This is a genomic window from Marinobacter sp., from assembly GCF_035268745.1.
Lineage (GTDB): Bacteria > Pseudomonadota > Gammaproteobacteria > Pseudomonadales > Oleiphilaceae > Marinobacter.
Genome location: NZ_DATFKH010000090.1, coordinates 1 through 48,015 on the forward strand (window position 1 = coordinate 1; position 48,015 = coordinate 48,015).

The following is a 48,015-nucleotide window of genomic DNA, read 5'->3' on the forward strand; positions in this document are numbered from 1 at the left end:
GCTTCGTTGAAGAACTTAACAGTGCCGGTAGTAGTAGACATATCTTAAACTTCCTGAAATCAATTAATTAATCTGCCGCCAAACATCACAACGATGGTTGATCAGCGTTTACGGAAAAACAGAATTTGCGGAATCAAAAACAGGACGTTCACTACAAACTGCGGATTCGTCTTGATCTGAATGCTTTACTAATCTTTCCTACACCCCGGACTCTACTCCTGAACGGACTTGTTGCCAAGTGTAATCTGAAAATTTTTAGTGCGTAGTGATACTGAGGTGGCGAAATCTGACTTCCAGATCGGCTGACAGCGCCTTTACCGGGATCCCACCAGTCAGTGACGATACGGCAACAGCGGTTATGCCTTGAGTAAACCAAAGGTGTATATACCGAGGGCAGTCATGACAATGGAACCCACGACATGAGCCAGAATGCCGGCCAGTGCCATGCTCCATTTGCCCTCCTGGATAGCGGAAAACATTTCCAGAGAGAAGGTGGAGAAGGTGGTAAGCGCTCCACAGAGACCGGTTATGGCGAACAGCCGCCATTCCGGTGCGATCGAGCTGCCGTGGACGAAATAACCGATCAGCAGGCCAACGAGCCAGCCGCCCGAGAGGTTCGCGACAAGGGTGCCAAAAGGGATGGTGTGGTAGCTGGCATTCAGCCACAGCCCCAGAGCCCATCTCAGGTTGGCGCCGATGACGGCGCCGGCGCTTACAGCGAGGATTGATAGCCACATTCCGGGATTCCATGCTTGTTGCTTTGGAGTCTGGCCGAGTATGCCGTCAATTAACCTCGAAGTTAAGCTTCGGTGGCTCGCCCTCCGGGCGCTCGTCCATGGCCAACTCCGGAGGAGACACATGGAACGCCTCATCAATAAAGATTTCCCTCACATCGTGCTTTTGAAAATCTCAATTGCTTTAACCGCTGAGCCACTCTAGCCTGTATGGCTGAATATTATCCGATACCGGTTAACCGCCTGACAGAGCTCAAAATCTGGCACCTCCCGAAGGTTTTACACAAATAACAGCTGAATACGCGGTGGAGAAAACGCCATGTCCGACAACAACAAAGCACAGGGACAGCAAGAGTTCGACTACATCGTGATAGGGGCCGGGACTGCCGGCTGCCTGCTGGCCAACCGCCTGAGCGCAGACCCGGCCAACCGTGTCCTGCTGATCGAAGCCGGCGGCCGGGACAACTATTACTGGATTCACATTCCGGTAGGCTACCTGTACTGCATTGACAATCCGCGCACCGACTGGTGCTTCCGCACGGATCCGGACCCGGGTCTTAACGGGCGTACGCTGATCTACCCCCGCGGTAAAATCCTGGGCGGCTGCTCCAGCATCAATGGCATGCTTTATATTCGCGGCCAGGCACGGGATTACAATCAGTGGGCAGAGATAACCGGCGAACAACACTGGAGCTGGGACAATTGCCTGCCCGACTTTATGTGCCACGAGGACCACTACCGCCTGGACGACGGCGGCGACGCCGACCCGGAACACGGCAAATACCATGGCCATGGCGGCGAATGGCGGGTGGAGCATCAGCGCCTGAAATGGAAAGTGCTGGAAGACTTTGCCACGGCCTGCGTCGAGGCCGGCATTCCGCGAACCCGGGATTTCAACCGGGGGGATAATGAGGGCGTGGATTATTTCGAGGTGAACCAGCGCTCGGGCTGGCGCTGGAATACCTCCAAAGCCTTCCTCCGCGGAGCCGAGAAGCGCCCCAACCTGACGCTCTGGCATTCCACCCATGTGCTCGGTCTGAAAACGGAAAACTCCCCTTCCGGGCCTCGCTGCACCGGCGTCCGTGTTGATCGACCCGGTGACGGTGAAATCCTCGCCAGGGCGAAACGCGAGGTCATACTCTCGGCCGGCGCCATCGGCTCGCCGCAGCTGTTGCAGCTCTCCGGCATCGGTCCGGCAGACCTGTTGCAGGAGCATGGCATTGATGTGGTCAAAGACCTTCCCGGTGTTGGCGCAAACCTGCAGGACCATCTCCAGATCCGGTCGGTGTACAAGGTGCGGGGAGTCCCCACCCTGAATACCATGGCCAACTCACTGATCGGCAAGGCCCGCATCGGACTGGAATACCTGCTCACCCGCTCCGGGCCCATGAGTATGGCACCGTCACAGCTGTGCCTGTTTACCCGCAGCTCGGATGAATACGACTACGCCAATATTGAATACCACGTCCAGCCCCTGAGCCTCGACGCCTTTGGGCAGCCGCTGCATGAGTTCCCGGCCATCACCGCCAGTGTCTGCAATCTGAACCCGACCAGCCGCGGTACCGTGCGTATTCGCAGCAAGGACCCGAAACAGGCACCGGCCGTTGCGCCGAATTACCTGAGCACACCGGAAGACCGGAAAGTGGCGGCAGATTCACTGCGCGTGACCCGGCGCATTGCGGAACAACCGGCCTTCAAGCAACACCAGCCGGAAGAGTACAAGCCCGGCCTGCAGTACCAGACCGACGACGAACTCACCAAACTGGCCGGAGATATCGGAACTACTATTTTTCACCCGGTAGGCACCACCCGCATGGGCCCTGCGGACGATGAACTCGCCGTGGTGGACCCCTACCTGAGGGTTAGGGGCGTGGCCGGCCTGCGGGTCGTCGATGCCGGCGTGATGCCCACCATTACCAGCGGCAACACCAATTCACCGACATTGATGATTGCAGAGAAAGCTGCCCGCTGGATCCTGGGCAGCGACTAGCGTCCCGGCCCCTGATCAGGCCGGGTTGTGATCAATCACTGTGGATTTATCGCTGGCAAGCGCATCGAACGGGAAGTCGTCGACGGTCAGCATTTCCAGCACAATCTCTTCATACCGGCGCATGAAGTCTGTTTCCTCCTTGGTAAAGATATCCGCCTTGAGGGCTTCCTCGAACCGCTCCTCCGGGTGCAGCGCAGTCATCGGCAACTGGCCCTTGGCGTAAGCCTTGGTGACCTTGCGATACAGCGCCTCTGCCTTGTCGTAATCCTTCAGCAGGCTGTTGTATCGAGCCACCGGATTTTCCACAGTGCCCTCGCCATTGGTACTCCAGACGGTGGCAAGCAGCCTGGTGCGTACCGCGCTATCGGTGGAGATGGCGCGCGCCAGGCTTCTTGACAGATCATCGTGGGGCTTGTCCCAACGACGGCCCAACGGCAGGGTAACGGCGCGAAGACACAGCGCCACTGCGCGATTCGGCAGGTTCTGCAGGAACTCCTCCAGCGCATTTTCCGCGCGGTGCAGCAACAACGACAGGCTGAATTCCATCAGATCCCGCTCGCCGTCGACTGGCTGGGTTTCGTGCCAGTGTTTGAGCACCATGGATGCCAGGTACAGGTTCGACAGCATATCGCCCAGCCGGGCCGAAATCAGCTCGCGCATTTTCAGCTCTGAACCCAGGGTGGTCATGGCGGCGTCCGAACACAGGCCAAAGGCGGCACTGAAGCGCGAAACGCCCTGAGCATACCTTTTCGAAGCACTGTCAAACGGAACATCCGCCTTGCCAACCCCGAATGCCTGGGTCAGCGCACGGGCGGCATTACCGAAGACCAGGCCGGCGTGGCCGAAAAAGGCTTCGTCAAAGGCCTCGATGTCGTCGTTGTCCTTTGCCGCCAGTTCCTTGAGGACATAGGGATGACAGCGAATCGCGCCCTGACCGAAGATCATCAGGCTACGGGTCATGATATTGGCACCTTCAACGGTGATCGCAACCGAGGCACCGCTGTAGCCAATACCCAGATAATTACGGGGGCCGAGGGTCACGGTTTTACCGCCATGAACGTCCATGGAATCGGACAGGACACTACGCTGTATTTCCGTCAGATGGTATTTCAGGATGGCCGAGGGCACCGCCGGCTTCTCGCCCCTGTCGATCATGTTGGCGGTATGACTGACAGCTGCCTGCGCAATATAGGTCTGCGCAGCAATACGTGCCAACGGCTCCTGGACGCCCTCCATCTCGGCCACCGGAGAATTGAACTGGCGGCGGATACGGGTATAGCCCCCGGCGGTACCCACGGAATAGGCGGCAGCGCCGGCAGCTCCTGAAGGCAATGTGATACAGCGACCGACGGACAGGCACTCGACCAGCATGCGCCAGCCCTGCCCGGCCATTTCCTGGCCGCCGATGATGTAATCCAGCGGAATAAAGACGTCCTTGCCCTTGATCGGCCCGTTCAGGAACGGGCTGCCGATGGGACAGTGACGGCGGCCGATTTCCATACCCTTGGTGTCGCGGGGGATCAGCGCGCAGGTAATGCCGTAATCTTTGGTATCCCCCAACAGACCGTCCGGGTCAAACATGCGGAAGGCAAGGCCAACCACCGTGGCGATTGGCGCAAGGGTGATCCAGCGCTTCTCGAAATTCAGTCTGATACCAACGGTTTCCTTACCGTTGAACTTCTGTTTGCAGACGATGCCCGTATCCGGCAGCGACGTGGCGTCAGAACCAGCCCGGGGGCCCGTCAGGCCAAAGCAGGGAATCTCGCGGCCATCGGCAAGGCGCGGAAGATAGTGGTTTTTCTGTTCTTCAGTACCGTATTTGACCAGCAACTCGCCGGGGCCCAGGGAGTTGGGAACGCCCACTGTCACCATCAACGCTTCATTACATGCCAGCCGCTGCAGGACTGCGCTCTGGGCCTTGGCAGAAAAATGCAGACCGCCGTATTCTTCCGGGATGATCATGCCAAAGAACTTCTCTTTCTTCAAAAATTCCCAGAGCTCGGCGGGCAGGTCGGCGCGCTCTACCGCGACGTCCCAGGCATTACACATGGATGTAGCTTTCACGCACTGGTTGTCGACAAACGCCTGCTCTTTTTCGGTCAGGCCAGTGTTGCGATTGATCAGCAGGTTGTGCCAGTCCGGGCGACCGGTGAAAAGCTCGCCGTCCCAGCCGACAGTGCCCGCTTCCAGGGCCACTTTTTCAGTCGCCGAGACCTTGGGCGCTACCTTCTTGAACATCGCGAAAACCCGCGGCGTCAGCCAGCTCTGGCGGAACCCGGGCAGCCCGGCAGCAGCCGTGATCCCGGCGCCGGCAAGCAGTATCAGGGCAAGAAGGCCTGAGGCAAAAATCAGCGACAATACGCCTGTTATCGCCAGCAGGACGACCACAGGCTTGGCACCGGCCTGTTTTCGCATCAGAGCAAGCAACCCGGCCACAGCAACCACAAGTAAAATAATCGTCATCATCAACACTCTCTGTTTTCAACAACTTGAATAGGAACAACCTGCACTGACTACGACTAAAGTACATCAACAGATGATAATTGAATAGCTACTAATCCGTGGGCAAATAAGCAGACGGTTCTGGAAAAACCTGTCCGCTTACTTCGATATTCCTTGGTACCTTGTCACTTTCAGGCGGTCAGGATCACCCGGATGCCCTCCATGGAGAGGCTCGCCTGATTGATCGCCGACTCGGCGGCCGCCAGTTGCTCCGAGAAGAAGGCAATTTCCTCCTCACGAATCGCCGGATTTACCTGTCTCAGTGACTCCAGCCGCTGGATTTCAGATCCCAGAAATTGCCGTACCCCGTCAAGCGCCGATTCCCGCAGCGGCTTCAGGTAGGGCGCTGCCACGCGCTCGGCATGATCCACCATGGTTTCCACCTGAGGCCGGATCTGGGGCACGATGGACTGCGCGGTCCGGCGGCGGATATTGGAGCACATGTCATTCAGCCGCTCATGGGAAAGGGTTGCCGACAGATCCTTGCCCTTCAGGTCCACCAGCAGACGCACCGGTGAAACTGGCAGAAAGCGGGAAAGCTGCAGCGACTCGGGCGCGGGACAATGCACTGTGAAAAGTGCCTCAAGCAGCAGAGTCCCCGCGGGCAGGGCCTTGACCGACATGGTTGCCAGCGCCGCCTTGCCAAGCCCGGAACTGGTCACCGATTCCATAATACCGCTGACCAGCGGATGCTCCCAGCTCATGAAGGCCATGTCCTCGCGCTCCAGAGCCTGCTGCCGGTTCCAGGTTACGGTCAGCCCGTCTTCGGGCAACTCCGGTACGAGGCCGGCCTGATATTGCTCGCCAGGGCGCAGAATGTCGGCATGTTCAGAATGATCCTCAAGATCGACGCCGAGAATATCGCAGGCGTCCAGCATGTAGTCCCGAACCGGGTCACCGCGCTCCTCGGCCTCGATCGATTCGATCAGTTTCTCCGCAACGTCGGGGCGGCAGGAATTGAGTTCGATCAGGGCATCACGGCCTTTACGCAGCAATTCCCGCAGACGGTCAGCCTCGGCCCGGGAGACAGCAATCAGCGCGGCCAGCGCCTTGTCGGTGCCACCTTCGATCACCTGCAGCCACTGTGCGTGGACCGTCTCCTGCACCGCCACGCCCACCGAGCAGCTTTCGGCAAAGGCATTCAGGCCCTCGTCAAACCAGCGATACTGGGACTCCTGGACCGTGTCTTCCAGATAGGGAATATGTATATCAATAGCGTCTGTCTGTCCGATCCGGTCCAGACGGCCGATTCGCTGTTCCAGCAGATCCGGGTTGGCCGGCAGGTCAAACAGCACCAGCTGATGGGCGAACTGGAAATTCCGGCCTTCGCTGCCGATTTCGGAACAGATCAGGGCGTGGGCCCCCTGCTCGGCATCGGCGAAATAGGCAGCGGCACGGTCCCGCTCGATCAGGCTGAGATGTTCATGAAAAGCCGTACTGCGGATACCCGCCCGCAACTGCAGATAATGCTCGAGCGCAACGGCAGTGGAAGCACTGGCGCAGATGACAACGACTTTCGCAGGCTTCAGCCGCGTCAGTGTCTGTTTCAGCCAGGCGACCCTGGGATCCTGGGCCAGCCACAGTTCTTCATCAACGTTTACCTCCGGGGTCAATGCCGCAAAGCCATGGCGGCAGGAGGCCTCATACAGATCGGGACATGGCAGCGGAATGCCCACGGGCCGGCGCTGGGGAAAACCCTCGATGGCAGCCCGGGTGTTGCGGAAGAGTACGCGGCCAGTGCCATGGCGATCAATCAGCGCATCAATGATGGCCTGAACCGGATCTGCGCCCGCCATAAGCCGGTCAAGATCATCCCCCAGCCAGCCCCGTAATGACGCCCGGGCTTCATCATCCAGGGCGGTGCCCTGTTGCCGGAGCCGGGACACGGCAGTATTGATGGCTTCGTACTGCTCTTCTTCCCTGCGGAAGGTGTCAAGGTCATGGAACCGCGCCGGGTCCAGCAGACGCAGCCGGGCGAAATGGCTGGCGATACCTACCTGTTCCGGCGTCGCCGTCAACAGCAAAAGTCCCTTGCTTGCCGCAGCGAGCTGCTCGACCAGCTGGTATTCCGGGCTTGCCGCTGCGGGGCTCCAGGCCAGGTGGTGGGCTTCATCTACCACCATCAGGTCCCAGCCCGCTTCAAAGGCATCTTTCCGGGCTTGCCCATTGGTCATAAGAAAACCGAGACTGCACAGTGCCAGTTGCTCAGCTGCAAACGGGTTATCCGCCGCATCGTCAGAGGTATCATCCGGTTCCACGAAGCCTCCGGAGAATTCCGATTGCGCATCGTATCTTGCCTGGTCAATGATCGAGAATTTCAGGTTGAAGCGCCGGAGCATCTCCACCAGCCACTGATGAATCAGCGAATCAGGCACCACGATCAATGCCCTGCGGGCCCGCTGGGTGTGCAACTGATAATGCAGAATGAGCCCGGCTTCGATGGTTTTGCCCAGGCCCACTTCGTCTGCCAGCAACACCCGGGGGGCGTGGCGGGTCGCGACTTCATGGGCGATATAGATCTGGTGGGGGAGGTGCTGGGTACGTGCGCCGATCAACCCCCGCGCCGCGGACGCCCGCAGCCGGTCCTGATGCTGGACCGTCGCCATTCTGAGGCGGAAAGCCCCGTTGCGATCAAACTGGCCGGCGAACAGTCGTTGATGGGGCGCCGAGAAGTCGACGGCACTGCTGAGTTTCACCTCGGAGATGCGGGCCAGGTCTTCGCTGCCATCATCCGCGTGATACATCAGGACGCCGCCGAGATCTTCCACGGCACGAACCACGAAACGATCGCCATCAAAGGTTTCGATCTCTTCTCCGATCTGGTAGATGATCCGGGACAGCGGCGCATTATCAATCGCGTAGGTTCGTTCTTCATCGGCTGCCGGGAACCCCAGAGTCACCCTGCGCCCGGAGAGATCCGTAACAATACCAAGCCCGAGAGCGGTATCACTGTGACTGACCCAGCGTTGGCCGATGACAAAATCCGATGTATCCAAAAAGCCTCCAGAAAATGGAACAAGTAAAAAAATCAATATCTCAGTCGGACTGGTTTTCCCGAACCCAGAAAGCGGCCGCACCGCAGACTGCAGCAGGCACAACAATCAGGTTCAGCACCGGTACCATGGCAGCCAGGGCCACCGGCAACCCGAAGCCCAGGGCTGATAGCCGCGCACCCGCCAGGCTGCGACGCAGATCGGGGAAACTCACGCGGTGGTTATCAGCCGGATAATCCACATACTGAAGCGCCATCATCCAGCTGTTAAACAAGAACCAGAGCACTGCAGCCACAATATTCACCACCGGAACAAGACCAATGACGAACAGAGCCAGTGCTCTGGGCAGGTAATACACGATCTTCTGTACTTCCCGCCAGAGTGAACGCGGGATATCCCGTATTATCTGCCCCCAGCTTTCATCGGTGTTGACCTCCTGGCCGGTCAGGTGCTTTTCGGTAAGCTCGGCGAGATAGCCATAGAAAGGCGAGCCAATCAGATTCGCTACGATCACGAATCCATAGGCCAGCATCAGCACAATTACCACGCCATAAAGCAGCCAGAACAGCCAGTCCAGACTCTGCAGCCAGGCCCAGTCCGGCAGCATGTTCATGGCACCATCAATCAGGACGGTGAACATTTCACCCAGGAAGTAGAACAGCAGGCCAAATAACAAGATATTAATAACCAGGGGAATAATGACGAACAGTCGCAGGCCCGGCTGTTGTATCAGCCGGAACCCCTGTCCAAGATAACCCAGGCCGCGGAAAAAATTACCTTTTAACATAGCTCGCAGCACCCCAGTTTCGATGACAGTGAAGGCGTGCAGAGCATATCATGATGGAATCAACACCACAGCCCGACAACCTTACATGGCATTTCTGAAAAACAGCCTGCAATCAGTCCTTATGTGCCAGCCGCTCTGGCGGACAACCCTTGTTATTTCAGCCGTGGCAATCATGTATCTGGCCACCACCAGCCAGCCTTATCCGGTTCCCTCGTTGCAACACGACAAAATCAATCACCTGCTGGCGTTTATCCAGTTGACTGTAGTCAGCCGCCTGGCCTGGCCAGACCTGTCGCGGACCTGGATTGCGCTGGGTGTAATCGGCTTCGGGCTGGTGATTGAGTTAACACAGGCGCAACTGCCCTATCGTGAATTTTCCCTGCTGGATCTGGCTGCGGATGGCGCTGGCGTCGCTATCGGTCTGCTGCTCTGTGGCTTTATTTTCAGGGAGGATCACGGGAAATCAACCCGCAATAGCAGGAAATGCGAGTCAGAGCCTTAAGATCCGGGACCAGATCAAGGACATTGCCGATGCTGCATGTGAGATAACGCTTACATTGATGTAAGAGCCGACGGCTATCTGAGGTAAGAACCTCGTTATTACCGCCCCATAAATACCATAACTATCTGTTTTATATAGATTAAAATTAATTTCAGTCTAGGAGTACCCGGACCGACGGATTTTATTCACACCAATAAATTCTGATGATTGTTAAAGTGAACGCATCAGGAATGATGTGGAGAGGAATAAGGCACTGGACGCGCCCCGCACTGGATGCAGGGAGAGGCAGGAAATCAGGGAGGTTCCGCCTCAGGGATATAAACTGGATTGTCGGCTCGGACGCTGGCACCAAGGATGGGTTACAGGTATTACGGAAACACCTCGGCGCCAGGACGATCGCCGAAATCGCAAGGAAGCGAACACCTGTCTCGGAAAGGGCAACTGCAAAGTTGCCTTTTTTTTATGCCCGGAATTTAGACTCTACCCCTCATTCCGGGGTGCCCGCCCCGACAAGCTGTAAAGACTTCCGTTATACTGTCGCCTCACTTTACGACCAGTGACCTTCACCATGCGGTCCAGACCAGACACTGACGACTACCTCTCGATATTTCTGAACGACAGCCCGCTGCTGGATATCCGGGCACCGGTCGAGTTTGGGCGGGGCAGCTTCCCGGGCGCAATGAATGCCCCGCTGATGAACGACGACGAGCGCCATGAAGTGGGCATTTGCTACAAGGAGAAAGGCCAGGACGCCGCGATCGAACTGGGCCATCGGCTGGTCTCCGGTGACGTCCGGCAGCAGCGCATTGACGCCTGGCTACGCTTTATTAACGACCACCCGGAAGGTTATCTGTTCTGTTTCCGCGGCGGCCTTCGTTCGCGGCTGACCCAACAGTGGATTCAGCAGGCAGGTCTGGACTTACCGCTGGTCAGGGGTGGCTATAAAGCGCTCCGGCGGTTTCTGATTGAGCAGCTTGAAGAGCTCATTGAAAAGTCGGAATTCCGGATCGTCAGTGGGCGAACCGGCACCGGCAAAACCCGGTTACTCAACCAGCTTCCCAATCCCGTTGATCTCGAGGGCCTGGCCAATCACCGCGGCTCCAGCTTTGGTCGCGAGGTGACACCGCAACCTGGTCAGATCGATTTTGAAAACCGGCTGGCTGTGGCCCTGCTGAAAGCCCACCATCATGTGGGTGGACCCGTCTATCTTGAGGATGAAAGCCGCCTGGTGGGCCGCTGCGCGCTACCACACAGCCTGCGGGACCGTATGGCCGGAGCGCCCCTGCTGGTTCTGGAACAGCCTCTGGATGAGCGCATCCGGATCATCCGCGAAGACTATGTGGTAAAAATGGTTGCTGACTTTACCCTTCGCGACGGCCTGGAAGCTGGCTGGCATAATTTCGAAAACTACCTTTTGAGCGCTCTCGACCGGGTTCGCAAACGCCTGGGCGGTGAGCGCCATCGGGCACTGCGGAACCAGATGGAAGACGCCCTCAAAGTCCAGTCAGCAACCGGCAGTGTCAGCGGCCATGACGCCTGGATTCAGGCCCTGCTGGAAGATTACTACGACCCGATGTACGACTATCAGCTGGAGCAGAAAGCCGGGCGCATCCTGGTCCGCGGCGGACCTGAAACCATTTTCCACTGGGCCTGGTAAGGAATTAATTTTAAAGAAGAAAAATCAGCCAAAGGAAAGTATACGCGGGTCACGATAATCTGCTATAAACATTTGACGACGATATTCGTGGTAGCAATGCCTTGGGTTGCTGATTATCGGGCCCCGCCACATCCAGAAAGGAGATAAGCAAGTGGAAGATCTTGTGAGCGATATCAATGTGTCTGAGTACTACGATCAGGCCATCAGCCTGATTATGGCCTACGCGCCGAAACTGATTCTTGCCATTGTCACCCTCATCGTGGGTATGTGGCTCATCAATCGTGCGATTGGCGTACTCGACAAGAAGCTTGGCGCCAAAGACCCCACCCTGAACAAGTTCCTCTGCGGTCTGATCAGTGCTGTCCTCAAGATCATGTTGCTGATCTCGGTGGCCTCCATGATCGGCATCGCGACTACCTCATTCATCGCGGTTATAGGTGCGGCCGGCCTGGCCATCGGCCTGGCCCTGCAGGGCAGCCTTGCCAATTTTGCCGGCGGCGTGCTTATTCTGATTTTCAAACCTTTCAAGGTCGGCGACACCATCGAAGCCCAGGGCTTTCTGGGCGCAGTGGCTGAAATCCAGATTCTTTATACCGTAGTGAATACCTTCGACAACCGCCGCATTGTTATCCCCAATGGCAGCCTTTCCAATGCAACCCTGGTTAACGTGAGCGTTTACGACACGCGCCGTTGCGATATGACTTTCGGAATCCACTACAACGATGATATCGACAAGGCAAAGGCTATACTGCAGCGTTTGTTCGACGAGGATGAACGCTCACTTAAAGACCCCGAGCCACGAATCTGTGTTGGCAGCCTGGGCGACAACTCCGTCAACCTGATGTTTCGCGCGTGGGTTCCCACCGACGACCTGTGGCCCTATTACTGGGATATGCACGAGAAGGTCAAGAAAGCCTTTGACGAAGCAGACATCACTATTCCGTTCCCCCAGCGGGACGTGCATGTCTACAACAAGAGCGAGTAACTGCGCCGGCTTTTAAACAATCTGTTACTCGCATTTCTCGGCGCCTCAACTAAGCTGACCGTTGATGGTGGTGGCAAATACTCAAAAGCCACCGCCAGGCCATTGGAGCCAAGGGCTTTGATACCGCTGTCATTGCTGGTAGGAGGCTGTCACTATGCCGATACAGCAGTTAAAGAAATACCTTGATAAAGCAGGCGCTGAATATATGTGCCTGTCCCATCCCCCCGCATTTACCGCTCAGGAACTTGCCCACCATGTGAAAATTGCCGGAGACCAGGTAGTCAAAACGGTGATTATCGAACTGGATGGCAAAATGGCAATGCTGGTAATGCCGGCCAGTTGGCGAATTCGGTGGGATCGCCTGACCCGGATTCTGGATACCGATTTTGTTGACCTGGCTGATGAACAGGAATTCCAGGACCGTTTTCCCGACTGCGAAGTTGGCGCCATGCCGCCTTTCGGCAACCTTTTCCACATGTCGGTTTACTGTGCGGAAGCTCTGACCAAACAGCCCGAGCTGGCGTTTGCTGCAGGTACCCACACAGAATCCATTCACATGAAGACCGATGATTTCATGGCACTGGTACGCCCGATGGTTCTCGAGCAGGGATTTGTAAAACCCGGCACCCAGAAACCTGCCTGGCTGACCCGCAAACGGGAATCGGCGGGAGACACTCTCGCGGATGGCCACGCGGCCAACCTCGCAGGCTACTGAGTTTTGGCAGACTGAGGCGGTGTCCTGTCGTACCGCTTGTCTGGACAGGTCGTTTGGGTAAACTGAGGGTCCCAGACAGGATTTCTCTATGACTCAAGCTTGCGATGTTGTGATTGTCGGTGCCGGTATGGTCGGTGCCGCCCTGGCCACCGGACTGGGGCGCAGCGGATTCACCGTTGCCCTGATTGATCAGGCCGGCCCTGGCGGTTTCCAGGCAGAGCTGCCACCGGACATCCGGGTGTCGGCCATCAGTGCAGGGAGCGAACGCTATCTTGCAGAACTGGGCGCCTGGCCAGCAATCAAGGCTATGCGCGCAACACCCTATGGCCGCCTTGCGGTATGGGATGAAACCCGGCACCCGCTCAGCCATGTATTGCCCGGCAAACTTGCCGACGTCATCTTTGATGCCGGTAGCCTGTCCGCCAGCCACCTCGGGCACATCGTGGAAAATCGCGTGACTCAGCAGGCACTCTGGGAATGCGCCGCCAGCCAGTCCTCCGTTACCTGTCTGCCCGGAACAACCCTGACCTCGCTTAACAATGGCGCTGCCACCGCCCGGGTCACCCTTGATAGTGGCGAGACTCTGGAAAGCCAGTTGGTAGTGGGGGCGGATGGCGCCAATTCCCGTGTCCGGGACCTGGCCGGTATCGGGGTTCACCGCAACCAGTACCAGCAACAGGCCATGGTCATTTCCGCCCGTTACCGCGGTGCGGTCGAAGACATCACCTGGCAGGGCTTCTACCCCAGCGGCCCCCGCGCGTTCCTGCCGCTGCACAGTGCCGGTGGCGGTGAAAGCTGGGCGTCACTGGTCTGGTACGACGCTCCAGCCACTATCGCCAGGCTGAAAGCGCTTGACGATGACCAACTGATTCAGGAAATCACCAGAGCTTTTCCGACCGAGCTACCACCGCTTACTCACATTGAGGCCAAAGCCAGCTTCCCGATTGCCCGTCAGCACGCGAAAAGCTATGTCAGTCAACGGGTGGTCCTGGTCGGCGATGCCGCCCATACCATCAACCCGTTGGCCGGTCAGGGCGTGAATCTCGGCTTCCAGGATGCCCGCTGCCTGCAAACCCAGCTGCGTGAAGCTCAGAGAGCCGGCAGAGATCTCTCCGACCCCGTCATACTGGCCGCCTATGAAAGCCAGCGCCGCCCGGCCAACCGCCGGATGATGATGGCCATGGACCTGTTCTATCACCTGTTCAGCAACCGCATGCCGCCATTGCACCTGCTGCGCAACCTTGGTCTGGGCGCTGCCAAAGCCATGCCCTTTGCCCGCAACCAGGTGGCCCGCTACGCTATGGGTATAGATGACGAATTACCGCCCCTGGCCCGCCAGATCGCACAGAGGTTGCCGGGGCTAAAGTACTAATGGATAACAAAGTAAGCGGACAGGGTTTTCCAGAACACGCTGTAAATACCTCCCTGTACGCTCGGCCTCCGCCATCCCTGGCTCCGGACGGTTCTGGAAAAACCTGTCCGCTTACTTACGCACGGATCAGCATCTTTAAAACACGTTCAGAGAGAAGCAGAACTCATGTCAGGAACAATCTTTACCAAGATCATCAACCGCGAAATCCCGGCCGATATCGTCTATGAAGACGACATCAGCCTGGCCTTCAAGGACATCAACCCGCAGGCGCCGGTGCATCTGCTGATCATTCCGAAAAAGGAAATTGCATTCATAAATGACATCGAAGAAGGCGACCGGGAACTGGTCGGTCATCTGCACTGGGTGGCCGCCAAAATGGCAAAAGACATGGGGTTCGCAGACGATGGCTACCGGACAGTCATGAACTGTGGAGAGAATGCCGGACAGACGGTCTTTCATATCCACCTGCACCTGTTAGCCGGCAAACCTCTGGGCTGGCCGCCCTACACCGATAAGATGAAGCAGGGCTGAATCAGGGGCCGACAACCTTCTCCGCCTCTTCCATCGGCGTGTGCCTTACATCCTCGCCCTTGACCATGAAGATCACGTTCTCGGCAAGGTTACAGGCGTGGTCGCCCACCCGCTCCAGGGCGCGAAGCACCCACATGACCGACATGCAGCGGGAGATGTTGCGGGTGTCCTCCATCATGAAGGTCAGCAGAGTCCGCGTGGCGGCCTGATATTCTTCGTCAACCCGCTTGTCTTCCTTGATGATCCGCAACGCCTGCTCTGAATCCAGGCGGGCAAAGGCGTCCAGGGAATCGCGCAACATCGCCAGGACGTGGTTGCCGATATGGCGCACTTCCACATAGCCTCTGGGCGCCTGGCCCTCCTCGGACAGCTTGATGGCAAACTTGGCAATTTTCTTGGCTTCGTCACCGACGCGCTCAAGGTCCGACACCATCTTGATCACGGCGACCACCAGTCGCAGGTCCCGGGCCGTAGGCTGGCGGCGGGCAAGGATCAGCGTCGCTTCCTCGTCCATTTCGACTTCCATCTGGTCGACTTTCTTGTCCGTGGCGCGGACCTCGTCCGCCAGATAACTGTCATTCTCAACCAGGGCATGAATGGCACGGTCCACCTGGGATTCCACCAGACCGCCCATTTTCAGGAATTCACTCTTCAGGGCCATCATTTCGTCATTGAACTTGTGCGAAATATGATCGCCGTAAACATCGTCCTTTTTATCTGGCATGACTCTGTTCTCCAGTGTTCGTTCGTACCGGGGCTAACCAAAGCGGCCGGTAATGTAGGATTCAGTGAGCTCGTGCTGTGGCGAGGTAAAAACCTTGTTGGTTTCGTTCACCTCTACCAGATGCCCAAGGTGAAAGTAGGCCGTGCGATGGGAAACACGGGCTGCCTGCTGCATGGAGTGGGTCACGATGACAATCGTATAGCTCTTGGACATCTCCGAAATCAGTTCTTCAACCCGGGCCGTGGCGATCGGATCCAGTGCGGAACAGGGTTCATCCATCAGAATGACTTCCGGGCTGACCGCGATGGCGCGCGCAATGCAAAGGCGCTGCTGCTGGCCGCCGGACATGCCGGTGGCGGTTGCATCCAGACGGTCTTTGGCCTCATTCCACAGGCCGGCTTTACGCAGGCTGTTCTCGACAATGTCATCCAGTTCGGATTTACGGTTCGCCAGCCCGTGAATGCGCGGACCATAGGCCACGTTATCGTAGATGGATTTGGGGAAAGGGTTGGGCTTCTGAAACACCATGCCTACCCTGGCGCGCAGTTCCACTACATCCCGCCTGGGGTCATAGATATCATTATCATCAAGCGCCAGCGAACCTTTCACCCGACAGATATCAATACTGTCATTCATCCGGTTCAGGCAGCGCAGGAAGGTGGACTTGCCGCAACCTGACGGACCGATAAAGGCAATTACCTCATTGCGACCAATGTCGAGACTGATGTTTTTGATGGCACGGTCTTCACCGTAAAACACCTCGACGTTGCGTAGCTTGAACTTTGGATCATCGGAAAACGGGCGGCCAACCGTGGCGCCCTCTTCGATAACAGTTTCCGCTGGAGCGTCCGCTTTTTCCTGGACCGGCACGGTATTACTGTCTGCCATATCACCCTCCCGGGTAATTAATGGGTTCATAGTGCTCATTTAACTCTCCTTACCACCGACGCTCAAGACGTTTACGCAGCCAGACAGCCAGTGCATTCATACTGATCAGAAACGCCAGCAGCACCATGATGGCTGCCGAAGCGCGCTCAATAAAAGCAAGTTCAGGGCTGCCCGCCCAGAGGAATACCTGCACCGGCAGCACGGTTGCGGAATCAAGGAAGCCGTCGGGTACGTCGACAATAAAGGCCACCATGCCGATCAGCAGCAGCGGTGCGGTTTCGCCCAGCGCCTGCGCCATTCCGATAATGGACCCGGTGAGCATACCCGGCATTGCCAGCGGCAATACATGGTGCAATACCACCTGCATTCTCGAGGCGCCGATGCCCTCGGCCGCCTCGCGAATCGAAGGTGGAACGCTCTTGATGGCGGCGCGGCTGGAAATAATGATGGTTGGCAGGGTCATAAGGGTCAGCACCAGACCGCCCACCACCGGAACCGAACGGGGCATGCCGAACAGATTGATGAAGACCGCCAGACCCAGGAGGCCAAAGATAATGGATGGCACGGCGGCCAGGTTATTGATATTCACCTCGATAAAGTCCGTGAACCTGTTCTGGGGCGCGAACTCTTCCAGGTAAATGGCCGCGGCCACACCAATCGGGAACGACAGCACCAGGGTTACAAACATGGTAAGCAGAGAGCCTACGATGGCACCCAGAATGCCGGCACGGGAGGGATCACGGGAGTCACCGCTGGTGAAGAACACGTCGTTAAACGAGGTCTCGACTACACCGGCTTCCAGCAATTCATCGACCCAGCGCTGCTGCTGCTGACTGAGTTTTATGGAATAGCTGTCATCGCCGGCATGCTTGACGTAAACATCCACGTCGGTATGGGCCAGCACCGTGATCGTCCGGGTAGAGCCCAGCCACTGCGGATTGGCCTTGAGAATTTCTTTCAGTTCATTGGAGGCATAGGGATTGAGCAATCCCCTGACCTGATCCCGGTCACTGGCATTCGCCCCGGGGATCTCTCTGGTTAGCGCCTGAACCAGCGGCTCGACAAAATCCGCCATTTTCAGCTGGCGTTCGTCGGTGGCGTCGTCCAGAAACATCATCTCGCCATCCAGCTCCACTTCCATGGTGATAGTGGTTTTGGTGAAGCCGGTATAGCCCTTGCCGATGATATCGACAAAGAGCACAACCAGAGCAGACAACGCGATGGCAATAGCAACGATACCGTAGGCCCTGAAGCGGCGCTCTTTACGGTAACGGTGTTTGAGCGACTGGCGGACCAGTTCGGCCTGGTTTTTTTGATCAGTCATACTGTTCCCGATATTTGCGAACGATTTTCAGGGCAATCACATTAAGTAACAGCGTGGCAAGGAAGAGCATGGCACCGAGAGCGAAGGCGGCCAGCGTCTTGGCGCTGTCAAACTCCTGGTCGCCGGTCAGCAGGGTCACAATCTGAACGGTTACCGTGGTTACGGTTTCCAGCGGGTTTGCGGTCAGATTCGCTGCCAGGCCGGCCGCCATGACCACGATCATGGTCTCGCCAATAGCACGGGAGACCGCCAGCAGAATACCTCCCATAATGCCCGGCAGCGCGGCGGGGAAAATTACCTTTTTCATAGTCTCGGACTGGGTCGCGCCCAGCGCCAGCGAACCGTCCCGCAGCGTTTGCGGCACGGCGTTGATCACATCGTCTGACAGCGACGACACGAACGGAATAATCATGATGCCCATGACACCGCCGGCCGCCAGGGCACTTTGCGAGGAAGCTTCAATGCCGATGGCCGCCGCCAGGTCGCTGATAAAGGGCGCCACCGTCAGCGCGGCAAAAAAGCCATAGACCACGGTGGGAATCCCTGCCAGCATCTCCAGCAGCGGCTTGACTACGCCGCGGACTTTCTTGTTGGCGTACTCCGACAGGTAGATGGCCGACAACAGCCCGACCGGCACCGCCACGACCATGGCAATGGCCGAAATCAGCAGTGTACCGGTGAACAGGGGAATCATTCCGAACGCGCCCTGGGAGGCAATCTGATCGGCCCTCATGGCAGTCTGGGGACTCCACTGGGAGCCAAAAACAAATTCGGTAAACGGGATCTTTTCGAAGAACCGGATGGTTTCAAAGAATACCGAGAAGATAATGCCCATGGTGGTCAGGATGGCCAGCGCGGCACAGGCAAAAAACAACCACTTCAGAATAGCCTCCACCTGGACCCGGGCGTTGGCTTTCGGCTTTACCCGCACCCAGCCCAGAAAGCCTGCCAGCACAGCCACCGACACAACCAGTGCCGACATGTAGAACCGGCTCTGTTGGCGCAGGGCCTCAAGCCGCTCGGCCGCCTCCACAATCGGCGGCTCCACAAATCCGGGCGGCAGGGCACCGCTGGCAACATTACTGATCTTGCTTAACAGCAGGCTGGCCTCGCCTTCACTGCCCGGCAACATCTCCTGGGGCAGGGACCCGATCACCAGAGTCTGGATCACCTGGCCCTGGAATACGACCCAAAGTCCCAACACAACCAGCGCTGGCAACCCGCACCAGAGCGCTGCCCTGGCGCCGTAGTAAAATGGCAGGGATTTGAGGTGGCGAATTCCGCCCAGGGGCATGGCCAATGACCGGGAGCGGGCATAGCCTACGCCGTAGGCCACCAGTACACACACCATCGTCAGCAGGAGCAAATTGGCCGGTTGCATGAAAATTCCTGTTCGCTGAGAGTTGGGAAATGAAGTCTACTGCGTTCAGACCGGCGGTGCACTTGCCGCCGTCGGGGCCAGCATCCAGATGCACAAAAGTGCGGACCGCCGCCGGCTGATCCGCACCCTGACACTGACGTCCTGTCGGTTATAACAATTGCTTTACTACATCAGTTCAGCTTTTGTCAGGTTCGGCATATTCGCTGCCTTGTCCTGAAGATCCATCAGCGCTGCACGGGGCGGAACAATCAGCCCCACATCCCTGAGATAGCCGTTCGGACCCATGGCACTGACGCTGACAAAAGCCTCGGCATACTCGGCGATGCCAGGAATCACACCTACGTGGGCTTTCTTGACGTAGAAAAACAGGGAGCGTGCAACCGGGTACTTGTCTTCAGCAATGTCCTCAGCGGTCGGCACCATGCCGTTCAGGGTCGCAGCCTGCAATCGGTCAGAGTTCTCTTCCAGGAAGCTGTAGCCGAAGACACCGTACATGCCCTTGTCGTCGATCAGCTTCTGAACGATCAGGTTGTCGTTTTCACCCGCCTCGATGAAGGCGCCGTCTTCCCGAACGCTCTGACAAACGCTTTCCATCTCGTCTTCGCTCATGTCGGCAACGGCCGGCAGGTCCTCACAGCCGGCCTGCAAAGCCAGCTCGTTGAACGAATCACGGGTTCCTGAGGTCGGAGGCGGTCCCATCACGCGAATGGTAACGTCGGGCAGGCTACTGTCGACTTCGCTCCATTTTTCGTAAGGGTTGGCAACCAGCTCGGAGGGGTCGTCAGGTGACGGTACTTCTTTACCCAGAGCGAGGAACAGCTGCTCGAGAGTGAGCTCCAGATTCTCTGCGTCTTTTGAACTGGCGATGACGATGCCATCGGAGCCGATGCGGAATTCGGTGATTTCCTTGACGCCATTGTTCATGCACATCTCAAATTCGGACGGCTTCATACGACGGGAAGCGTTGGTAATGTCCGGATGCTGAGTCCCGATACCCTGGCAGAACAGTTTCATGCCGCCACCAGAACCGGTGGACTCCAACTTCGGCGTATTGAAATCGGTGGTGGTTCCGAACCGCTCCGCAACCACCGTTGCGAAAGGGTAAACCGTGGATGAACCGACAATGCTGATGGTGTCGCGAGCCATGGCCGGGCTGGATAAAGCAGCAATGCTTCCTGCCAGTGCCACGGATGTGAGGGCTGTCTTGAGTTTGATCACGTTAAGTCTCCAATTTGTCACTTTGACTTTATTGTCGGGGTGCTTCACCGATGAAAAAATCATAAAGCCATTTTGTGACAACCTTGTTACACCGCCCCAAATATACAACAGGTTGTGGAATTTTTCTTGCCGGCGCCTTGCAGACACCGGGAAGAGCGCTAACATGCCAGTACTAAAAATAACTCCAGCGCCACAAGGCAGTAGCCATGACAGCCCTGAACGATGACAACCCTGCGCCGCGCGGCGAACTGATTACCCAGATTGTTCCGCTGCCCTCCGATACCAACCCCAATGGCGACGTGTTTGCCGGCTGGGTGGTCCGCCATATGGATATCGCTGCCGCTACCCTGGCCGGCAGGATATCCCAGGGCCGCAACGCCACCGTTGTCATGGACCGGATGGAGTTCCTTTCTCCTTTGAGGGTGGGGGCACAGGTGGGCTGCTACGGTGAGCTCATTGAAGTGGGCCGCAGCTCGATGAAAATCAATGTCGAAGTCTGGACCCTGGACCGCACCGCGAAGACGCCCCGCAAGGTGACGGAAGGTCTTTTCATTTATGTCGCCATCGACGAGCATGGCCGGATCCGCGAAGTCCCGGATCAGCACTCGGTGTCATAAAGATGGCAGACTTGGTTCAGCTTCTGCATGCCACTGCGATCAATGCATTCATTGTTATTGTCGTCGTTGTTATCCACAACGAGGCGCTCATCCGCCTCAGCCATTTGCTGGCCGGAAGGCGCAGGGGTCACCACTTCCGCCTGGTGACCGGCGTACTTGGGGTGCTCATCGCCCACACGCTTCAGGTGTGGATTTTTGCGGGCGCATATTACAGCATGCATCACGCCGAGGGCTGGGGAAGGCTCTCCAAGAACTTCGACGGCAGCCTGCTGGACTGCGTCTACTTCTCGTTTACAACCTTCACCACCCTTGGTTATGGTGATATTGAGGCCCATGGCGTGCTCCGCTTTCTGACCGGCATCGAATCCCTCACCGGCCTGGTTCTGATCACCTGGAGCGCGTCATTCCTGTTTGTTGAAATGCAGCGCTACTGGCCCACTCGTTAAACCCACTTGCAGCGGGCCAGGTTGTAGTAAAGCAGGGGCACTACCAGCACCGTCAGCAGGGTCGACATGGCCAGACCGAAAATCAGCGATATCGCCAGCCCGTTGAATATCGGGTCGTTGAGGATGAAGTAAGCACCTACCATCGCCGAAATGGCGGTGAGAGCTATGGGCTTGATGCGCACGGCGCCAGCCAGAACCACGGCCTCGCCCAGCTCCACACCTTCATCAAGCAACTGCCGGATAAACACCACCAGCAGAATGGAATTGCGCACGATGATGCCGGCCAGGGCGATCATTCCGATCATGCTGGTTGCGGTGAACTCGCGTCCCAGCAGCGCGTGGCCAGGCATGATACCGATCAGCGTCAGCGGGATCGGCGCCATGATGACCAATGGCAGAATGTAGGACCGGAACTGCGCGACCAGCAATACGAAAATCATGAAGATCCCGACACTGTAGGCGGCACCCATATCCCGGAAGGTTTCGTAGGTAATCTGCCATTCACCGTCCCATTTTAGGGTGCCTTTTTCCGGTAGCGGCGGCTGATCGATAAAGTATTGCTCGGGTGCGCCGTCCTGACTGTTCAGACGATCCACCATGGCAAACATGCCGTACAGCGGGGAATCAATGTCCCCGGCCATATCGGCTGTCACATAGGTCACCGGCAGCAGGTCCTTGTGGTAGATCGCCCCCATCCAGTCCGCATCCCTAACCTCGGCAACGCTGGCCAGCGGTATCAGGTTGCCACTGCGGCTGCGCATATTCAGCGACAGCAGCACCGACGGCTGGGCTTTATCGCCCTCCCCCAGAATGACCCGGATCGGCACCGGATACTTGGCATGCTCATCGTGCAGGAAGCTGACGCTGTTGCCGCCGAGGGCCGTCTGCAGGGCAGCGACAACCTGGGCCTGTGAAACCCCCAGTCGCGCCGCGCGATCCCGGTCAACAACCACTTCCCACTGCCTTGTTGGTGCTTCTAGAGTGGTATCGATATCCACCAGGCCGTCTACCCGGGTCATGCCTTCGGCCACCATGCGGGCCAGCTCTGCCCGGCGGGTTTCATCCACGGCGTAGATTTCGGCCACCACGGGCGACAGCACCGGCGGCCCCGGGGGCACCTCGACAACCTTTACGCGGGCATCGTAGCTGTCACCAATGGTGGTCAACGGCGCCCGCAGGGACTGGGCAATATCGTGAGACTGGCGGTTCCGGTTTTCCGCATGACTCAGGTTGACCTGAATATCGCCCTGGTAGGGATCGCTGCGCAGATAATACTGACGTACCAGGCCATTGAAGTTGATGGGCGAGGCGGTACCGGCATAGGTCTGCCAGTTGGCCACCTCCTCTACTGTTTCCAGATGCTGGCCCATTTCCATAAGCACCCGCTGGGTCTGTTCCACGGGCGTGCGTTCCGGCATATCCACCACTATCTGCAGTTCGGATTTATTATCGAAGGGCAGCATTTTCAGAATGACAGCCTGGAATACAGGCAGGGAGGCAGCGGCAACGGTAAGGCCAACCACACCCAACCCCAGCAGGCGACGGCGCCAGTGACGATCACCCAGAAACGGGCCCAGAACCGCCCGGAAAATGCGCAGGGACCGCGGGCTGACACCATCTGCAGAAGTGGAAGCGTCGTCCGCTTCGGCGGCGGCTTCACCCTGTTTGTGTTTCAGCAAGCGCAGGGCCAGCCAGGGAGCTACTACAAAAGCGACAATCTGGGACAGCACCATACCCGCCGAGGCATTGATCGGAATCGGGCTCATGTAGGGACCCATCAGGCCACTGACGAAAGCCATGGGAATCAGCGCCGCCATGATGGTCAGGCTGGCCATGATGGTGGGGGTGCCCACCTCGTCCACTGCCAGGGGAATGATGTCTTTCACCGGCGACCGGGAGTTCTGGATCCGCCGGTTGATGTTCTCGGTGATCACAATGCCGTCATCCACCAATATGCCGATAGAGAAAATCAGCGCGAACAGGGACACCCGGTTGAGGGTGAAACCCCAGGCCCAGGAAAATACCAGGGTCAGCAACAGCGTGATCAGAACCGCAACTCCCACAATCAGCGCCTGGCGCCAGCCCATGGCGGCCAGCACCAGCAGCACCACACACAGGGTGGCGGAAATCAGGTCCGTTATCAGCTTGGCGGCTTTCTCGGAGGCGGTGTCGCCATAGTCCCGGGTCACCAGTACTTCCACACCCCGGGGCAATGCCCGGTTGCGCAACCGCTCCAGCCGTTCCTCTATGGCAGTGGTGATATTGACGGCGTTTTCACCGGGTTTCTTGGCAATTGCAAGGGTGACTGCCGGGTAGATCTGGCCTGGCTGGCCGGCGTTGTCGACTCCCTGTGCCGGCCCGAAACCGGTCATCACACTCTGGTCAGCGACGGTACCACCACGACTGATATCGGCTACATCTTCCAGGTAAACGGCCGCGCCTTTGTTCATGCCCACCACCAGCCGGCGCACGTCCCCGACGGTTTCCAGCAGCGTCCCGGCCTGTACCGGAATGGAGAGATTATCCCGGGTAACGCGGGCCTCCTGACTGCTGGTATTGGCTGCAGTCAGCGCATTGCGGATATCGTCGACGGTGAGGTTGAAGCCCGCCAGTAACGCAGGATCAAACCGGATATCGACGCGGTCGGGAATGCCGCCGATCGTGTAGATATCCCGTGTGCCCGGAACCCGCTTCAGGGCGACTTCCAGCATGTGCGCCAGGCGGGTAAGCTGCTCACCGGTGTGACCGTTTTCCGGATCAAACAGCGTCAGGGTCATTACCGGCACATCGTCAATACCCTTGGGTTTGACCACCGGCTGGCTCGCGCCCAGATTGGCCGGCAACCAGTCCTGATTGGAGTACACCTGATTGTAAAGCCGGACCAGTGCTTCCTGGCGCGGAATGCCCACCTCGAACTGGACGGTAATCACCGCCTGACCCTGTCGCGACACCGAATAGACATGCTCCACGCCTTTGATCTCGCTCATCACCTGCTCGGCGGGCGTCGCTATTGCGCTCTCCACCTCACGGGTGCTGGCGCCGGGAAACGCCACCATGATATCCGCCATGGTGACGTCTATCTGTGGCTCTTCCTCTTTCGGGGTGACCACCACTGCCATGATGCCGAGAATAATCGCCAGCAGGGCCAGCAGTGGTGTCAGGTGATTATTCTGGAAGACCCGGGCAATGACACCGGACGGTCCGACTTGCGGCAGATCCCGGCTCACGGATTCGCCTCCCTGCCCGCTTCGGTCACAGGATTCAGCCGGTCACTGCCAACCAGTTCGGAAGGATTGGTAATCACCCGCTCGCCGGCACTGAGCCCGGCCAGAATCTCCAGGCTGCCATTGTCCCGGACACCGGTACGCACCTGTCGCAGCCGGGGCCGGTCCTGTTCGTCCAGCACGAACACCGCCCGCAGTTCACTGCGGTGGATCAGGCTGCTGAGAGGCACCCAGAGCGCTTCCCGGCTGGCAACCGGAACGCCGACCTTCACCAGCATGCCGGGAAACAGCGAGCCCCCGGGCTCGTTCAATCGCATCCGCAGGCGGAAGGTATGGGTTTGCGGGTCGGCGTAGGGATAAAACGTCATTTCACCGGTTTCCAGCACCTGGCCATCAACAAGCGTGACTTTTGCCTGGCGTTCGGTGCGAGCGGATTCCGCGTATTTCTGTGGCAGATCAACCACCACCCGGAGCTGCTCCAGCGACAGCCCGCTAAGCAGCGGCTGTCCCGGACTGACAGATTCACCCAGCTCCACATGACGCTCGGTGAGAATGCCCCCATAGGGTGCTAGCACCCGGGTATAGGACAGCTGCTGCTCTGCCTCGGCAACCGAGCTTCTGGCGCGCTCCACTCTTGCCCTGGCGGCCGCAAGACTGTTGCGGGCCTGATCAAATTCCTGCCGGGATACCAGGCCCCTTTCGTGGATCGCTTCGATGCGTTCGAATCGCTGACGGGCATCAGACAACGCTGCCTCGGCCTCTTCCAGCCCGGCCTGAGCCTGGCGCAAGCGGGAACGTTGTTCGCTGTCTTCCAACTGGACAATCAGATCACCCGCAGTAACCGAGTCATCAACATCATAGGGCAGCCTCTGGACGGTGCCGCTGGTCTGGGCTGAAACTGTGCTTTGCTGAACCGCCTCGATAACACCATCAAGATGAACAGTTTCATGTAATGCCCGGCGCTTGACGGTTTCAAACGCTGGTTGCGCGAACGTCATTGCTGGCGTCAGGAGCAGCAGAATCACCACAATGCAACCGGAATGGCGCATGTCGACCTCGTTTAGCAGAAAGTTATAAGAATATTCAATGTAACTGCAAAGTTTAACACTGGGACTGCCGTTTGCGCCTCAAGTACGGCCAAAATCGGGAACCGCCCCATCATATAAAATTTTTTCTTCTATGGTTAGACCAAAATTGAATATTACAATGTACAAAGGGTACCCTGATGCTGTTATCGGCGCCACCGGGTCCCATGCCGCAACACCAGATGGAGAAGCGACTTATGCAAACGCCTCTTGTTAAACATTTCTTTGACGAAGCGACCAACACCTTCAGTTATGTGGTAACAGATCCGGCGACGGACGCCTGTGCGATCCTGGATTCGGTGCTGGATTTCGATTATGCCGCCGGCAGGACCGATGTGCGCTCTGCTGACCGGATTATCGGTTACGTTGAAGCCAATGACCTGGCCGTTGAATGGATCCTGGAGACCCATGTCCACGCCGATCACCTGTCTGCCGCACCCTACCTCCATGAACGGCTTGGCGGCCGCACCGGCATCGGGAAGAAAATTGTCGAGGTGCAGGAAATCTTTGGCAAGACCTTTAATGCGGGCCCCGGGTTTGCCCGCGACGGCAGCCAGTTTGACCGCCTGTTCGAAGAGGGCGACAGCTTCCGGATCGGCAGTCTGGAAGCGCAGGTTCTGCATACCCCCGGCCATACGCCCGCCTGCCTGACCTATGTCATCGGGGATGCGGCTTTCGTGGGTGATACTCTGTTTGCACCGGATGCCGGCACCGCACGATGTGACTTCCCGGGTGGGGATGCCCATACGCTTTTCCATTCCATTGGCAAAGTGCTGGCCCTGCCGGACCAGACCCGGATTTTTCTCTGCCACGACTACAAAGCGCTCGGCCGGGACGAGTTTGTCCATGAAACTTCGGTCGCCGAGCAGCGCGCAAACAACATTCATGTCCGTGAGGGCATCACCGAAGCGGAATTCGTCCAACTCAGAACCGAACGCGATGCCACTCTCGACATGCCCGGGCTGATCCTGCCATCGGTACAGGTCAACATGCGGGCAGGGCATATGCCTCCGGCGGAAGACGATGGCCAGATCTATCTGAAAGTCCCGATCAATCGCTTCTGACCAGGGTCCATGAGAGGGAGTGAAGGCCATGACGGACCGCCTGACCCGGATGCTGCCGATTCTGAGCTGGCTGAAGGACTACAGAGCCGATACCTTTGTCAGCGACGGACTCGCGGCAGTCATTGTTACCATGATGCTGGTCCCCCAGGCTCTGGCCTATGCCCTGCTGGCCGGCCTGCCGCCCGAAGTCGGCCTCTATGCCAGCATGCTTCCGCTGGTGGCCTACGCCATATTCGGCACCAGCACTACCCTGGCGGTAGGGCCAGTGGCAGTGGCATCCCTGATGACGGCTTCGGCGCTGGGAGGCCTTGCCGAATCCGGAACTCCGGAGTACCTGGGTGCCGCCATCGTTCTGGCCACGCTTTCAGGGCTGATGCTTGTCACCATGGGCCTGCTGCGGCTGGGCTTTCTGGCCAATTTTCTCAGCCATCCGGTGATATCGGGATTTGTCACAGCCTCGGGCATTCTTATTGTCGGTAGCCAGCTCGGCCCGCTGCTGGGCATCGACAGTGGCGGCCATAACCTGCTGGAGATGATCAAAGGGCTATGGGGGCAGTTGGCAGCGATCAATATGGTCACGCTCATAATTGGCAGTGGTACCCTGATATTCCTGTATCTGTGCCGCAAAGCCCTCAAACAAGGCCTGACCAGACTCGGGTTACCAGAACGGCTGGCAGACCTTTGCACCAGGGCGGCTCCGGTGACAGCGGTATTCGTTACCACGGCAGTTGCCTGGTATTTCGATCTCGGCACCGCAGGCGTCCGTCTGATTGGCGAAGTACCCAGCGGTCTGCCTGATTTCAGACTGCCTCCCATCGACACGGATCTCTGGACCACGCTGATCCCGGCAGCCTTCCTGATCAGTCTGGTGGGCTTCGTGGAGTCTGTTTCGGTAGCCCAGACCCTCGCCGCGAAAAGGCGCCAGCGAATCGAGCCGGATTCCGAGTTGATCGCGCTCGGGCTTGCCAACGTGGCGTCCGGTTTCAGCGGGGCTTCCCCGGTATCCGGTGGCTTCTCAAGATCCGTGGTGAATTTTGAGGCTGGCGCCCGGACACCCGTTGCCGGCATCCTGACAGCCTTCGGCATCGCCATTGCGACCCTGACCCTGACCGGCCTGCTGGCTTTTTTGCCGAAGGCAACTCTGGCAGCGACCATCATCATTGCCGTCAGCACGCTGATTGACCTGCCAGCGGTTCGAAGAACATTGTCCTATTCAAAAGCAGACGGGGCAGCCATGCTGGCAACGATCACCCTGACTTTATTGCAGGGCGTCGAGACTGGCATTATCGCGGGTGTCGCTCTTTCGATCGGTCTGTTCCTGTACCGTACCAGTCGTCCCCACAGTGCCGTTATTGGCAGAATTCCCGGCACCGAACATTTCCGCAATGTCCAGAGGCACGCAGTGGAGATTGACGACAGGGCTGTTTTTCTCCGCATTGACGCGAGTCTGTATTTTGCAAATGCCCGCTATCTGGAGGATACGGTTCTTGCCCTGGTTTCTGACAATCCGGGGATGCAGGATCTGGTACTGGCGTGTCAGTCAGTCAACGAAATTGATGCCTCGGCGCTCGAAAGCCTCGAAGCAATCAACAGCCGGCTGGGGGATGCCGGAATCCGTCTGAATCTGGCTGAGGTGAAAGGCCCGATTATGGACCGTCTGAAAAAAACCCATTTCTGCGAGGAACTGACCGGGCAGGTCTTTCTCAGCACCTATGACGCATGGCAGGAACTTGCAGGTCGCTCAACCGCGCACTGATACGGCCTTGCTCATAATCTTTCCAGCAGATTCGTGACTTCAATCCTGCCCCGTGCCAGCCTGACCATATCGCGCCGTTCAAGCTCCTTGAGCAGCCGGCTTACCACTTCCCTGGCGGTTCCAAGCTCTACCGCCAGTTCCTGATGGGTTATAACAATGGGTCCGTGATCAGCGCGCTCGAGCAGCCACTCCTCCAGCCGCTGGTCCATTCGACGAAAAGCAACTTCTTCCACCAGCAGCATCAGATCATCCAGCCGCCGACCATAAGACTCCATGATCCCCTGGCGGAAACTGGCGGACTGATCCATCAGCCGGTCAAATACCCCACGGGAAATCATCACTGCGTCAGTTTCTTCCTCGACGACTGCCTCGGCACGATAGGCTTGCCCGGTCATCAGGCACCCGATGGAAAGCGGACAGAACTGATCAGTTTCCAGCCGGTAGAGAACAATACTGTTACCCGAAACACCCGTCATCTGGACCTTGACCCTGCCAGCCACCAACAGCGGTAAGCGCTCACATTTCTGCCCGGCACGGAACAGTACCTGGCCGGGAGGAAAACGCATCACCCGGGCGATTTCCCGGGCCTCCTTACCGAGAGTGTCGTTAAGGATATCGAGGATACTGTGATTTGCCATGAAACCTGATCCTTTGTGGTCGCTAAATACCCGCCGACTGTGACTTTATCACTGAAGTGGCCGGTGATGCTGCCGTATGATCCAAGTATTAACCGAAATAACCGGAAATCACCAAAGGAGACTGAAATGAACAAAAACGTGGGAACTGCAGACCGCATTATACGAGTCATTGCCGGAGTTGTATTGCTGGCACTGGTATTCGTAGGACCACAGACACCCTGGGGCTGGATAGGTATCGTCCCGATCGCAACAGCGTTGATGGGCACTTGCCCGGCTTACTCGCTGTTTGGCATCAGGACCTGCAAGAAGCAGGCCTGATATCCCGACTGGTCAATTCGCGGCCCTGCTGCGAATTGACCAGAGGACACACTATTTATAACGGCGCTGGTCAAGAGTTGTCAGCCGGTCTGGATGGAACACCAGCAGACCGGTGACCAGGGCGCCGTTGGCAAAACCTTCCGGTATCATGAACAGCGGCAGATAACGAACATATTCATGGACCAGTTCGCCGAACGTATAAACACCGCTGGTCCATAGCATCAGACACATGGTCGTCCCGGCCACCGCCACCGAGATGCCCGCCCCGAAAAACCCGCAGAAAAAGATGTAGGCGAAAAAGTTCCGGAAGCCCCGGCGACGCTCCCAGAGCATGATCCCGTGGCTGACAAGGGCCGGCACCATTACGGTAACCAGTCCGTTCACAGCAAACATCAGCAATGGCTCACGCCCGGTGATTACGGTGATCACCAACGCCAGCAGGCCTGCCAGCACCGCCAGCGCCCATCCCAGCATCAGTGTTACCAGAGTGATGCCGAAAATGTGTATCGACAGCCCGGGGGAAATGCCGGCACGCAGATGCCAGAGGAAACCGAGCGCCACAGCGGCCCCGAAAAAAGTATGCTGGAGTGCCTCGTCCTTGCGAAACAGCTGCCAGTCGATCGAACGCAGTGCCCGGACAAGAATGGCCAGAAACAGGATAAGGGCGATTGTCCACTGGCTGGTGGAAAGCAGATTTTCGGTCATACCCATAAATCAGGAACCGCAAGCATTTTATTGATTGATCATACGCAGACAAGCGTAAACGGGATGGCACAAAAACCCACCCGAACCAGAGGGTAACGGGGGAGTGGGCGGCACTACTCCCCGGCCAGAGGATCAGCCGCTGATTTATGCCGCCTGCCAACGCCGGGATACCTGGTGCGCATGTTCCAGATTCCGGCAGTAGGTCAGCGAACCCGCCAGCTTGTGAATACCCGCGCGGCGAAGCTTCACTATCATCCTTGGCTGCAGGCCGACCAGGATAAGCCTGATACCATCGCGCCCCATTTCAGCAACTATTGACTCAAGAGCGACGATGGCTGTTCCGTCCATGCTTGGCACATCATGCATATCCAGAACCACCGTTCTGACCTTCGGATCAACCAGATGCAGCGAGGTCAGTGCCTTTTCGGCCGCGCCAAAAAACAGCGGGCCGTTAATGTCATAGATCGCCACTTCAGGCGGAAACCCGGTGTTCGCGGGATAATGGTGACCCTCAAGCAGGTTGGCCTCGGTCAGCAGGGACATGCGTCTGATGAACAGTGCTGCTGCCAATGCCACCCCTACAGCAACGGCCAGAACCATATCGAAAAGTACGGTCAGACTGAAGCAGGTAACCAGGATCGTCACATCCCCCGGCGGTGCTGAACGCAGCGTACGCACAAAATGCCTTGCCTCACTCATGTTCCAGGCAATAATAAACAGCAGCGCCGCAAGCGCCGCCATGGGTACCAACCCGAGCAGCCCGGCGAGGGCAACGACCGCAAGCAGAACAACGAGTGAGTGAACCACAGCGGATATCGGTGAGCGTGCGCCACTGCGGATATTGGTGGCGGTACGTGCGATGGCCGCGGTTGCCGTGATGCCACCAAAAAATGGCGCAGCAATATTCCCCAGCCCCTGCCCGATCAGCTCGGCATTCGGATCATGTCTGGTTTTGGTCAAGCCATCGGCAACCACCGCACAAAGCAGTGACTCGATCGCCCCCAGCATGGCGATGGCAAATGCCGGGCCCAGAAGTGCACTGAACAGGGTAAAACCCAGTTCCAGAGGTTCACCATCAGGGCCTGGCAATAACCACGGTGCGATAAAGGTCGGCGGTATAGGTGGAACCCCGGTGCCGGTTTGGCCGCCCACCTCCCAGCTGAAGCGTGATGAAATCGTTGCTACTGCGCCATCAGTACCCGGACCACCCATTAACGAATTAATGCCGTAGGCGGCAACGGCGCCAAAAACAAGACCAATCAGGGGCGCAGGGATCGGAATCCTGAGACGTGGCCACAGCAGCATCAATACCAGGGCGAACGCGCCAACACCCAGCTCCAGCAGGTTGAAAGTCGGCAGCGAAGTTGAAATCGTCGCGACATTTTCGACAAAATGCCCGCCCAGCTTCCCCGTCTCCAGCCCGAGAAAGTCGGGGACCTGTAATACCGCGATAACGACCGCGATCCCGGCGGTAAAGCCCAGCACCACCGGATAAGGCACAAACCGGATCAGCGCCCCCATCCGGGTGAGCCCCAACGCCACAAGGATAACACCCGCCATCATCGATGCGATAAGCAGGCCGCCCAGGCCAAATTGCTGGACGACAGGAAACAGGATGACGACGAAGGCGGCGGTTGGTCCTGACACATTGAAACGGGCACCACCGGTCATCGCAATTATGGCGCCTGCTACAATCGCTGTGTACAAACCGTGCTGGGGCGGCACGCCGCTCGCTATTGCCAGTGCCATAGAGAGGGGCACAGCCACGGTACCGATGGTCAGACCAGCCATCACATCCTTCTGGAAGTCGGCCAACCGGTAGCCACCTTTCAGGGCGGACCGCAAGCCCGTGGCGATACCCGGCAGGCCGGTCAGAAGTTGTCGCATGGCGATAATTTGTCCTTTTCCGGAATCGATAATCTGCCCGGCCCGCAACCGGAATGAGCACTTTGTTGTCCGGCCATTTTCGTTTGCGGGTATAATACAATGCTAATGCTATTACAATATATGATTGCTTTACCTGAGCCCGGAATTCTGCCGAATTGCCCAGTGATTCAGATACTTGAAAAACGGTGAAAGATGAAAAGGAATGAGATAAAAGAACTTCTTGAGAAGGATCGCATTGATGCCGTGAAAATCATGAGATCCCCCGCGGATCCGGGCCAGTGGATCGTACTTTTGAAACTAAACGACGGGAAAAGCTTTTTCCTGATTTCTGACGATGATCAGGTGTGGGCCTATCCAACGCTTGATGACGCCGTCAATACGCTGGATGAGATAGGGTTCGTCCGGGCCGAAGTCATGTTTTGAGCGGCCACCGGCCTCATTTCATTTTCTTGCGGAAGCTCGGGGCACGTCTGGTTTTGATGTGTAGTCGACACCATGCTCTTCAAGATAGTTACGAATCAACTGCCGGACTACCTGGGAGGGTGTCAAATCCTGGGTGGCGCAGAGATCTTCAAGGGCTTTCTTTTTGGCCGGATCAATCAGCACCGTCAATCGCGCAGTTTTTGTTTCCATGAAAATACCTGAAGCCGGACTATTCAACGATTATAACAAGATTACAATACTTTGAAGAGTCAGACGCCTGCGGGCTACCCGTTCAAAGCCGACCGCGCTTCACCGGGAACGAAGCTACGACGAGGCCCGCTCTTCCTGCAGCTTGGCGCGTACATTCATCAGCACCTTGCCATACCGGTTGTCGCCGCGTCTGTCGCGGCCACAACCCCAGAAATAATCAAAGTTACTGTTCTCGACAATTTTCTGGTCGCCGGTGGCAAGGAGTTCCTCAGTCAGCTCGGGATGAGTCCGACATCGGGTGTAAACACCGCGGGTCATAACGGTTTCACGCACCTGCTTCCAGTCTTTCCGAAAGCTCTTGTGTCGCTTGCGGCCCAGTTTCCGTGCCTGTTGAGGTGAGGCAGCAGCCCTGACCTGTTCCTGCCGGGCATCATCCGTGAACTTCATGCCCTGGAAGTAGTGCTCCACAGAGGGCCATACCTTCCCCTCCAGTTCAAAACTGAAAAAAGAGTGGGTGCCCAGGGGGACCAGGGGATCAGATCGTGAGATGAACAGATCCTGTTCGCCGTCGTCGGTTGGGAAAATAGCCATGGTAGTCAGGTAGCTCCTACTTTTTAAAGCAGTTCGATAGCCACGGCCGTACCTTCGCCGCCGCCGATACAGAGGGATGCCACGCCACGGCTGAGGCCGCGCTGTTTCAGGGCGTTGATCAGGGTGACCATGATCCGCGAACCGGAAGAGCCGATGGGGTGGCCCAGGGCGCAGGCTCCGCCATGTACGTTGACCCTGTCGGCATCCAGCCCGAGCTCATTGATGGCAGCAAGGGTGACCACAGCGAAGGCTTCATTGATCTCGAACAGGTCCACCTGGTCGCGGCTCCAGCCGGACTTTTTCAGCACCTTTTCAATGGCGCCGATGGGCGCGAGTGTGAACTCGGCCGGCAGTCGGGCGTGGGTGGCGTGGGCGACAATCCGGGCCTGGGGAGCAAGGCCCCGCTTTTCGGCTTCCTCGCGGGTGGTCAGCACCAGGGCGGAGGCGCCATCGCTGATTGAGCTGGAGTTGGCGGCGGTGACGGAGCCATCTTTGGCGAAGGCCGGTTTCAGCTGGGGAATCTTTTCCGGCCTGGCTTTGCCCGGTTGTTCGTCGGTGTCGACGACGGTATCCCCGCCCCGGCCGGAGACGGTCACGGCAGTGATTTCGTCAGCGAACCCGCCATTCCTGATGGCTGCCAGGGAGCGTTCGAGGGAGGCGATGGCAAAGTTATCCATGGCTTCGCGACTGATGCCGTATTTGTCCGCCGTGCGCTGGGCGAATACGCCCATAAGACCGCCTTCGTAGGCATCTTCAAGGCCGTCCAGGAACATGGAGTCGATGACCTGGCCATGGCCCATGCGATAGCCGGCACGGGCCTTGGGCAGCAGGTACGGGGCCTGGCTCATGTTTTCCATGCCGCCAGCAACCATGATGCTGTTGGTGCCGGCCCTGATCTGGTCGTGGGCCATGATGACAGCCTGCATGCCGGAACCGCACATTTTGTTGACCGTTGTGCAGCCGCTGGAATCGGGTATGCCGGAGGCGCGGGAGGCCTGGCGTGCCGGTGCCTGGCCGAGGCCGGCGGGCAGCACGCAGCCCATGATGACTTCCTGGATGTCGGCGGGCTGGAGGCCACTTCTTTCAATGGCCGCCTTGATGGAGGTGGCGCCGAGGTCCGGGGAGCGCACCGAGCTGAGGTCGCCCATCATGCCACCCATGGGTGTTCTGGCGGAGCCTGCTATTACTACGTCTGTTGTCGACATTTTGCTTGCCCTCTTTATCGTGTAAGCCTATTTATCAGGGAGTTCGCCGAATAGCGACCCTCCCCTTCGGGACACGCCGTGAATACCTCCATGTAGGCTCGAAAAAAACATCCCTGTTTTTTACGGTCCCGAAGGGAAGGGTCGCCATTCGGCTTCCGGCTCGTGAGTTATCGCCAGGTCGACGTCATTCAGGCTTTGCCCAGAACAGACCTTGCGATGATTTCTTTCATTACCTCTGAAGTACCGCCATAGATTCTTTGTACTCTGGCATCTACAAACGCCCTGGAAATCGGGTACTCGCTGGTGTAACCGTAACCACCGAACAGCTGCAGGCAGCCATCTGCTACCCGGCACTGCATTTCCGTGGCGCTGTACTTGGCCATGGACGCTGTGGGCGCGTCGAGCTCGCCTTTTTCGTAAAGTTCAATGCATTCGTCGACGAAGGCGCGGTTGACGCGGCAGTCGGTTTCCATGCGGGCAATTTCGAAGCGGGTGTTCTGTAGCTGGGCCAGTTTCTGGCCGAACAGTTCCCGCTCCCGGGCGTAGGCAATGGTCAGGTCAAGGGCTCCGCGGGCGGCGGCAACGCCGAGCGCACCGATGACCAGGCGCTCGCGGGGCAGTTCCCGCATCAGGTACATAAAGCCCTGGCCTTCTTCACCCAGCAGTGCTGACGCGGGAAGGCGCATGTCGGAGAAGAACATTTCCGAGGTGTCGCCGGAGTGCTGGCCGATCTTATCGAGATTGCGGCCTTTGCTGTAACCCGGCAATGAGGTGTCCACCAGGAACAGGCTTATGCCCCGGGCCCCGGCTTTGGGGTCGGTTTTGGCAGCGACGATGACCATGCCGGCGTGCTGGCCGTTGGTAATGAAGGTTTTGGAGCCGTTGAGGATGTAGTCGTCGCCGTCTTTTACTGCACTGGTGCGCATGGCCTGCAGGTCGCTGCCGGCACCGGGTTCGGTCATGGCTATGGCGCCAACGACCTCGCCCGAGACCATTTTCGGTAGCCATTGCTGCCTCTGCTCTTCGTTGCCGATGTGGCTCAGATAGGGGGCAACGATATCGGAGTGCACCATCACGTTGGTCGACAGTGCGCCGAAGCCCATGCGGGCCATTTCCTCACCGACCACAACAGAGTACAGAAAGGGCGCACCGCAGCCGCCCCAGTCTTCGGGTACATCGACGCACAGCATGCCGGCGTTGCCGAGGGTGTCCCATAGTTCACGGGGCACGATGCCGGATTTTTCCCAGGCTTCGTACTGGTGAGTCACCTCGGTTTCCAGGGCCTTGATGACGGATTCCCGGAACATTTCGAGTTCTTCTTTATCAACAACACCGGTCATGGTTGTATCCTTCGATTGCATGGGCACCGTAATTGCCTGGGCACACAGCTTGAGCACATACTGACGAGTGGGAAAGCAGGCGGATACGTCCATTCAGGACACGCCGTGAATACATCCATGTAGGCTCGGATGCAGCATCCCTGCTGCATACGGTCCTGAATGGACGTATCCGCCTACTTTCCTTCAGCTTAATAAATAGTTACCTGGGCGCCATGCGCAGGGCGTTGTCCAGGCGGATGACCTCACCGTTGAGAATCGGGTTGCGCACCATCTGGTCCACCAGCATGCCGAACTCCTCAGCCTTGCCCAGGCGTTTGGGAAACGGCAGGGTAGCGGCCAGGCTGTCCTGCACTTCCTGGGGCATGCCAGCCATCATCGGGGTCATGAAAATGCCCGGTGCGATGGTGTTCACGCGAATGCCTTCCCGCGCCAGTTCCCGCGCAGACTGCAGGGTCATGGCGACAACACCACCTTTGGAGGCGCTGTAGGCGGCCTGCCCGATCTGGCCCTCGAAGGCGGCGACGGAAGCTGTTGAGATTACCACCCCCCGCTCGCCGTCGGCGTTGGGTTCACGCTGGGCCATGTCGGCTGCCGCCAGGCGCATGATGTTGAAGGTACCGACCAGGTTGACCTGGATAACCTTGTTGAAATTCTCCAGAGGCATGGGCCCTTCCTTGCCGAGGATCTTGCCAGCCGGGGCAATACCGGCACAGTTGACGACGATGCCGCACAGGCCATGGGCATCACGAGCCGCCTTCACCGCGACTTCGGCGCTTTCGGCGGAAGCCACGTCACATGCGATGAATACACCACCAATATCCCTGGCCACGGCTTCGCCCTGCTCCTTCTGCAGGTCGAAAATGGCAACTTTACAGCCGGCAGCTGCCAGTGCACGGGCGGCGCCTTCGCCAAGGCCCGAGGCACCACCAGTTACGATGGCTGGTACATCCTGAAATTCCATGATCATCTCCTGTTCTCAATATCAGCCGCGCAGTCAGAGCTTTTTGGCCTCGTCCCGCAACACGAACTTCTGGATTTTTCCGGTGGATGTTTTCGGCAGTTCGCTGAAGACAATGGTCTTGGGCGCCTTGAACTTCGCCATCCGTTCCCGGCAGAAGGCGATGATTTCGTCCTCACTGACGTCCCCCGCTTCCGGCTTGAGAGTGACGAAAGCACAGGGTGTCTCTCCCCACTTGTCGTCAGGCCTGGCCACCACGGCGGCTTCAAGGATATCGGGGTGACGGTACAGCACGCCCTCGACTTCAATGGTGGAAATGTTCTCACCCCCGGAAATTATGATGTCTTTCAGGCGGTCCTTGATCTCGGCGTAGCCATCGGCATGCCAGACCGCCAGGTCGCCGGTGTGAAACCAGCCACCCCGCAAGGCTTCCGCCGTGGCTTTGGGATTTTTCAGGTAGCCTTTCATCACGGTATTGCCGCGCAGGAAGATCTCGCCAATGGTTTTGCCGTCTTTCGGCACCGGTTCCATGGATTCGGGATCGCCCACCATCATGCCGGCCAGGGTGTGATAACGAACCCCCTGTCGCGCCTTGATACTGGCGCGCTCTTCCACCGGCAGCTGATCCCATTCGGATTTCCAGGCACATACGGTCACCGGGCCGTATACTTCCGTGAGGCCATAAACGTGGGTGACGCGGAAGCCCATCTCCTCAATGGCCTCAATGACCCTGGCCGGTGGCGCCGCGCCAGCGGTCATTGCCTGCACGGTATGGCTGAAGCCGGATTTCGCGGCTTCCGAGGCACCCAGCAGGGTATTCAGGACAATCGGCGCACCACACATATGGGTGACCCCGTGTTCACTGATCAACTGCAGGATCTTCTCCGGATCCACCTTGCGCAGACACACATGAGTGCCAGCAAAAGCGGTGATCGTCCAGGGAAAGCACCAGCCGTTGCAGTGGAACATCGGCAGAGTCCACAGATACACCGGATGCATGCCCATGGACCAGACCGCCTGGTTACCCATGGCATTTTCATAGGCGCCGCGATGGTGATATACCACCCCTTTCGGGTTACCAGTGGTGCCGGAGGTATAGCACAATGAGATCGCATCCCACTCATTCCCCGGCATCTGCCATTCGAATTCCGGATCACCGCCCGCCAGGAAAGCCTCGTAATCCAGGTCACTCACCTGAGTGCCGCCACCACCCAGTTCCGGATCGTTGACGTCAATCACCTGTGGCGGGTGGTCCAGCTGGCTGACAGCCTTATTGATGACTTCACCGAATTCCCGGTCTGCAATCAACACCTTGGCCTCGCCGTGCTCCAGCATGAAGGCAATGGCCTCGGCATCCAGCCGGGTGTTAAGCGCATTCAGCACGCCGCCCAGCATGGGAACACCGAAATGGCATTCCAGCATCTCGGGAATATTCGGCAGCATTGCCGCCACGGTATCGCCTTTGCCTATTCCCTTCGCCGACAATGCCGAGGCAAGGCGGCGACAGCGCTCATAGGTTTCCTGCCAGTTGCGTCGCGTCTGGCCGTGAATCACTGCCGGATATTCCGGATACACGCTGGCGGTACGCACCAGAAAATCCATCGGTGTCAAAGCCACGTGGTTTGCATCGCTGGGCTCAAGGCCCTGATCAAAAATTGAGACCATACATCTCTCCTAAGATTGTTCTGGGCAGGGTTAGCCGCTGCTACAGAAGGTTATAGATGAAAACGACCGCTACAGCGACAGGAGTTACGTAACGGATAATGCCATACCAGAGCGAGAAACTGCGGGCCGACATGGCCAGTTCGTTCTGCAGGGCCTCGCGGGTCATGATCCAGCCGGCGAACAGGGCCACCAGCAGGCCTGCCAGGGGTAGCATAACGCTTGCGGTCACGAAATCGAGCAGATCGAATATGGTCTTGCCTTCAAACATGGCGAACATACCGAGAGGTGTCACATCCGACCAGACATTGAGCGAGAGAATCGAAACAATGCCCAGTAGCCAGCAGGCAATACCGGCACCAATGGTGCTCTTGCCCCGGCTCATGCCTTTTTTCTCCTCCAGCCACTCAACCACCGGCTCCAGCAGGGAGATGGCGGAGGTCCAGGCGGCAAAGGTCAGCAGGATGAAGAACAGCGTACCGAACAGACTACCCCAGGGCATCTGGCCAAAAGCCAGTGGCAGGGTCTGGAAGATCAGTCCCGGCCCGGCACCCGGTTCAAGGCCATTGGCGAACACAATCGGGAAGATCGCCAGGCCCGCCAGCAGCGCAACGCCGGTATCCATAACAGAAACTACAATGGAGGTTTTGGCAATGGATACATTCTTCGACAGGTAGGACCCGTAGGCCATCATTACCGCCATTCCCAGGCTCAGGGTAAAGAAGGCATGGCCGAGGGCCACCAGAACGCCGGCTGTGGTCAGTCCGGAAAAGTCGGGCTGAAAGAGAAAAGCAACGCCTTCACCAAAATGCCCGGTTGTCATGGCATAGCCAACCACAATAAGCAGCAGCACAAACAACGCTGGCATCAGGATGGTCACCGCGCGCTCAAGACCACCCCGGAGGCCACGGATCACCACAAAAACCACCAGAGCCATGAACAGTGTGTGCCACCCCAGCAATGCCCAGGGATTGCCCAGCAATCCTGAAAAGATCTCTCCGATCGCGTCCGCCGATAGCCCGGTCAACTGGCCGGTGGCAGAGGTACTGATATAGGAAACCGCCCAGCCACCAATCATGGAATAGAACGACAGAATCAGAAAGGCCGCCAGCACACCTATTACAGCGGCGAGGCCCCAGGCACGGTGATGGCCATCACGCCTGGTGATCTGACCCATGCTTCGTATCGGGCTCGCCCCGCCCCGGCGACCGATGAGTATCTCGGCCATCATGATGGGCAGACCCACCGCGGCAATACAGAAAAGGTATACCAGCACAAAGGCACCACCGCCGTTTTCGCCGGTCACGTAGGGAAACTTCCAGATGTTACCAAGGCCAACCGCGGAACCGGTCGCCGCCAGAACAAAGGCCATCCGTGATGACCAGAGGCCACGCTTGATGGAAGCTTCGCTGTCTCCGCCTCTCTGACTGGCAGGGGAAGGGTTATTCATGATGTTCTCCTGAGATCATTCTTGTTTTCTGCAGATTCATACCGGAGTGTCAGCCGGCGATGTCGATTAGCCAGGGATTCTGACTTCAGCCGGGTGATGCTCGAAGCGTTCTTCCGCCAACTCATTGGCAATCTCGCCGGTTGGCCGCTCATCCCTCTTTGAGCGCGCAAAGATCTCGTCCAGGGTGTCTCCAATGCTTTCCACATGGCTGCGCACTACGGCCGGCTCGGCGCCAATGCGCTCATAATAGACATCGATGATGCCACCGGCATTGATCACGAAATCCGGCGCATAGAGAATGCCCTTCTGCCAAAGGGTGTAGTCGTGACCCGACCGGTATAACTGGTTGTTGGCGGCCCCGGCAACGATGGGAGCCTGCATTCGGGGAATCGACTCATCATTGAAAGTGGCCCCCATGGCACATGGTGCCAGCACATCCACCGGCAGGAACAGGATTTCATCAGCACTGACCGCTGTCGCCCCCAGCTCATCCACCGCCCGGTTCATATTGTCATGATGGATGTCGAAGACCGAAAGGCTTGCGCCTGCGTCTTTCAGGTGACGAGCAAGCCGATAGCCGACATTGCCAACCCCCTGGATGGCGACGCTCAGTCCCTCCAGATCGTCGGGGTCGGTACGTCCCAATTTGTGTTTCACCGCCGACTGGATACCGACGAAGGTTCCGTAGGCGGTTGCCGGTGACGGGTCGCCACTGCTCGGCTTGCCATCAAAACCGGGGCGTGAGGAAACACCGGCTACATAATCAGTACACCCTGCCATCACTTTGAGGTCGGCAACACTGGTGCCGGAATCCTCTGCGGCGATGTACAGGCCACCCAGGCTTTCCAGAAAGCGCCCCATGCTCTCCAGCAGGGCCTCCGTCTTATGCTGATGGGGGTTGCCAATGATAACGGACTTGCCACCTCCCAGATCGAGATTGGCCAGCGCGGATTTGTAGGTCATGCCCCTGGAGAGGCGCAATACGTCGGTAAGCGCTTCTTCCTCGCTGCTGTATGGGAACATCCGGCAGCCGCCCAGAGCCGGGCCACGGGAGGTATTGTGCACAGCAATGATGGCGCGCAGGCCGGTTTTCGGGTCGCAGTGGAAAGACAGATGTTCGTGGTTATCAAATTCGGGATGAGTAAATACACTCATGGATCGATACCTTTTTCAGAGCACGACCGCGATCAGCAGCTGTGCTTGCATTCAGCTCAGGACGCCGGGATGGCAGTTTGTGCCATTGGCTGCCTTTTCAGTTGTTCAGGCTCTTTTGAAGCCGGACTGCCGAACGATAGGTTAACCTGCACGTTAACGTCAATGGTTATCTTTCATCCAGGTGCCGTTTACGTTAATGTAAGTTCTAGTCTGGCTCTATAGTGCCTCACCGGGCTCGCCGAACCGACGTCATGGTACCCTCATAAGGGGTGCCTGGTCCCTCAACCCCTACCCTAGGAAGAGGATTATGAATACGAAAACAACACCCAGCACTGTACATACGCCAACCTTTACCGACGGCGACGAGTTTCGAATTCCCACCTTTCAGCTTTTGCAGCAGGACGGCACACTCTATAAGGGCGCCAAAGCCCCGTCCCTCAAAAAAGACACCGCTCTGCGCATATACCGAGCCATGATTTTTACCAGGGTTCTGGATGAGCGCATGCTGGCTGCACAGCGCCAGGGCCGCCTGAGTTTCTACATGCAGTGCATCGGTGAGGAAGCCGCCGCCATTGGCAGCGCCGCCGCGCTGGATGAAGACGACATGATCATGGCCCAATACCGTGAACAGGGCGCACTGGCCTATCGTGGCTTCACCGCCGACGAATTTATGAACCAGCTTTTCGGTAACGTAATGGACTACGGCAAAGGCCGCCAGATGCCGGTCCATTATGGTTCCGCCAAGCTGCATTACATGACGATTTCGTCCCCCCTGGCGACCCAGATTCCCCAGGCCACCGGCTATGCCTACGGCCAGAAGCTGGCCGGCGACGGCAAGTGCACCATTGTATATTTCGGTGAGGGCGCCGCCTCGGAAGGGGACTTTCACGCCGCCCTGAACATGGCTGCTGTGCACCGGGCACCGGTGATTTTCCTGTGCCGCAATAACGGTTATGCCATTTCCACACCGTCCGTGGAGCAGTTTGCAGCCGACGGGGTGGCGCCCCGGGCCTACGGCTACAAGATGGATGTGATCCGGGTGGACGGTAACGACATTCTGGCCGTCTACGAAGCCACCCGGCTTGCCCGGAAAATTGCGGTAACAGACAACCGTCCAGTGCTGATCGAAGCCATGACCTACCGCCTGGCCGCCCACTCCTCCTCCGATGACCCGTCCGGTTATCGCAGCAAGGATGAAGAAGCTGTCTGGCGCGAAAAGGACCCTATCCTGCGCATGCGTCATTGGCTGGAAGGCAGGAATTGGTGGAGTGAAGACGAGGAAAAAGAAATCCAGGAACGCCTGCGCCGCGAAGTGCTGGAAACCATGAAAAGGGCCCAGAAGCGGCCACCACCTCCCCTCGAGAGTCTTGTCACCGATGTGTATGACGAGGTGCCACCGGAACTGAACCGGCAGCTGGAGAACCTCAAGACTCATATCCGCAGGTATCCGGATGCATATCCCAAGACCGCCGAGCAGGCCAGGGGAGGTGAATGAAATGCCCAGGATGAATATGCTTCAGGCCATCAACAATGCCCTTGATATTGCCATGGCCGCCAATGACCGGGTGCTGTGTTTCGGCGAAGACGTTGGCGTGTTCGGCGGAGTTTTCCGGGCCACCAGCAACCTGCAACAGAAATACGGCAAAGACCGTTGTTTCAACACTCCCCTGGTAGAACAGGGCATTATCGGGTTCGCCAATGGTCTTGCCGCCCAGGGCTCGGTACCTGTGGCCGAGATCCAGTTCGCGGATTACATTTTTCCGGCTTTCGACCAGATCGTGAATGAGTCGGCCAAGTTCCGCTACCGTTCCGGCAACCTGTTCGACGTTGGCGGGCTGACCATCCGCGCGCCCTATGGCGGCGGTATAGCCGGCGGCCTTTACCATTCCCAGTCACCGGAAGCCTACTTTGCCCATACACCGGGCCTGAAGATCGTGGTCCCCCGCAACCCTCATCAGGCCAAGGGGCTGTTGCTGGGTGCCATACATGACCCCAACCCGACCCTGTTTTTCGAGCCCAAAAGGCTCTATCGGGCCTCGGTGGGCGAAGTGCCGGAAGAGGACTACCGCCTGCCCCTGGGTCAGGCCGAAGTGCTGAAAGAAGGTGCCGACATCACCCTGCTTGGCTGGGGCGCGCAAATGGAAGTGATTGGCCAGGCCGTGGAAATGGCAGAGAAGGAAGGCATTTCCTGCGAAGTCATCGACCTGCGAACCATCCTGCCCTGGGATGCAGATACGGTGGTCGAATCGGTGCTCAAAACCGGAAGACTGCTGGTAAGCCACGAGGCGCCGCTGACCGGCGGCTTCGCCAGTGAAATTGCCGCAACAATCCAGGAACGTTGCTTCCTCTATCTGGAGTCCCCCATCGCCCGGGTTACCGGCATGGATACGCCCTTCCCCCTTGCACTGGAGAAGGAGCATCTGCCCAATCACCTGAAGGTTTTTGATGCCATCAGGGCGAGCGTGGAATTCTAGGTCGATATCAGGACAGGAGAGCAACAATGAATGATTTTATATTGCCCGATATCGGCGAAGGTATCGTGGAGTGCGAACTGGTCAAATGGCTGGTGAGCGAAGGCGACATGATAGAAGAAGACCAGCCGGTCGCTGAAGTCATGACCGATAAGGCCCTGGTGGAAATCCCTGCACCCTACAAAGGGCAGGTTACCCGGCTGTACCACCGGGAGGGAGACATCGCCAAAGTGCATGAGCCCCTGTTCGAACTGGTGGCCGAAGGCGAAGAAGGCCAGCAAGGCAGAGCAAGCGACAGTGCCGGCCAGAACCGGGCAGAGGCAGCCACCCGTGCCACCGAAGCTCCAGCGCGGGAACAGCCAGCGCCGGCGACCACCTCAGCGCAACCGGCCACCGCAAAAACCGATGTAGCCGGCAAGCGGATTCCTGCCAGCCCCGCCGTGCGGCGCCTGGTGCGTGAGCACAAACTGGATCTGGCGGATATTCCCGGCTCCGGAAAGGACGGCCGCGTACTCAAGTCCGACATACAGGACTACCTTGAGCACGGCAAAAAGGCGCCTGATGCGACCGCCGTTGCGGAACCGACAGCAAAGACCGGCAAAACCCGGGATGCGGAAACCGGCCAGGTCCGGGTGGAGCCCATCCGGGGGGTAAAGGCGGCCATGGCGAAGCACATGGCTTCGGCCGCAGCGAACATTCCTCACTTTATCTACAGTGAGGAAATCGATGTTACCGAGCTGCTGGCATTACGTGCCCGCCTCAAGCCGGAGGCAGAAGCTGCTGGCTCGCGGCTGACCCTCATGCCCTTCATAATGAAGGCCATGGCCCTGGCGGTACAGGAATATCCCGTACTCAACAGTCAGCTCAATGAGCAGGTCACCGAAATCCACTACCAGCCCAATTGCAACATCGGCATGGCAGTGGACAGCAAATCCGGCCTGATCGTGCCCAATGTAAAAGGGGTGGAGCAGCTCACCCTGCTGGAGATTGCCAATGAAGTGGCCCGCCTGACAGAGGCAGCAAGATCCGGCCGGGTGAGTCAGGAGGATCTCAGGGGAGGCACCATAACCATCTCGAATATTGGTGCCCTGGGCGGCACCTATGCGGCACCCATTATCAATGCGCCAGAGGTAGCCATTGTTGCCCTTGGCCGGACCCGGAAGCTGCCGCGCTTTGACGCCAACGGACAGGTGACAGAAAGGGCGATAATGACCGTAAGCTGGGCCGGGGATCACCGCATTATCGACGGCGGAACCATTGCCCGTTTCTGTAATCGCTGGAAGAGCTATCTGGAAAGTCCCCAATCCATGCTACTGCATCTGGGTTAGCCGGAAATCATGCCGCAGCAGAGCCAGCTTCAGCAGTTCTATATCCCGGAGGAGCAGTCCGTTTACCTGCTCAGCCAGGACGACGCCCGCAAGCTCAAGGACTGGGTGGCGCTCTGTGCCAGCCAGCTTGAACAGCTGGGCTACCGGGATATAGAAATGATAGGCAAGGGCGCCTACGGTTTTGTGTTTGCCGGCAAGCTGGTACAGCAGGGTGCGGACGACCTCGAATACGTGTTCAAGTTCACCCGTGTGACCCTGCCCCGGCATCTTCAGGACCGCCTGGAGGAAGAAGCCTTCATGCTGGAGCAGGTAAAGCACCCTCGCGTACCCGGGTTGATCGCCTATCAACGGGCGGGCAACCAGCCCATCCTGGTAATGCAGCGGGCGCCAGGGCTAAACCTGGAGGAGATCTCACTACGGGAGGGTCCGCTGAAGCCACGCCTGATCGTGCGCATTGCCGACCAGCTGGCCGATATCCTCCGCAACCTGCGCAGGGAAGCCGGGCCGGCCGGACGGCCCATTGTCCATGGTGACATCAAACCCTCCAATCTCGTCTTTGACGAAAACACCGAAAGGATCGCGCTTATAGACTGGGGCTCCTCCGTGTTCGCCCAGCTCGATGCCAACCAGCAGTTCATCAATTCCAATGTCATGGAACTGATGTCCGACAATCTCCAGCAGACCAACGCCCGGCTGGGAGATGTCTACTTCATTGGCGAAGAACAACTCAATGGCGGACTGTCTTCCCCCCGATTCGACGAACAGGGTGCGGCCGGTACGCTTTATGCCCTGGCCTCCGGACAGTCCTGCCGCTTCGGCCACCAGGCAATTCCACCGACCTCCCTGGGCCTGCCCATGGAAGTTGCCCGCATGCTGGAAGGCATGCTGGATCCGGATCCCGGGACCCGCCGGCGGGCGGGGGACTATTACCTGCAGGAGATGCCACGGATGGCGCGGACCGTGATGGTCGACCTGCCTGAACCCGCCCCCGTCCCCCTGGTGCCGGTGTGGCTGCGACCCTCCGAACGGGAAACAGATACCGTGGTTTACAGCTCCCGTAAGTCATTCCTGCGCCAGGAAGATGCCCGCGAGACTCTCAATGACGTCAACGATGTCCAGCTCGACCGCTACTACAAGAACTTCATGCAAGGCATGGGCGAAACCGAGAAAGCTTTCCTTGCGGCGGTAAGCCGGCTCGGCAAATATCCCGTGGCTGGCGGCCTGGCGGTACGCTGGGAGACCGACGGTGTCTACATAGACACATCCCTTAACCTGCACGACCCGGAGCTTCGGAATGCTTTCGTCACGGCCGTGAACAACATGGTGAACCTGGCCCGGGCGATTTACCGCCAGGGTATCTTCAAGAGCTGCCTGTTCAACGCCCGGGACACCCTGCACATTGACCGCGCCAGCCCGGACCAGCCTTTCCTGGTGTCACCGGACATGCACCTGCCCTACCAGGTGAGTGCAGCGCCGGAAGTGGAAGACCGTACCCGGGTACACTCCTACTTCGAGGACGGGCCGGACCCGGAGGAGTTCCTGGTGTTGCCCGACACCATTATCCGCTCCCTCGAAGCCCTGAACGGCATCCACCACACCGGCATGATCATCTTTGAAGCCCTGCCCACCCATCTCAAGATCCACAGTCACTATCACCTGCTGGACCCGGCCCGGGAGGAGGAATTCTCCCGGCGGCTGGGAGAGATTCTTGCCGCCGTGAGTCAGATCGAAGGACTGGGTGTTTCCGGCTTCATGAAAATGCCCTACAAGGATACCCGCCTGTTTAGCCACATTGAGCGAGTGCCTGAGCGTTATTACCCCAGGAACCCACGCCTGGCAGTTGATACCTGACTGGATAGCCGCGCCGGAGGTCCGTTTTAAAACGCAGTGGTTTTGTAAAAATACCTTTACGTTAACGTAAACTTTATCTAACCTAAGGCTAAAACGGGAGCAAGCCATGAACACCAAAAAAACCTACAGCATCAGTGAGCTCGCCAAAGAGTTCGATGTCACTACCCGAAGTGTGCGTTTTTACGAAGACCAGGGCCTGCTCCACCCCACGAGGCGGGGCCAGACCCGGATCTTCAGTTCCAAAGACCGGGTACGCCTGAAGCTGATCCTGCGGGGCAAGCGCATGGGTTTTTCCCTGGCGGAAACCAAGGAGCTGTTCGATCTGTGGGACGAAACCCCCAGCGGTAACGAAAAGCAGCTGCTGTTGATGCTGGAAACGCTGGCCAACAAGCGGGCACAGCTCGAGCAGCAGAAAAACGACATTGCTCAGGCAGAAATGGAAATGGACACGGCAGAAGCCCGGTGCCGGGAAGCGCTCGCCGAGCTTCAGAAAAAAACGCGTAAACAGGCGAAGGCTGAGAAGGCAGAGCCTGAAGTACTGGAACAGAAGTAGTGGCGGACACCGAAGCGAGCGGATATCGGTTTCCGCTTGCGGAGCCCGCGGCCAACTCCAAGTTAGAGAACAAAAGGTAGCCAACAATGAAAGCACAATACTCAGAGTTCAATTTCGGCCTCGGCGAGACGGTGGATATGCTTCGCGAGCAGATCAACGGCTTCGCCGCCGGTGAAATCGCACCCCGTGCCGAAGCCATTGACCGGGAAAATCTGTTCCCCAACGACCTCTGGAAAAAGTTCGGTGATATGGGCCTGCTGGGCATTACCGCTGATGAAGCCTATGGCGGCTCCGAAATGGGCTATCTGGCGCATGTGGTCGCCATGGAAGAAATCAGCCGTGCCTCCGCATCCGTTGGCCTGTCTTACGGTGCGCACTCCAACCTGTGTGTCAACCAGATCAACCGCAACGGTTCTGACGAACAAAAAGAAAAGTATCTGCCCAAACTGATCAGTGGTGAACACATCGGTGCCCTGGCCATGTCTGAACCCAACGCCGGTTCCGACGTCATCTCGATGAAACTCAGCGCCAAAGACGCGGGCGACCACTACCTGCTCAACGGCGCCAAAATGTGGATCACCAATGGCCCCGACGCCCACGTTTACGTCATCTACGCCAAAACCGACCCGGCCGCCGGCCACCGTGGCATCACTGCCTTTATTGTCGAACGGGACACCCCGGGATTCACCCAGGCCCAGAAGCTGGACAAGCTCGGCATGCGCGGTTCCAACACCTGTGAACTGGTATTCCAGGACGCCAAAGTGCCCAAAGAAAA

41 protein-coding genes are annotated in these 48,015 nt (G+C 58.0%); 19 read left to right on the forward strand and 22 right to left on the reverse strand.

Going from position 1 to position 48,015, the window contains the following annotated elements; translation table 11 throughout:
• Positions 1–356: 356 nt before the first annotated feature.
• On the reverse strand, positions 357–737 hold the full coding sequence (gene crcB, locus VJ956_RS07450; RefSeq protein WP_324083409.1) for a fluoride efflux transporter CrcB: 381 nt from the start codon (positions 735–737) through the stop codon (positions 357–359).
• Positions 738–1,053: 316 nt separating this feature from the next.
• Between crcB and VJ956_RS07455 the strand changes: the two genes are divergently transcribed.
• The gene (locus VJ956_RS07455; RefSeq protein ID WP_324083410.1) at positions 1,054–2,724 is read left to right on the forward strand and encodes a GMC family oxidoreductase; all 1,671 of its coding nucleotides are present in this window, start codon (positions 1,054–1,056) and stop codon (positions 2,722–2,724) included.
• A gap of 15 nt (positions 2,725–2,739) precedes the next feature.
• Here the strand turns inward: VJ956_RS07455 and VJ956_RS07460 are convergent, their stop codons facing one another.
• The 3 genes from VJ956_RS07460 to cysZ form a co-directional block, all read right to left on the reverse strand.
• Positions 2,740–5,190: an acyl-CoA dehydrogenase gene (locus VJ956_RS07460; RefSeq protein WP_324083412.1), complete on the reverse strand. Its 2,451-nt coding sequence runs from the start codon at positions 5,188–5,190 to the stop codon at positions 2,740–2,742.
• A 167-nt stretch (positions 5,191–5,357) separates the two neighbouring features.
• Positions 5,358–8,222 (reverse strand): RNA polymerase-associated protein RapA, encoded by a 2,865-nt coding sequence (rapA, locus tag VJ956_RS07465; protein ID WP_324083414.1) that lies wholly within the window; start codon positions 8,220–8,222, stop codon positions 5,358–5,360.
• A gap of 40 nt (positions 8,223–8,262) precedes the next feature.
• Positions 8,263–9,006 carry a sulfate transporter CysZ gene (gene cysZ / locus VJ956_RS07470; RefSeq protein ID WP_324083416.1) on the reverse strand — a complete coding sequence of 248 codons (744 nt, stop codon included), beginning with the start codon at positions 9,004–9,006 and terminating at the stop codon, positions 8,263–8,265.
• 85 nt (positions 9,007–9,091) lie between these two features.
• Between cysZ and VJ956_RS07475 the strand changes: the two genes are divergently transcribed.
• The 6 genes from VJ956_RS07475 to VJ956_RS07500 all read left to right on the forward strand — a co-directional run bounded on the left by VJ956_RS07475 (position 9,092) and on the right by VJ956_RS07500 (position 14,768).
• Positions 9,092–9,508 carry a VanZ family protein gene (locus VJ956_RS07475; RefSeq protein ID WP_324083418.1) on the forward strand — a complete coding sequence of 139 codons (417 nt, stop codon included), beginning with the start codon at positions 9,092–9,094 and terminating at the stop codon, positions 9,506–9,508.
• 568 nt (positions 9,509–10,076) lie between these two features.
• A complete protein-coding gene (gene mnmH / locus VJ956_RS07480; protein WP_324083420.1) occupies positions 10,077–11,165 on the forward strand; it encodes a tRNA 2-selenouridine(34) synthase MnmH in 1,089 nt (362 codons plus the stop codon).
• Between the two features lie 151 nt (positions 11,166–11,316).
• A complete protein-coding gene (locus VJ956_RS07485) occupies positions 11,317–12,150 on the forward strand; it encodes a mechanosensitive ion channel family protein (RefSeq protein WP_324083422.1) in 834 nt (277 codons plus the stop codon).
• Between the two features lie 154 nt (positions 12,151–12,304).
• The gene (locus VJ956_RS07490) at positions 12,305–12,865 is read left to right on the forward strand and encodes a YbaK/EbsC family protein (protein WP_324083424.1); all 561 of its coding nucleotides are present in this window, start codon (positions 12,305–12,307) and stop codon (positions 12,863–12,865) included.
• Between the two features lie 88 nt (positions 12,866–12,953).
• A complete protein-coding gene (locus tag VJ956_RS07495; RefSeq protein ID WP_324083426.1) occupies positions 12,954–14,237 on the forward strand; it encodes an FAD-dependent monooxygenase in 1,284 nt (427 codons plus the stop codon).
• Between the two features lie 165 nt (positions 14,238–14,402).
• Positions 14,403–14,768 carry a histidine triad nucleotide-binding protein gene (locus VJ956_RS07500; protein WP_324083428.1) on the forward strand — a complete coding sequence of 122 codons (366 nt, stop codon included), beginning with the start codon at positions 14,403–14,405 and terminating at the stop codon, positions 14,766–14,768.
• Between the two features lies 1 nt (position 14,769).
• Here the strand turns inward: VJ956_RS07500 and phoU are convergent, their stop codons facing one another.
• The 5 genes from phoU to VJ956_RS07525 form a co-directional block, all read right to left on the reverse strand.
• Entirely contained in the window at positions 14,770–15,492 is a 723-nt protein-coding gene (gene phoU, locus VJ956_RS07505) for a phosphate signaling complex protein PhoU (protein ID WP_324083429.1), read from the reverse strand.
• Between the two features lie 33 nt (positions 15,493–15,525).
• Complete coding sequence (pstB, locus tag VJ956_RS07510; RefSeq protein ID WP_324083431.1) at positions 15,526–16,419, reverse strand: phosphate ABC transporter ATP-binding protein PstB; 894 nt, start codon at positions 16,417–16,419, stop codon at positions 15,526–15,528.
• A gap of 10 nt (positions 16,420–16,429) precedes the next feature.
• Positions 16,430–17,704: a phosphate ABC transporter permease PstA gene (gene pstA, locus VJ956_RS07515; protein ID WP_324083433.1), complete on the reverse strand. Its 1,275-nt coding sequence runs from the start codon at positions 17,702–17,704 to the stop codon at positions 16,430–16,432.
• On the reverse strand, positions 17,697–19,085 hold the full coding sequence (gene pstC / locus VJ956_RS07520; protein WP_324083435.1) for a phosphate ABC transporter permease subunit PstC: 1,389 nt from the start codon (positions 19,083–19,085) through the stop codon (positions 17,697–17,699). Before pstC ends, pstA begins: the two co-directional genes overlap by 8 nt.
• A gap of 165 nt (positions 19,086–19,250) precedes the next feature.
• On the reverse strand, positions 19,251–20,303 hold the full coding sequence (locus VJ956_RS07525) for a substrate-binding domain-containing protein (protein ID WP_324083438.1): 1,053 nt from the start codon (positions 20,301–20,303) through the stop codon (positions 19,251–19,253).
• A gap of 206 nt (positions 20,304–20,509) precedes the next feature.
• Between VJ956_RS07525 and VJ956_RS07530 the strand changes: the two genes are divergently transcribed.
• Complete coding sequence (locus tag VJ956_RS07530; protein WP_324083440.1) at positions 20,510–20,920, forward strand: acyl-CoA thioesterase; 411 nt, start codon at positions 20,510–20,512, stop codon at positions 20,918–20,920.
• A gap of 2 nt (positions 20,921–20,922) precedes the next feature.
• Positions 20,923–21,366: a potassium channel family protein gene (locus VJ956_RS07535; RefSeq protein ID WP_324083442.1), complete on the forward strand. Its 444-nt coding sequence runs from the start codon at positions 20,923–20,925 to the stop codon at positions 21,364–21,366.
• Here the strand turns inward: VJ956_RS07535 and VJ956_RS07540 are convergent.
• Complete coding sequence (locus tag VJ956_RS07540) at positions 21,363–24,593, reverse strand: efflux RND transporter permease subunit (protein WP_324083444.1); 3,231 nt, start codon at positions 24,591–24,593, stop codon at positions 21,363–21,365. The genes VJ956_RS07535 and VJ956_RS07540 overlap by 4 nt on opposite strands.
• Positions 24,590–25,639: an efflux RND transporter periplasmic adaptor subunit gene (locus tag VJ956_RS07545; RefSeq protein WP_324083445.1), complete on the reverse strand. Its 1,050-nt coding sequence runs from the start codon at positions 25,637–25,639 to the stop codon at positions 24,590–24,592. Before VJ956_RS07545 ends, VJ956_RS07540 begins: the two co-directional genes overlap by 4 nt.
• A 233-nt stretch (positions 25,640–25,872) precedes the next feature.
• Between VJ956_RS07545 and VJ956_RS07550 the strand changes: the two genes are divergently transcribed.
• Positions 25,873–26,739: an MBL fold metallo-hydrolase gene (locus VJ956_RS07550; protein ID WP_324083447.1), complete on the forward strand. Its 867-nt coding sequence runs from the start codon at positions 25,873–25,875 to the stop codon at positions 26,737–26,739.
• Between the two features lie 28 nt (positions 26,740–26,767).
• The gene (locus tag VJ956_RS07555; RefSeq protein ID WP_414674399.1) at positions 26,768–28,495 is read left to right on the forward strand and encodes a SulP family inorganic anion transporter; all 1,728 of its coding nucleotides are present in this window, start codon (positions 26,768–26,770) and stop codon (positions 28,493–28,495) included.
• Between the two features lie 11 nt (positions 28,496–28,506).
• Here the strand turns inward: VJ956_RS07555 and VJ956_RS07560 are convergent, their stop codons facing one another.
• Positions 28,507–29,133: a Crp/Fnr family transcriptional regulator gene (locus VJ956_RS07560; RefSeq protein ID WP_324083449.1), complete on the reverse strand. Its 627-nt coding sequence runs from the start codon at positions 29,131–29,133 to the stop codon at positions 28,507–28,509.
• A gap of 126 nt (positions 29,134–29,259) precedes the next feature.
• Between VJ956_RS07560 and VJ956_RS07565 the strand changes: the two genes are divergently transcribed.
• The gene (locus VJ956_RS07565) at positions 29,260–29,451 is read left to right on the forward strand and encodes a DUF2892 domain-containing protein (RefSeq protein ID WP_324083451.1); all 192 of its coding nucleotides are present in this window, start codon (positions 29,260–29,262) and stop codon (positions 29,449–29,451) included.
• A 51-nt stretch (positions 29,452–29,502) separates the two neighbouring features.
• Here the strand turns inward: VJ956_RS07565 and VJ956_RS07570 are convergent, their stop codons facing one another.
• Both VJ956_RS07570 and dauA read right to left on the reverse strand, forming a co-directional pair.
• Positions 29,503–30,162 carry an energy-coupling factor ABC transporter permease gene (locus VJ956_RS07570; RefSeq protein WP_324083452.1) on the reverse strand — a complete coding sequence of 220 codons (660 nt, stop codon included), beginning with the start codon at positions 30,160–30,162 and terminating at the stop codon, positions 29,503–29,505.
• Positions 30,163–30,300: 138 nt separating this feature from the next.
• Complete coding sequence (gene dauA, locus VJ956_RS07575) at positions 30,301–32,043, reverse strand: C4-dicarboxylic acid transporter DauA (RefSeq protein ID WP_324083454.1); 1,743 nt, start codon at positions 32,041–32,043, stop codon at positions 30,301–30,303.
• Positions 32,044–32,334: 291 nt separating this feature from the next.
• On the opposite strand from dauA, the gene VJ956_RS07580 reads away from it, so the two are divergent.
• Entirely contained in the window at positions 32,335–32,466 is a 132-nt protein-coding gene (locus tag VJ956_RS07580) for a hypothetical protein (RefSeq protein WP_324083457.1), read from the forward strand.
• 18 nt (positions 32,467–32,484) lie between these two features.
• Here VJ956_RS07580 and VJ956_RS07585 read toward each other — a convergent pair whose 3' ends face one another.
• The 8 genes from VJ956_RS07585 to VJ956_RS07620 all read right to left on the reverse strand — a co-directional run bounded on the left by VJ956_RS07585 (position 32,485) and on the right by VJ956_RS07620 (position 41,037).
• Entirely contained in the window at positions 32,485–32,676 is a 192-nt protein-coding gene (locus tag VJ956_RS07585) for a ribbon-helix-helix protein, CopG family (protein ID WP_324083458.1), read from the reverse strand.
• 114 nt (positions 32,677–32,790) lie between these two features.
• Positions 32,791–33,267: an NADAR family protein gene (locus VJ956_RS07590; protein ID WP_324083460.1), complete on the reverse strand. Its 477-nt coding sequence runs from the start codon at positions 33,265–33,267 to the stop codon at positions 32,791–32,793.
• A gap of 23 nt (positions 33,268–33,290) precedes the next feature.
• Positions 33,291–34,472, reverse strand: a complete 1,182-nt coding sequence (locus tag VJ956_RS07595) for an acetyl-CoA C-acyltransferase (protein ID WP_324083462.1) — start codon at positions 34,470–34,472, stop codon at positions 33,291–33,293.
• 188 nt (positions 34,473–34,660) lie between these two features.
• Positions 34,661–35,812, reverse strand: a complete 1,152-nt coding sequence (locus tag VJ956_RS07600) for an acyl-CoA dehydrogenase family protein (RefSeq protein ID WP_324083486.1) — start codon at positions 35,810–35,812, stop codon at positions 34,661–34,663.
• Between the two features lie 199 nt (positions 35,813–36,011).
• A complete protein-coding gene (locus VJ956_RS07605; RefSeq protein ID WP_324083464.1) occupies positions 36,012–36,773 on the reverse strand; it encodes an SDR family NAD(P)-dependent oxidoreductase in 762 nt (253 codons plus the stop codon).
• A gap of 33 nt (positions 36,774–36,806) precedes the next feature.
• Complete coding sequence (locus VJ956_RS07610) at positions 36,807–38,435, reverse strand: acyl-CoA synthetase (protein WP_324083465.1); 1,629 nt, start codon at positions 38,433–38,435, stop codon at positions 36,807–36,809.
• A gap of 40 nt (positions 38,436–38,475) precedes the next feature.
• A complete protein-coding gene (locus VJ956_RS07615) occupies positions 38,476–39,882 on the reverse strand; it encodes a sodium-dependent transporter (protein WP_324083467.1) in 1,407 nt (468 codons plus the stop codon).
• Between the two features lie 66 nt (positions 39,883–39,948).
• On the reverse strand, positions 39,949–41,037 hold the full coding sequence (locus VJ956_RS07620; RefSeq protein ID WP_324083469.1) for a Glu/Leu/Phe/Val dehydrogenase: 1,089 nt from the start codon (positions 41,035–41,037) through the stop codon (positions 39,949–39,951).
• 307 nt (positions 41,038–41,344) lie between these two features.
• Between VJ956_RS07620 and VJ956_RS07625 the strand changes: the two genes are divergently transcribed.
• From VJ956_RS07625 to VJ956_RS07650, 6 genes are all read left to right on the forward strand, one after another.
• Entirely contained in the window at positions 41,345–42,532 is a 1,188-nt protein-coding gene (locus VJ956_RS07625; protein WP_324083471.1) for a thiamine pyrophosphate-dependent dehydrogenase E1 component subunit alpha, read from the forward strand.
• 1 nt (position 42,533) lies between these two features.
• Entirely contained in the window at positions 42,534–43,511 is a 978-nt protein-coding gene (locus VJ956_RS07630; protein WP_324083473.1) for an alpha-ketoacid dehydrogenase subunit beta, read from the forward strand.
• 26 nt (positions 43,512–43,537) lie between these two features.
• The gene (locus tag VJ956_RS07635; protein ID WP_324083475.1) at positions 43,538–44,836 is read left to right on the forward strand and encodes a 2-oxo acid dehydrogenase subunit E2; all 1,299 of its coding nucleotides are present in this window, start codon (positions 43,538–43,540) and stop codon (positions 44,834–44,836) included.
• A gap of 9 nt (positions 44,837–44,845) precedes the next feature.
• The gene (locus VJ956_RS07640) at positions 44,846–46,687 is read left to right on the forward strand and encodes a protein kinase domain-containing protein (RefSeq protein WP_324083477.1); all 1,842 of its coding nucleotides are present in this window, start codon (positions 44,846–44,848) and stop codon (positions 46,685–46,687) included.
• 106 nt (positions 46,688–46,793) lie between these two features.
• On the forward strand, positions 46,794–47,240 hold the full coding sequence (locus VJ956_RS07645; RefSeq protein ID WP_324083479.1) for a MerR family DNA-binding transcriptional regulator: 447 nt from the start codon (positions 46,794–46,796) through the stop codon (positions 47,238–47,240).
• Positions 47,241–47,326: 86 nt separating this feature from the next.
• Positions 47,327–48,015 (forward strand): acyl-CoA dehydrogenase family protein (locus tag VJ956_RS07650; RefSeq protein ID WP_324083481.1); only part of this gene is annotated, 689 nt, incomplete at its 3' end.

Bases quoted from the DNA above. Each gene is read 5' to 3' on its own strand.
- VJ956_RS07630 (WP_324083473.1), top strand. From the start codon at position 42,534: ATGCCCAGGATGAATATGCTTCAGGCCATCAACAATGCCCTTGATATT.
- mnmH (WP_324083420.1), top strand. From the start codon at position 10,077: ATGCGGTCCAGACCAGACACTGACGACTACCTCTCGATATTTCTGAAC.
- VJ956_RS07550 (WP_324083447.1), top strand. From the start codon at position 25,873: ATGCAAACGCCTCTTGTTAAACATTTCTTTGACGAAGCGACCAACACC.
- VJ956_RS07535 (WP_324083442.1), top strand. From the start codon at position 20,923: ATGGCAGACTTGGTTCAGCTTCTGCATGCCACTGCGATCAATGCATTC.
- crcB (WP_324083409.1), bottom strand. From the start codon at position 737: ATGTGGCTATCAATCCTCGCTGTAAGCGCCGGCGCCGTCATCGGCGCC.
- VJ956_RS07570 (WP_324083452.1), bottom strand. From the start codon at position 30,162: ATGGGTATGACCGAAAATCTGCTTTCCACCAGCCAGTGGACAATCGCC.
- VJ956_RS07645 (WP_324083479.1), top strand. From the start codon at position 46,794: ATGAACACCAAAAAAACCTACAGCATCAGTGAGCTCGCCAAAGAGTTC.
- VJ956_RS07590 (WP_324083460.1), bottom strand. From the start codon at position 33,267: ATGGCTATTTTCCCAACCGACGACGGCGAACAGGATCTGTTCATCTCA.
- cysZ (WP_324083416.1), bottom strand. From the start codon at position 9,006: ATGTTAAAAGGTAATTTTTTCCGCGGCCTGGGTTATCTTGGACAGGGG.
- VJ956_RS07490 (WP_324083424.1), top strand. From the start codon at position 12,305: ATGCCGATACAGCAGTTAAAGAAATACCTTGATAAAGCAGGCGCTGAA.
- VJ956_RS07565 (WP_324083451.1), top strand. From the start codon at position 29,260: ATGAACAAAAACGTGGGAACTGCAGACCGCATTATACGAGTCATTGCC.
- VJ956_RS07500 (WP_324083428.1), top strand. From the start codon at position 14,403: ATGTCAGGAACAATCTTTACCAAGATCATCAACCGCGAAATCCCGGCC.
- VJ956_RS07585 (WP_324083458.1), bottom strand. From the start codon at position 32,676: ATGGAAACAAAAACTGCGCGATTGACGGTGCTGATTGATCCGGCCAAA.
- VJ956_RS07625 (WP_324083471.1), top strand. From the start codon at position 41,345: ATGAATACGAAAACAACACCCAGCACTGTACATACGCCAACCTTTACC.
- phoU (WP_324083429.1), bottom strand. From the start codon at position 15,492: ATGCCAGATAAAAAGGACGATGTTTACGGCGATCATATTTCGCACAAG.
- VJ956_RS07595 (WP_324083462.1), bottom strand. From the start codon at position 34,472: ATGTCGACAACAGACGTAGTAATAGCAGGCTCCGCCAGAACACCCATG.
- VJ956_RS07610 (WP_324083465.1), bottom strand. From the start codon at position 38,435: ATGGTCTCAATTTTTGATCAGGGCCTTGAGCCCAGCGATGCAAACCAC.
- VJ956_RS07640 (WP_324083477.1), top strand. From the start codon at position 44,846: ATGCCGCAGCAGAGCCAGCTTCAGCAGTTCTATATCCCGGAGGAGCAG.
- VJ956_RS07545 (WP_324083445.1), bottom strand. From the start codon at position 25,639: ATGCGCCATTCCGGTTGCATTGTGGTGATTCTGCTGCTCCTGACGCCA.
- VJ956_RS07560 (WP_324083449.1), bottom strand. From the start codon at position 29,133: ATGGCAAATCACAGTATCCTCGATATCCTTAACGACACTCTCGGTAAG.
- VJ956_RS07620 (WP_324083469.1), bottom strand. From the start codon at position 41,037: ATGAGTGTATTTACTCATCCCGAATTTGATAACCACGAACATCTGTCT.
- VJ956_RS07475 (WP_324083418.1), top strand. From the start codon at position 9,092: ATGGCATTTCTGAAAAACAGCCTGCAATCAGTCCTTATGTGCCAGCCG.
- VJ956_RS07605 (WP_324083464.1), bottom strand. From the start codon at position 36,773: ATGGAATTTCAGGATGTACCAGCCATCGTAACTGGTGGTGCCTCGGGC.
- VJ956_RS07555 (WP_414674399.1), top strand. From the start codon at position 26,768: ATGACGGACCGCCTGACCCGGATGCTGCCGATTCTGAGCTGGCTGAAG.
- VJ956_RS07455 (WP_324083410.1), top strand. From the start codon at position 1,054: ATGTCCGACAACAACAAAGCACAGGGACAGCAAGAGTTCGACTACATC.
- dauA (WP_324083454.1), bottom strand. From the start codon at position 32,043: ATGCGACAACTTCTGACCGGCCTGCCGGGTATCGCCACGGGCTTGCGG.
- VJ956_RS07615 (WP_324083467.1), bottom strand. From the start codon at position 39,882: ATGAATAACCCTTCCCCTGCCAGTCAGAGAGGCGGAGACAGCGAAGCT.
- VJ956_RS07635 (WP_324083475.1), top strand. From the start codon at position 43,538: ATGAATGATTTTATATTGCCCGATATCGGCGAAGGTATCGTGGAGTGC.
- pstB (WP_324083431.1), bottom strand. From the start codon at position 16,419: ATGAGCACTATGAACCCATTAATTACCCGGGAGGGTGATATGGCAGAC.
- VJ956_RS07600 (WP_324083486.1), bottom strand. From the start codon at position 35,812: ATGACCGGTGTTGTTGATAAAGAAGAACTCGAAATGTTCCGGGAATCC.
- pstC (WP_324083435.1), bottom strand. From the start codon at position 19,085: ATGCAACCGGCCAATTTGCTCCTGCTGACGATGGTGTGTGTACTGGTG.
- VJ956_RS07495 (WP_324083426.1), top strand. From the start codon at position 12,954: ATGACTCAAGCTTGCGATGTTGTGATTGTCGGTGCCGGTATGGTCGGT.
- VJ956_RS07460 (WP_324083412.1), bottom strand. From the start codon at position 5,190: ATGATGACGATTATTTTACTTGTGGTTGCTGTGGCCGGGTTGCTTGCT.
- VJ956_RS07530 (WP_324083440.1), top strand. From the start codon at position 20,510: ATGACAGCCCTGAACGATGACAACCCTGCGCCGCGCGGCGAACTGATT.
- pstA (WP_324083433.1), bottom strand. From the start codon at position 17,704: ATGACTGATCAAAAAAACCAGGCCGAACTGGTCCGCCAGTCGCTCAAA.